General features: G+C 69.3%; 47 protein-coding genes and 5 pseudogenes (1 of these 52 running past the window's edge). 25 read left to right on the forward strand and 27 right to left on the reverse strand.

Annotation, left to right across the window (positions count from 1 at the left end; genetic code table 11):
- Positions 1-180: pseudogene (locus AB0959_RS21810) on the reverse strand (hypothetical protein); the annotation flags it as partial.
- 228 nt (positions 181-408) lie between these two features.
- On the opposite strand from AB0959_RS21810, the gene AB0959_RS21815 reads away from it, so the two are divergent.
- Complete coding sequence (locus AB0959_RS21815; RefSeq protein WP_366828093.1) at positions 409-1,164, forward strand: helix-turn-helix domain-containing protein; 756 nt, start codon at positions 409-411, stop codon at positions 1,162-1,164.
- A gap of 6 nt (positions 1,165-1,170) precedes the next feature.
- Here AB0959_RS21815 and AB0959_RS21820 read toward each other — a convergent pair whose 3' ends face one another.
- From AB0959_RS21820 to AB0959_RS21835, 4 genes are all read right to left on the reverse strand, one after another.
- Positions 1,171-2,334, reverse strand: coding sequence for a hypothetical protein (locus tag AB0959_RS21820; protein WP_366828095.1), 1,164 nt, complete (start codon positions 2,332-2,334; stop codon positions 1,171-1,173).
- Complete coding sequence (locus AB0959_RS21825) at positions 2,334-2,996, reverse strand: RNA polymerase sigma factor (RefSeq protein ID WP_366828096.1); 663 nt, start codon at positions 2,994-2,996, stop codon at positions 2,334-2,336. Before AB0959_RS21825 ends, AB0959_RS21820 begins: the two co-directional genes overlap by 1 nt.
- A 495-nt stretch (positions 2,997-3,491) precedes the next feature.
- Positions 3,492-4,361 (reverse strand): hypothetical protein, encoded by an 870-nt coding sequence (locus AB0959_RS21830; protein WP_366828097.1) that lies wholly within the window; start codon positions 4,359-4,361, stop codon positions 3,492-3,494.
- Positions 4,358-4,975 carry an RNA polymerase sigma factor gene (locus AB0959_RS21835; protein ID WP_366828098.1) on the reverse strand — a complete coding sequence of 206 codons (618 nt, stop codon included), beginning with the start codon at positions 4,973-4,975 and terminating at the stop codon, positions 4,358-4,360. The genes AB0959_RS21830 and AB0959_RS21835 overlap by 4 nt, the downstream gene beginning before the upstream one ends.
- 451 nt (positions 4,976-5,426) lie before the next feature.
- Here AB0959_RS21835 and AB0959_RS21840 point away from each other — a divergent pair, with 451 nt between their 5' ends.
- Positions 5,427-8,177, forward strand: a complete 2,751-nt coding sequence (locus AB0959_RS21840; protein ID WP_366828234.1) for an FG-GAP-like repeat-containing protein — start codon at positions 5,427-5,429, stop codon at positions 8,175-8,177.
- Positions 8,178-8,394: 217 nt separating this feature from the next.
- Here AB0959_RS21840 and AB0959_RS21845 read toward each other — a convergent pair whose 3' ends face one another.
- From AB0959_RS21845 to AB0959_RS21865, 5 genes are all read right to left on the reverse strand, one after another.
- Positions 8,395-8,871 (reverse strand): hypothetical protein, encoded by a 477-nt coding sequence (locus AB0959_RS21845; RefSeq protein WP_366828099.1) that lies wholly within the window; start codon positions 8,869-8,871, stop codon positions 8,395-8,397.
- A gap of 151 nt (positions 8,872-9,022) precedes the next feature.
- A complete protein-coding gene (locus tag AB0959_RS21850; protein WP_366828100.1) occupies positions 9,023-9,625 on the reverse strand; it encodes a hypothetical protein in 603 nt (200 codons plus the stop codon).
- 117 nt (positions 9,626-9,742) lie between these two features.
- Positions 9,743-10,261 (reverse strand): hypothetical protein, encoded by a 519-nt coding sequence (locus AB0959_RS21855; RefSeq protein WP_366828235.1) that lies wholly within the window; start codon positions 10,259-10,261, stop codon positions 9,743-9,745.
- A gap of 102 nt (positions 10,262-10,363) precedes the next feature.
- On the reverse strand, positions 10,364-11,134 hold the full coding sequence (locus AB0959_RS21860) for a DUF4328 domain-containing protein (protein ID WP_366828101.1): 771 nt from the start codon (positions 11,132-11,134) through the stop codon (positions 10,364-10,366).
- A 150-nt stretch (positions 11,135-11,284) separates the two neighbouring features.
- Positions 11,285-12,940, reverse strand: a complete 1,656-nt coding sequence (locus tag AB0959_RS21865) for a glycoside hydrolase family 20 protein (RefSeq protein ID WP_366828102.1) — start codon at positions 12,938-12,940, stop codon at positions 11,285-11,287.
- Positions 12,941-13,179: 239 nt separating this feature from the next.
- Between AB0959_RS21865 and AB0959_RS21870 the strand changes: the two genes are divergently transcribed.
- The 10 genes and pseudogenes from AB0959_RS21870 (at position 13,180) to AB0959_RS21915 (ending at position 20,250) form a co-directional block, all read left to right on the forward strand.
- On the forward strand, positions 13,180-13,761 hold the full coding sequence (locus AB0959_RS21870; protein WP_366828236.1) for a 2-oxo-4-hydroxy-4-carboxy-5-ureidoimidazoline decarboxylase: 582 nt from the start codon (positions 13,180-13,182) through the stop codon (positions 13,759-13,761).
- A 282-nt stretch (positions 13,762-14,043) separates the two neighbouring features.
- Entirely contained in the window at positions 14,044-14,424 is a 381-nt protein-coding gene (sdhC, locus tag AB0959_RS21875; protein ID WP_366828103.1) for a succinate dehydrogenase, cytochrome b556 subunit, read from the forward strand.
- A gap of 5 nt (positions 14,425-14,429) precedes the next feature.
- Positions 14,430-14,921: a succinate dehydrogenase hydrophobic membrane anchor subunit gene (locus AB0959_RS21880; protein WP_366828104.1), complete on the forward strand. Its 492-nt coding sequence runs from the start codon at positions 14,430-14,432 to the stop codon at positions 14,919-14,921.
- A 23-nt stretch (positions 14,922-14,944) separates the two neighbouring features.
- On the forward strand, positions 14,945-16,699 hold the full coding sequence (gene sdhA / locus AB0959_RS21885) for a succinate dehydrogenase flavoprotein subunit (protein WP_366828105.1): 1,755 nt from the start codon (positions 14,945-14,947) through the stop codon (positions 16,697-16,699).
- Positions 16,699-17,478 carry a succinate dehydrogenase iron-sulfur subunit gene (locus AB0959_RS21890; protein WP_366828106.1) on the forward strand — a complete coding sequence of 260 codons (780 nt, stop codon included), beginning with the start codon at positions 16,699-16,701 and terminating at the stop codon, positions 17,476-17,478. The genes sdhA and AB0959_RS21890 overlap by 1 nt, the downstream gene beginning before the upstream one ends.
- 203 nt (positions 17,479-17,681) lie before the next feature.
- The gene (locus AB0959_RS21895) at positions 17,682-18,461 is read left to right on the forward strand and encodes a hypothetical protein (RefSeq protein ID WP_366828107.1); all 780 of its coding nucleotides are present in this window, start codon (positions 17,682-17,684) and stop codon (positions 18,459-18,461) included.
- Positions 18,462-18,594: 133 nt separating this feature from the next.
- Entirely contained in the window at positions 18,595-18,981 is a 387-nt protein-coding gene (locus AB0959_RS21900; RefSeq protein WP_366828108.1) for a type II toxin-antitoxin system RelE/ParE family toxin, read from the forward strand.
- Positions 18,978-19,295 (forward strand): helix-turn-helix transcriptional regulator, encoded by a 318-nt coding sequence (locus AB0959_RS21905; RefSeq protein WP_366828109.1) that lies wholly within the window; start codon positions 18,978-18,980, stop codon positions 19,293-19,295. Before AB0959_RS21900 ends, AB0959_RS21905 begins: the two co-directional genes overlap by 4 nt.
- A 116-nt stretch (positions 19,296-19,411) precedes the next feature.
- Positions 19,412-19,602: pseudogene (locus tag AB0959_RS21910) on the forward strand (4Fe-4S dicluster domain-containing protein); the annotation flags it as partial.
- 129 nt (positions 19,603-19,731) lie between these two features.
- Positions 19,732-20,250 (forward strand): hypothetical protein, encoded by a 519-nt coding sequence (locus tag AB0959_RS21915; protein WP_366828110.1) that lies wholly within the window; start codon positions 19,732-19,734, stop codon positions 20,248-20,250.
- A gap of 3 nt (positions 20,251-20,253) precedes the next feature.
- Here the strand turns inward: AB0959_RS21915 and AB0959_RS21920 are convergent, their stop codons facing one another.
- From AB0959_RS21920 to AB0959_RS21935, 4 genes are all read right to left on the reverse strand, one after another.
- Positions 20,254-22,773 (reverse strand): DUF4132 domain-containing protein, encoded by a 2,520-nt coding sequence (locus tag AB0959_RS21920; protein WP_366828111.1) that lies wholly within the window; start codon positions 22,771-22,773, stop codon positions 20,254-20,256.
- Positions 22,774-22,779: 6 nt separating this feature from the next.
- A complete protein-coding gene (locus AB0959_RS21925; RefSeq protein WP_366828112.1) occupies positions 22,780-23,172 on the reverse strand; it encodes a hypothetical protein in 393 nt (130 codons plus the stop codon).
- Positions 23,173-23,223: 51 nt separating this feature from the next.
- Complete coding sequence (locus AB0959_RS21930) at positions 23,224-23,595, reverse strand: hypothetical protein (protein WP_366828113.1); 372 nt, start codon at positions 23,593-23,595, stop codon at positions 23,224-23,226.
- 67 nt (positions 23,596-23,662) lie between these two features.
- Positions 23,663-24,115, reverse strand: coding sequence for an ATP-binding protein (locus AB0959_RS21935; protein WP_366828114.1), 453 nt, complete (start codon positions 24,113-24,115; stop codon positions 23,663-23,665).
- Positions 24,116-24,305: 190 nt separating this feature from the next.
- On the opposite strand from AB0959_RS21935, the gene AB0959_RS21940 reads away from it, so the two are divergent.
- A complete protein-coding gene (locus AB0959_RS21940) occupies positions 24,306-25,169 on the forward strand; it encodes a helix-turn-helix transcriptional regulator (RefSeq protein WP_366828238.1) in 864 nt (287 codons plus the stop codon).
- A 14-nt stretch (positions 25,170-25,183) separates the two neighbouring features.
- The gene (locus tag AB0959_RS21945) at positions 25,184-25,378 is read left to right on the forward strand and encodes a DUF397 domain-containing protein (protein WP_366828115.1); all 195 of its coding nucleotides are present in this window, start codon (positions 25,184-25,186) and stop codon (positions 25,376-25,378) included.
- A 649-nt stretch (positions 25,379-26,027) separates the two neighbouring features.
- On the opposite strand, the gene AB0959_RS21950 is transcribed toward AB0959_RS21945, so the two are convergent.
- The 4 genes and pseudogenes from AB0959_RS21950 to AB0959_RS21965 all read right to left on the reverse strand — a co-directional run bounded on the left by AB0959_RS21950 (position 26,028) and on the right by AB0959_RS21965 (position 34,981).
- Positions 26,028-26,975, reverse strand: coding sequence for a hypothetical protein (locus tag AB0959_RS21950; protein WP_366828116.1), 948 nt, complete (start codon positions 26,973-26,975; stop codon positions 26,028-26,030).
- A gap of 317 nt (positions 26,976-27,292) precedes the next feature.
- Positions 27,293-27,490: pseudogene (locus tag AB0959_RS21955) on the reverse strand (DUF4259 domain-containing protein); the annotation flags it as partial.
- A 322-nt stretch (positions 27,491-27,812) separates the two neighbouring features.
- A complete protein-coding gene (locus AB0959_RS21960; protein ID WP_366828117.1) occupies positions 27,813-28,184 on the reverse strand; it encodes a hypothetical protein in 372 nt (123 codons plus the stop codon).
- Positions 28,181-34,981: an RHS repeat-associated core domain-containing protein gene (locus tag AB0959_RS21965; RefSeq protein WP_366828118.1), complete on the reverse strand. Its 6,801-nt coding sequence runs from the start codon at positions 34,979-34,981 to the stop codon at positions 28,181-28,183. The genes AB0959_RS21960 and AB0959_RS21965 overlap by 4 nt, the downstream gene beginning before the upstream one ends.
- 546 nt (positions 34,982-35,527) lie before the next feature.
- Between AB0959_RS21965 and AB0959_RS21970 the strand changes: the two genes are divergently transcribed.
- Complete coding sequence (locus AB0959_RS21970) at positions 35,528-39,040, forward strand: DNRLRE domain-containing protein (RefSeq protein WP_366828120.1); 3,513 nt, start codon at positions 35,528-35,530, stop codon at positions 39,038-39,040.
- Positions 39,041-39,091: 51 nt separating this feature from the next.
- Here the strand turns inward: AB0959_RS21970 and AB0959_RS21975 are convergent, their stop codons facing one another.
- A complete protein-coding gene (locus tag AB0959_RS21975) occupies positions 39,092-39,730 on the reverse strand; it encodes a Uma2 family endonuclease (protein WP_366828121.1) in 639 nt (212 codons plus the stop codon).
- Positions 39,731-39,929: 199 nt separating this feature from the next.
- Here AB0959_RS21975 and AB0959_RS21980 point away from each other — a divergent pair, with 199 nt between their 5' ends.
- The 5 genes from AB0959_RS21980 (at position 39,930) to AB0959_RS22000 (ending at position 42,936) form a co-directional block, all read left to right on the forward strand.
- On the forward strand, positions 39,930-40,337 hold the full coding sequence (locus AB0959_RS21980; RefSeq protein ID WP_366828122.1) for a VOC family protein: 408 nt from the start codon (positions 39,930-39,932) through the stop codon (positions 40,335-40,337).
- A 112-nt stretch (positions 40,338-40,449) separates the two neighbouring features.
- Positions 40,450-40,857: a hypothetical protein gene (locus tag AB0959_RS21985; RefSeq protein WP_366828239.1), complete on the forward strand. Its 408-nt coding sequence runs from the start codon at positions 40,450-40,452 to the stop codon at positions 40,855-40,857.
- A gap of 32 nt (positions 40,858-40,889) precedes the next feature.
- Positions 40,890-41,405, forward strand: a complete 516-nt coding sequence (locus AB0959_RS21990; RefSeq protein ID WP_366828240.1) for a DCC1-like thiol-disulfide oxidoreductase family protein — start codon at positions 40,890-40,892, stop codon at positions 41,403-41,405.
- 10 nt (positions 41,406-41,415) lie between these two features.
- A complete protein-coding gene (locus tag AB0959_RS21995; protein ID WP_366828123.1) occupies positions 41,416-42,258 on the forward strand; it encodes a TetR family transcriptional regulator in 843 nt (280 codons plus the stop codon).
- A gap of 90 nt (positions 42,259-42,348) precedes the next feature.
- Complete coding sequence (locus tag AB0959_RS22000; RefSeq protein ID WP_366828124.1) at positions 42,349-42,936, forward strand: Uma2 family endonuclease; 588 nt, start codon at positions 42,349-42,351, stop codon at positions 42,934-42,936.
- 1 nt (position 42,937) lies between these two features.
- On the opposite strand, the pseudogene AB0959_RS22005 reads toward AB0959_RS22000, so the two are convergent.
- A pseudogene (locus AB0959_RS22005) lies at positions 42,938-45,378 on the reverse strand (MMPL family transporter).
- A gap of 167 nt (positions 45,379-45,545) precedes the next feature.
- Between AB0959_RS22005 and AB0959_RS22010 the strand changes: the two are divergent.
- Together AB0959_RS22010 and AB0959_RS22015 are read left to right on the forward strand one after the other, a co-directional pair.
- On the forward strand, positions 45,546-46,283 hold the full coding sequence (locus AB0959_RS22010) for a response regulator transcription factor (RefSeq protein ID WP_366828125.1): 738 nt from the start codon (positions 45,546-45,548) through the stop codon (positions 46,281-46,283).
- A 128-nt stretch (positions 46,284-46,411) separates the two neighbouring features.
- Positions 46,412-47,865, forward strand: a pseudogene (locus AB0959_RS22015) (HAMP domain-containing sensor histidine kinase).
- Between the two features lie 100 nt (positions 47,866-47,965).
- Here AB0959_RS22015 and AB0959_RS22020 read toward each other — a convergent pair.
- From AB0959_RS22020 to AB0959_RS22035, 4 genes are all read right to left on the reverse strand, one after another.
- On the reverse strand, positions 47,966-48,373 hold the full coding sequence (locus tag AB0959_RS22020) for an ATP-binding protein (protein ID WP_366828126.1): 408 nt from the start codon (positions 48,371-48,373) through the stop codon (positions 47,966-47,968).
- Between the two features lie 130 nt (positions 48,374-48,503).
- On the reverse strand, positions 48,504-50,060 hold the full coding sequence (locus AB0959_RS22025) for an ABC transporter substrate-binding protein (protein ID WP_366828128.1): 1,557 nt from the start codon (positions 50,058-50,060) through the stop codon (positions 48,504-48,506).
- A 172-nt stretch (positions 50,061-50,232) separates the two neighbouring features.
- Positions 50,233-51,579, reverse strand: coding sequence for a metallophosphoesterase (locus AB0959_RS22030; protein WP_366828129.1), 1,347 nt, complete (start codon positions 51,577-51,579; stop codon positions 50,233-50,235).
- A gap of 16 nt (positions 51,580-51,595) precedes the next feature.
- A complete protein-coding gene (locus AB0959_RS22035; RefSeq protein ID WP_366828130.1) occupies positions 51,596-51,838 on the reverse strand; it encodes a hypothetical protein in 243 nt (80 codons plus the stop codon).
- Positions 51,839-51,929: 91 nt separating this feature from the next.
- Here AB0959_RS22035 and AB0959_RS22040 point away from each other — a divergent pair, with 91 nt between their 5' ends.
- Entirely contained in the window at positions 51,930-53,225 is a 1,296-nt protein-coding gene (locus tag AB0959_RS22040) for a D-alanyl-D-alanine carboxypeptidase (protein ID WP_366828131.1), read from the forward strand.
- 33 nt (positions 53,226-53,258) lie between these two features.
- Here AB0959_RS22040 and AB0959_RS22045 read toward each other — a convergent pair whose 3' ends face one another.
- The 3 genes from AB0959_RS22045 to AB0959_RS22055 form a co-directional block, all read right to left on the reverse strand.
- Positions 53,259-54,323: a YihY/virulence factor BrkB family protein gene (locus tag AB0959_RS22045; protein ID WP_366828132.1), complete on the reverse strand. Its 1,065-nt coding sequence runs from the start codon at positions 54,321-54,323 to the stop codon at positions 53,259-53,261.
- Positions 54,324-54,432: 109 nt separating this feature from the next.
- On the reverse strand, positions 54,433-55,380 hold the full coding sequence (locus AB0959_RS22050; RefSeq protein ID WP_366828133.1) for a decaprenyl-phosphate phosphoribosyltransferase: 948 nt from the start codon (positions 55,378-55,380) through the stop codon (positions 54,433-54,435).
- Positions 55,373-55,987, reverse strand: coding sequence for a phosphatase PAP2 family protein (locus AB0959_RS22055; RefSeq protein ID WP_366828134.1), 615 nt, complete (start codon positions 55,985-55,987; stop codon positions 55,373-55,375). Before AB0959_RS22055 ends, AB0959_RS22050 begins: the two co-directional genes overlap by 8 nt.
- Positions 55,988-56,143: 156 nt before the next feature.
- On the opposite strand from AB0959_RS22055, the gene AB0959_RS22060 reads away from it, so the two are divergent.
- The gene (locus tag AB0959_RS22060) at positions 56,144-57,529 is read left to right on the forward strand and encodes an FAD-binding oxidoreductase (RefSeq protein WP_366828135.1); all 1,386 of its coding nucleotides are present in this window, start codon (positions 56,144-56,146) and stop codon (positions 57,527-57,529) included.
- Between the two features lie 34 nt (positions 57,530-57,563).
- Positions 57,564-57,671, forward strand: partial view of a decaprenylphospho-beta-D-erythro-pentofuranosid-2-ulose 2-reductase gene (locus AB0959_RS22065; RefSeq protein WP_366828137.1) — the start only. The gene runs 648 nt beyond the window's last position; 108 of the gene's 756 nt are visible here — the first part of the coding sequence; it begins with the start codon at positions 57,564-57,566; the stop codon falls past the right edge of the window.

Below are 57,671 nucleotides of genomic sequence, written 5' to 3' on the forward strand. Positions count from 1 at the left end.
GACGCCGTCGCCGTGCTCGACCGTGGTCTGTTCGGCGGCCTTGACGTCGCGGCTCTTGGCGGGGTCCGCGGGCAGGACCTCGACGGTGGTGTCGGTGCGGTCGGCGGCGATGAACTGGATGCGTCCCGCGGGGATGTCGAGGACGGCGGAGATCGGGGCGGGGGTGTCGAACTTCTGCATGGTGCGCTCCTTCGGCTTCGGCTCGTTGTTTCCGACACCAGAAACGCTACGTTGCGTTCAAGAACTCGGCAACAGTTTCGTTGCGCCAAATCGGCACTTCCGCAGGTAGTGACGCAAGTATTGTTGCAATGGGCGTGAATTTAACGCAACAGTGACTCGCGCATTCGTTGCAACAGATGAAGAGTGAACGCTATAGTGGCGGCACCGAGGAGCACGAAGGAGATCACGATGCCGGGAGGCAGGCTCACTCAGCAGGAACGCCAGCAGATCGCGCTGGGCATGGCCGACGGACTCGCCTACGCGGAGATCGCCAGACGTCTCGACCGCCCCACGTCGACGGTCACGCGTGAGGTGATGCGCAACGGCGGCCCCACCGCCTACCGCGCCGACCTCGCCCACCGCGCCACCGAACGCCGCGCCCACCGGCGCCGGCAGGCCGCGCCCCGAGGGCCCCAGGCACCCGTGCAGGACCGTGGCCGCGACACCGAGGCCGTGCGCGAGTACGAGGAGACGTTCACCACCCTCCTCATGCACCAGGGCGTGCCCAAGATGATGTCCCGGGTGCTGACCTGCCTCTTCACCACCGACGCGGGCAGCCTCACCGCGTCCGAACTCGCCCAGCGCCTCCAGGTCAGCAAGGCGTCCGTCTCCAAGGCGGTCGCGTTCCTCGATAACCAGGGCCTCATCAGCCGGGAACGCGACGAGCGCCGCCGCGAGCGCTACGCCGTCAATGACGACGTCTGGTTCCAGTCGATGGTCGCCGCCGCCCAGTCCAACTTCGAACTCGCCGAGACCGCACGGCAGGGCGTCGGCATTCTCGGCCCCGGCAGCCCGGCCGCCACCCGGCTCGAGAACATCGCCCGCTTCATGGACTTCGTCGGCGAGAGCATGCTCCGCGCCGCGGAGCAGACCCGCGACGTCCTCTTCACGAAACCCGAAGCGACCTCGGACGGCGCTGCCACGCCGGGTTCGGATCAGGAATAGACAGGCTCAGCGAACGGACAGGCCCAGCGAAGCGCCCGGCGCCGAACCCGAAGGACCCGAACCCGAAGGACCTGCGCCGTGGGGCGTGGAAACGAGGTTGACGGAGCCGCCGTTGCCGCGGTGGCCGTTGCCCTGGTGGCCGTTGCCGCCGGGCAGGACGCCTGAGCCGCCGTCGCGGCCCCCTCTGCCTCGGCCGCCCTTGTCCTTGCCCTTGCCACCCTCGTCGTTGCCGCCCTTGCCCTTACCCTTGCCCTTGCCGCCGTTGCCCCGGCCGGAGCCCGTGTCGCCGTTGCCGGGGGTGTCGGTGCCCGTGGCCCTGCGGTCGCCCTGGTTGCCCAGGACGCCCTTGCAGTACTTGTTCACCTTGCCCTTGCCGCCTGCCGCGCCTTCCAGGCCGCGCCTGCGGTCGGAGTCCAGCTTCCTGCCGTCGCGGACGTCGCGGCAGGCCGCGAGGACACCACCGCGCCATCCGTTGCCGGAGCCGCGCCAGTCCTTCTTGGAGTCACTGGAGCCCTTGGAGCCCCTGGAGTCCTTGGAGTCGTCCGGCTGCCCGGTGGCGCCACCGCCCCGGGCCGTGTCCTCCCTGGCGCTCCCGTCGTCGGCTCCGCCCGCGCCGCCGTCGGGCGAGGACCCACCGGCCGGGGGCTTCGCGGTGCCCTCCGGCGACGGCGACATGAGCGGCAGGTCGGGCGTCACCGGGGCGGAGACCGTCGAGGCGGGCTCCGGCCGGTCGTCACGGAACGGAGTCGGAAGGACTCCGGCCGCGGCCGCCACGGCGACCCCGCCGAGCATCCCGGCGGCCAGCGTCGCGGCCATCCCGAACCGCACCGGACGGCCCCAGCGGGCGCGCCGCCCCTCCGGTCCGGGCAGCCCGAGCCGCACGAGCCCGGCGTCGGCGGACCGCGCCGTGACCTGCGCACGGGCACCGGTGGACAGCGTCAGATCCTCGTTGTCCCGCTCCCCGCGCGCCTTGCGAAAGGCCGCCAATGCGGCTTCCTCCCCCGGGAGTTCGACGTCCTCGGAGGGCATACCGGGGGTCAGCGCGTCCAGAGCCGCCGTGAGTCGGTCGGCGGCGGCGCGGGCGTCGGCGTCGACGGCTTCCAGCGGCTCACCACGCAGCAGGCGCTCCGCCGCTTCGCGGTCCAGCCACTTGTAGTGCTCGTCGGCCATCACATGTCCTTCTGCGTCCGCGAACGCATATGCGTCACACCGGCGGACGTCACCGCGCGTGTCCACGCGTCTCTCTGCGGGGGTACGGCGTCGAGTGCGCCGGTTGACTCCGGGTCCGCGCCGAGCAGCTCCGCGAGCCGCTTCAGTCCACGGTGGGCGGCGGTGCGTACGGCTCCGGGCCGCTTGCCCAGGGTCTCGGCGGCCGTCTTGGCGTCGAGACCCACGACGACACGCAGGACGACCGCCTCCGCCTGGTCCTGCGGCAGCTGGGCGATCAGCGAGAGCGTGCGGCCGGTGGCGAGCGCCTCCATGGCCTCGCCCGCGGTGTCCGACTCGGCGGCCTTCCCGGTCAGCTCGGTCTCGTCACCGCCGATCGCCGGGCGCCGCCCGCGCATCCGTATGTGGTCGAGCGCGCGGTTGCGGGCGATACGGGCGGCCCAGCCCCGGAACCGGTCCGCGTCCCCGCTGAACCGCTCCAGGTCCCTGGCTATCTGCAGCCACGCCTCGGAGGTGACGTCCTCCGCGTCGGGGTCGCCGACCAGCGTCCGCACATATCCGAGCAGCCGTGGGTGCACCGCGCGGTACACAGTCCGGAACGCGGTCTCGTTCCCGTCCTGTGCCGCAAGTACGGCGGCGGTCAGCTCCGCGTCGTCCCCCAGCACCTGCGCGCGCCCTTCTTTGCGCCTAAGCCGGCGCCGCTTTCGCGGACCCGGTTCTCGCCGTCGTGGTTGCTCAATTGATGGTTGCGGTCTTCAGGCCGGCCGTCGGCGGTTGCGGGTAGTCGTCCGCTGTCCGCGCTCCGGCGCGAAACGCACGTTACGGCCTGAATCTGCCCCTCGTCCATGTCCGTAGAACATGCAACTAACTCGTGACGCGGTGAGGTGTGACAGAAAACGCACCCGTGGCGCTGTAGAGAGTACGGGCCGCCGCGCGGCCCGTGCCGTGCGACGGTCGGGGCCTCTCCTGTGGGGGGTGGCGGCCCCGGCCGTTGCCGTCGGCGGAGTTGGCCGGGTGTCTTGCGAGTACGGGGGTCTTGCGAGCACGCCGGCCCTACTTCGTTTTCAGGGCTTTCGCCGGACCTGACGTCTTCCAGGACTTCGGCCGGCCCCGACTTCGCTCGGAGTGCCAGTCTTCTGGGGCGTGTCCGGCTCGGGGCCCTACTTCTGCTTGGACTTCTCCGTGCCCGCGCCGCCGGAGCCGCCAGAGCCTCCGGTGTCACCCGCGGCACTCGATGCGGCGGACGGGCCCGCGCCATTGTCCTGGCCCTGTCCCTGGCCCTGGCCCTGCCCTTGGTCCTGCTCCTGACCCTGCCCCTGGCCCTGACTGCCGCCGTCGCGGTCGCTCTCGCCGAGCTGCCTGGCGCAGTACGCGTCCACGTTCGCCTCGCCGCCGGCCGCGTCGATCAGGCGCTGCCAGGCGGTGGCGTCCAGGGCCTTGCCACTGTCCTTGACCTTCTCGTAGGCGCGGCAGTGGGCCTCGGTGTCCCGGGCCTGCGAGGGGTGGCCCGACGGACCCGACGGGGAGGCGCCCGGAGCGGGAGCCGACGACGACCCGGCCGAGTCCGAGGACGTGGCCCCGGGCCGCTCGGGGGCGCCGCTCGACGATCCGCCGCGCCCTTGCCCGTCGCTGTCGCCGTCCGACGAGACGCCGATGGCGGCCACGGCGACCCCGCCGAGGGTCAGGCTGGCCAGCAGCGCCGCGAGCGTGGTCCGCAGCGAACGCCCGGCCCGCTGCTCACCCCGCGGGCGCCAGTCGTCGCCCCGCCGGGTACGGGACGCCCTGTGGGCCCCCTGCTCGCGTGCCGCCCTGAACGCCGCGACGGCCCGCGCCTCGCGCTCGCTGTCCACGTCGTGGGACCGCACGGCGGCGAGGAGCACGTCGACGGCGACGGGAGAGGCCTCCATCCGCAAATCCTCCGGGGCATCGGCCCCGGGGCGCACGAAGTGACGGCGGGACGGCCCGCTGTCGCCCTGTTGTCCGTCCATGTCCACCTCACCTCCGTTCGACGGCTGCCTGTCGTCGTTCATCTCGACTCCCCCAGCGTTCGGGGGTCCTCATCCGTCACACCCTCCGCACCGAGCAGCCGCGCCAGGCGCTTGAGTCCGCGGTGGGCGGCGGTACGGACCGCGCCCGGGCGTTTACCGAGCGCACGGGCGGCGGCGGGCCCGTCCAGGCCGACCACCACCCGCAGCAGCACGGCCTCGGCCTGGTCGCGCGGCAGCTGGGCCACCAGCTCCAGGGCGTGCTCGGTGGAGAGGGACTCCATCGCCTGGTCGTACGTGCTGTGGGCGCCGGGCAGATCCAGGACGTCGCTCTCCAGTCCGGTCGCCCGGGGCCGTACCTTCTGCCGGCGCAGATGGTCCAGCGCCCGGTGCCGGGCGATGGTCGCGGTCCAGCCGCGAAAGCCCGCGCCGTCCCCCTTGAACCGCCCGAGATCCCGCGCTATCTCCAGCCACGCGTCGGACGCGACGTCCTCCGCGTCGTTGCCCACCAGACCCCGCAGATAGCCGAGCAGGCCCGGCTGCACGATCCGGTACGCCACGGCGAACGCGGCCTCGTCCCCCTCCTGGGCCCGCGCGACGGCAGCACCCAGCTCCCCGTCGTACGACTGCACGCGGCGGGGTTCCCCTCGCTGGCTCACTACTGTCCTCGTTCGCACCGAGATCGAGTTCGAGTCCTCCGGTCCGGCCGGACGTGGTCACTTCCGGTTGTGTCCGCGTCCTCCAAGGTCAACAGCGCCGCAGAGCACAGAACTGTCACAGCTCACCATCAGCCCCAAGAGCCCCGGGGGCCTCCCAAAGGATCAACACCGGGCGCGTACATGGGAGTTGACGACGGGGAGGAACCACGTCCACGGCTCGGCCGAGGGGGAGGCCCGGCAGCGCGGCCATCGGGGTGATGTACCCCACACCTTTCCCTCCCGATGATGATGTTCCGCCCTCCCTATGTGCTCAATAGAGGGCTACCCGTGTACCGGGCGTTTGCTTTGTGTTGGTTTTCTAGGGGTGGGGTATTTGAGGCGGGGTAAGAGCCATGCCTACAGGCCGCTCAGCGTCAAGCGGAGGGCGTGGCTGACACTGGGGGCCGTCGTGATGGGCGGGGCGGGCGTCGTGACGTACGCCGTCGCCAGTCCGAGCAGTGGGCCGACCACCGACGGGCCACGTACCAAGCGGCCTGTCGACGTGCGGGACGTCGCGCTGTCCGCCACCGCCACCGGCAGCGGCAGCGGCAGCGGCAGTAGCAGCGGCAAGGGACAGGCGGCGCGGCTGGAGCGGACGGACACCGAGGAGTTCTCGCTGCTCGGCGTCTCCTGGACCGGCGCCACCGCCAAGCTCGACGGCACCGCACAGGTCCGTACCCGCAGCGTCGCGACCGGCGAGTGGTCCGGCTGGCGGAAGCTGGACCTGAGCCCGCTCCCCGTCGACCGGGGCGAACAGAGCGCACAGGACGAACAGGGTGAACAGGGCGGCTCCGGCGCCAAGAAGGCGCGCGGAGCCTCCGAGCCCCTGTGGGTCGGCCCGAGCGACGGCGTCGAGGCACGGGTCGTCGCCGCGGACGGTTCCTCGACCGCCGGGCTGCCCAAGGGACTCGAGGTCAGCCTCGTCGACCCCGGCGTCACCGCGGCCGAACTCCGCAACAAGGGGCTCGACGCCACGACGGGCGCGGCCCCCGGCATGAGCAACGCCGCGTTCCTCGCCGACGACCCCACGGGCACGCCCTCGGACAGCGCCTCCCCCTCGGACTCCGCGTCCCCCGCGGACACGCCCGGGTCCGACGAGCCCTCCGCCGACGCCACCCCCGACGCGAGCACCGACACGACCGCCGAGCCGGACGCCACCGAGTCCGAGTCCGACTCCCCCGCCCCGGCGATCCGGCCGACCCCGGTCACCTCCACGGTCAAGAAGCCCCCGATCGTCTCCCGTGCCCGCTGGGGCGCCGACGAGTCGACGGTGACGGGCTCACCCGAGTACATCGACGAGATCAGCGCGGTCTTCGTCCACCACACGGCCGGGACGAACGCGTACAGCTGCGCCCAGTCCCCGGCGCTGATCCGCGCGATCATGGCGTACGACGTCCAGACGGCCGGGCGCGGCGACATCGGCTACAACTTCCTGGTCGACAAGTGCGGCCGTGTCTTCGAGGGCCGCGCGGGCGGCGCCGACCTGTCGGTGCGCGGCGACCACACGTACGGCTTCAACGGCGACTCCGTGGGCATCGCGGTCCTCGGCGACTTCGAGGGCGGCAGCGGTACGACCGCCGGCAAACCGACGCGGGCCGCCGTGGAGTCCGTGGCGCGGCTGGCCGCGTGGAAGCTCGGCCAGTACGACGGCGACCCGACCGGCAAGGTCACCCTGACCGCGGCCGAGGACACGGGCGTGTACGCCAAGGGCGACGAGGCCACGCTGAACGTGATCTCCGGCGGCAAGGACGCGGCCACCACCACGTCCCCCGGCAGGAACCTCTCCTCCAAGCTCGCCGAGATCCGCCGCTACGCGGCCTCGCCCGGCAGGAACTCCGCGATCCCGACCGCCGACTACACGGGAGACGGCGTCAGCGACCTCGTGGCCGCCACCCCGAAGACGGGCAGCGGCTGGATCACCCTCGTGCCCGGCGGTGTCAGCGCCCCGGTGTCCGCCTCCAAGCTCCGCATGAACCAGGCGAGCACGGGCGTCCCGGGTGCCGCCGAGTCCGGCGACCAGTGGGGTGCCGCCACCGCGTGGGGCGACATCAACGCCGACGGCTACGCGGACCTCGCGATCGGCGCGCCGGGCGAGGACGACTCCACCGGGCACAAGGACCGGGGTGCGGTGACGATCCTGTACGGCCCGAGGTTCGACAGCGCGGCCGACGCCGACACCATGGCGCTCGGCGACGACTACAACCCGAACAGCGCGAAGTTCGGCTCGACCGTGGCCGTGGGCGACTTCAACGCCGACGGCAGGGCGGACGTCTTCACCGCGGCCCTCGGCACCGGCGGCAACTGGGCCGCCCGCTTCAACGACGGCCACGAGGTCGCGGGCGACATCACGACGGTGACCGGCTCCCTGGCCTACGCCGACGCCACGACCGGCGACTTCAACCGGGACGGCTACGCGGACGTGGCGCTGAACTACCGTGACGCCTCCGGCGCCGGCAAGGTCGTCTGGTTCAAGGGCTCCAGGTCCCTCGGTCTCACCAAGGTCTCCACGCTCAGCGTCAAGGGCGGCCGCTCCATCGCCGTGGGCGACGTGAACGGCAACGGCTACGACGACATCGTCATCGGCCAGCCGTACAAGGGCGAGTCCGGTGGCGCCGCGGGCGGACAGGTCACCATGGTCCCCGGCACGTCCACGGGCTTCACGACCACCGGCATGACCACCGTCCACCAGGGCACGAGCGGTGTGGAGGGCGCCTCGGAGGACAGCGACGCCTTCGGCGCCTCCGTCTCGGTGGGCGACTTCAACGCCGACGGTTACGCGGACGTCCTGACGGGCGCCCCGAACGAGGACATCACCCGCGCCGACAAGAACCGCGCCAACGCGGGCTCGGTCTGGCTCCTCAAGGGCACGTCGTCCGGTCTGACGGGCACCGGCTCCCTCGCCCTGTCCCAGGACGCCCCGGACGTCCCCGGCTCCACGGAGACCGACGACAAGTTCGGCTCCGCCGTCTCCCTGACCGACCTCACGGGCGACGGCTACGCCGACCTCACCATCGGCACCGAGGGCGAGGACACCGGCAACGGCACCCTCCTGTGGGTCCCGGTACCGAACGGCACGGTCACGACGACCGGGTCGGCGTACTACGGGCTGACGCAGTTGGGCACGTCGGCGGGGGGCCGACTGGGTCAGGTGCTGACGCCGTAAGGCACACAAGGCACGGCGCACAGTCACAAGAACGCCGGACGGGCTGGTCTTCCAGCCGTCCGGCGTTTGGCTTCCGGCCGTCGGGCGTCTGGCTTCGGGCCGTCCGGCGTCTGGCTTCCGGCCGCCGGACGTGTGGCTTCCAGCCCGTCCGACATTTGGGCACAGGACCGTCCAGACCGACCCTTCCAGCCCGTCCGACCCTTGAGGACGAGGCCGTTCAGGCCGACCGGGGGCCTGGGGGCGGAGCCCCCTGGGGACGGGACTGGGTAGGGGCGGCGGGGGCGAAGTCACCCAGCGCGTCCAGACACAACAACCTCAGCGACCCGTCCCCCGCATACGACCTGCGCGCCTCATCGATCGGATCCCAGTACCGACCGTCCGGCGTCCGCACCCACAACTCCCCGTCCGACGACACCCAGTCCCCGCCACTCGCGCGGACGATCACCTCACCCGCGTACGCGCCGAACCCGCGCACCACACTCTCGGCAGCCGCCCACGGCGTCCCCTCCCGCCGTAGCTCCTCGATCATCCGGTCCACGCGCCACAGACTTCGCGCCGAGTAGTCGAGACGCACCCGCGCCCCTTCGCGCATCATCCCCACCACGTCCGCCGCCCACCGAATGGGTTTGCTCGCGGGATGGCTCCTTGCCCCGTGCTGCGTCGCCGTCCGTGCCGTCTGCTGTGCGTCGTTCACACTCGGAAAAGCGTCCTCCGCTCGCGCCGCGTCACGCGAAAACGGCTGGTTCCGCGACACCGGCGCATGACCGCCACAGTGGCAGCAGGACGATCACAGGACCCTTGCAGCGACCGGGGTTTGAGAATGCGAACGCCGGTCCGGCCGAGCGTCACACCTTGCCCCGCGCCCGCCGCGACACCACCGCCCGCAACACCCGCCGCCCCTCCGTCGACACGTCGAGCGCCTGCCGCACCCCGTTCGCCCCGTGCCCGGCGAGCAGTTCCAGCACGATGACCTGGCGGCGCAGCTCGGCGGCGACGAGCGGGGACATGCCCTCCGTGCGCCCCTCGCGGCGGGCGGTCACGGACGTACCGCCCGCCTCCGTCCTCCTGGCCATGGGATCGAGCAGCCGGTGTATCCGCAGGGCGGCCACGGAGCAGGCGTCGGCCCACTCCCGCAACGCCCCGGGGGACCGCTCGCCGGGCACGGCGGCCAGCATCCGCCGGGCCAGCAGGGCGGCCTCGTCCTCGACGGCACCGCCGCCGAACCCGCCGCCCTCGCCCTCGACGTCCCCCACGCCCAACTCCCCGCGCACCTTGGTGACCCGCGCTCCCCAGTCGCCCCAGAGGTCCCCGTCCGCGAGGCTCGCCCACAGCGGGCGCAGCACATCGTCCTCGCCCCCGAGCAGCGGAACGCAGCGATCCAAACAGGCCAACCCGCTGGCGGCCAGCCCCCGTTCGTCGGCCTGTGCGATCAGTTCCACCAGGCTCATCACGCCTCCCCTTTATCGTGGCTCGGTTCGCCTCCGGGGCGCGGGAGCCGGCACCGAGAGGCATCCGCCGATACGGAGCCCGCACTTCCCCTTACTGCGTGCAACGGCCCGGGAGTGTCACAGGGGCACCACCCCGAGCCGGTCGAGTAATTGGAACAGCAGGTTTTCGGCCACCGGCGCCGCCGGGTCCGGCTCCAAGGCCAGTACGTCGGCGAGCCGTTCGGCGTTCACGGTGCGCCCGGCCTCGGCGGCCCAGGCGACGGCCCGCTCGGCGGCGTCGCGCGGCTCCAGGAAGTAGTCCTCGACGGTGAGACCGTCCTCGGTACCGGCCAGGTACCCGGCCATCGCCCCGCGCGCCAGGCACGTGGTCCAGCCCCCGCTCTCGGGACCGGCGGCCTCGATGACCACGCAGTCGCTGTCCATGACGTACCCGAAGAGCGCGGGCGCCCCGGTCTCGCGGGCGAGCGCGTGCATGCTCCCGACGTCACCGGAGCCGTCCTGGTTCGGGTACTCCCAGACCTGCCAGCCGTCGTCCGCCGTCGAGAGCAGCGACATGCCCTCGGCCCCGGCCAGCGCGTCGAACTCCGCGAGCGGCCGCTCGCTTCTGCCCACGACGTAGTAGCCCCAGTAGCCCATCCCGCGTCCCCCCGGCATCTCGGCACGACTCGCGCCGACTCCACCACAGCCGTACGGAAGTTTGCCCCCGGAATCGGGCAATCCGCCCCGCCGGACCCGAGGTCAGCCCGAGAGGGGCACGGGCACGGCCGGCCCGCTGCGCGCCTTCGTGTCCTGCATCCGGGTCAGCGTGAGCACGAAGAGGATGGCGAGGACCGCCGCGACGACGTCGACCGCGTCCGCGAACAGCACCTGCCCCGCGGCCTGCCGGATCTCCGGCGCCGATTCCGCGCCGCGGTACGCGCTGAAGCCGACCCGGCCGGCGACGAAGCTGATCAGCCACGCGGCCCACCAGCCGTTCACGAGCCCGTGCGACCGGGGCGCGTTCCAGGGGCTGCTCGCGTCCCAGATGTCGAGCGCGATCCGGCGCGGGAACCACAGGTTCACGACCGGCACGAACCAGCCGCCCACCGCCCAGCCCCGCTTCTTGCGGTGCCCGAACGGATCGAACACCTCGGCGTTCACCCGCACCCGGTGGAACCAGACGAGGAAGACGACGGCGCTGGAGAGCAGGGCGGCCGTCTGTACGAGACCGGCCGTCGCGAACAGCGAGTCCGCCCGCGAGGCCCTGCGCTGCACGGCCTCACCGGCGTCGCCGTCCGCGATGTCGCCCACCACGTCGTACATCATGAGGTCCGCCCAGATCGCGAACAGGTCGGCGGCGATGACGACGCCGAGCAGCACGGCGGCGGCCCGGCCGAGCCCGACGGGCGAGCTCAGCCAGGCGTTGTGGCCGTGCGGCGGAGCCACGGGCGCGGCGCCCGCCGCCGCGCAGTGTGCGCAGACGACCCCGTCGGGTGCCGCTTCGAAGTGCTGGCATCTCGTGCAGAGCATGGTGAGCTGGCCCCCCGTGTCGGATCAACAGAACCGCACGGGCTCTCCCCAGACCTCCCGCGCGGCACGCGGAACATACGGCTCATCCGCCGCGCGCGTCCACCGGTTTCGCCCACCGCACGGGCCCCCGGCTGGTATCTGCGGGGCGGGTCAGCCGAGCTGGTCCGCCAGCTTCGTGAACTCCGCCCAGGACAGGGCCGGCTTCCCCGGGTCCCACAGCTTCTGGGTCAGCGCCCGCAGCGGCATCCGTACGCCCGCCGCCACCTGCGCCTCGGTCTGGGAGTTCGCCAGGTCGCACCAGACCGCGAAGGACCCGCCGAGGATCTGGGGGTCGTAGCGCGCGGGTACCGCGGTCGTGTCGCGCAGCACCCGTGGGGTCCACTGCTCGTAGATCCGCTGCCCGGTCGGGTAGACGAACTGGTTGGGCTCGCCGAGGACGTAGTACAGGAACTCGTCGTTGTAGTTGATCACGTCACGCCCGGCGCTCAGATACTCGATGGGCTCCCGGGCCCCGATCTCCTTGCCCGTCCAGTAGGCGACCTGGATGTCTCGCGCGGGCTGTACCGTCCCGCCGCTGAAGAACCCGTCGTTCCAGGCGCGCATCGTCCGGTCGTGCTTGCGGACCGTGGCGGCGCGGTCGTTCATCCAGCCCGTCGCCAGGTCGGCCACGGTCGCCCCCGCCCCGTACTTGGCCCGTGCCGCGCTCGCCAGCTGGGGGTAGGACGCCTCGGGGTTGGAGACCATCAGGGCCCGGTACTCGTCGGCGCCGAGGTGCCAGTAGGGGCCGGGGAACAGGTCCGCGTACTCGTTCAGCAGGTCGTCGACCATCTTCGCCGCCGCGGGCTTGGAGATGTCGACGGCGCCGGAGGCGGCCACGCCACTGGCGTTGCGCAGCTGCAGGTCCGGGTGCGCGGCGATCACCGCGCCGAGGTGGCCCGGCGAGTCGATCTCGGGGACGACCTTGATGTGGCGGCTCGCGGCGAGGGCCAGGATGCTGCGCACCTGCGCCTTGGTGAGGTGCTGCTGCGACACCACCTCGGGGTGCGAGTCCGACTCGATGCGGAACCCCTGGTCGTCGGAGAAGTGCAGTCCGAGCTGGTTGTACTTCAGGTCGCCCAGTTCGCGGATGCGGTCCTCGATCCAGCCCGCCGTGAAGTGCTTGCGCGCGATGTCCAGCATGAACCCGCGCTGGGGCTTGGCCGGCTCGTCGTTCACGACGCCCTCGGGTGCCGTACCGCCGCCGTGCACCTCCTGCTTGAGGGTGCGCGTGCCGTAGAAGACGCCCGTGTCGGTGGGTGCGGAGATCGTCACGCGCTGGTTCCGCACGGTCAGCTTGTACGCCTCCGAGGACGGCTGGTCCTTGCCGTTGAGCGCCAGCTGGACGTCCCCGTCGCAGGGCGCGGCCTGGCCGGCGTACGTGAGGCCGAGCTCGCTCGCGGTGAGCTTGCCCTCGTCCGCCAGCTTCTTGTCGTCGATCACCAGCCGGGCACCGTCGGTGGGGCGCCAGCCGGGGCCGCGGGCGGGCGTGTGCTGACGTACCGCCGGGATGGTCCGGGGCGCCTCGGAGAGCGGGTACGAGCGCGAGGGCGACGAGGACGGGGACGGGGTCGGACAGTCGCCGGGGTCGCTCCCCGCGCCCACCCGCGACGGCTGGGCCGCGCTCGGCTCGTCCGTGTCACCGCCCGGCCAGACGGTCACGCCCAGCGCGACGGCACCACTCGCCACGGCGATTCCCACGCCGAGAAGCAACCCCTTCGGCATCACGAACGTCTTGTTACGGGGTGCCCGGCGCCGACCACGGTTCATAACGCGCCTCCCTTTGCTCCCTCAGTCCGTTTCCGCCGCATCTCACGTACCTCCACTCACACACCTCCATCTTCGAACCTACGACGTCCATCCGCCCCGGCCGTCCACCAGCGGTTCCGAAACTCTCCCGTCCGGGTGAATTTCGGGCACCGTTCGGCCAGCCGTTGACCGCCCTCGATAACGTGACGGCACATCTCGCACACCACTCCCAGCCGACCCCTGCGCGACGTCCACAAGACATCGCCACACACCGCCGAGGACCCACGCTGCCTTCGCACCGTCTTCCCCACCTCCCCGGCGAGGTCGCGTTCCCGGAACAGCCGCGCACCGCCCCCGGCCCCTCGGCCCTGGAGCGGTTCAACACCGTGCCCGCCGACGAGGCCGAGCGCGCCCTGCTGACCTGCTGCCGGAGCCTGCGCTGGGCCCACCGCGTCGCCGAGCACAGGCCCTACCCGGACCTGAACGCGCTCCTCGCCGCGGCCGACGAGGCGGCCTACGACCTGACACCCACCGACGTCGCCGAGGCCCTCGCCGGCGAGACGCTCACCATGCTCCCGGACGGCGCGTACTCCGCCGCCCACACCGCGCTGAGCGCCGCACACGCCGCGTACGAGAGCCGCTTCGGCCACGTCTTCGTCATCTGCCTGGACGACGCCCCCGCCAACGAGGCCCTCGACCGGGTCCTCACCGGCATCCGGTCACGGTTGACCAACGATCCGGAGGAGGAACGCCTCCTCGCAGCGGAGGAACTCCGCCGCCTGGCAAGGGGACGGCTGAGGAGGGTCGTACGGAACTTTTCGGCCCAGGCCGCGCACCAGTAGGGGCGCGGGGCTGTATCTGATGTGCGGCTCCGCCGCGTGGGCGCGATCAGCCACAAACAACCAGGCACCCGGCAGACAACCCAAACCCCCACCCCGGATGCCGCCCGCTACTCACCCATACGCGCACCTTCCGCATGCCGTTTCGATCACACCCGTAGGCCCCCCGTAAGCGCCGCTGACACACATCGCTACGATGGCCAGGGCCGGTGGACCGTACCCGGCCGGGCCCGACCGACAGCACAAGCCGGCGCGGCCCCAATCCCCGCTCCCGGAGGAAATTCCGTGCCGGCTGGAACGCTGTACCGCGGCCGGGAAGGAATGTGGTCCTGGGTGGCTCACCGAGTCACCGGCGTCCTCATCTTCTTCTTCCTGTTCGTACACGTGCTGGACACCGCTCTCGTCCGTGTCTCTCCCGAGGCCTACGACAAGGTCGTGGCCACGTACAAGACGCCGATCGTCGCGCTGCTGGAGTACGGCCTCGTCGCCGCCATCCTCTTCCACGCGCTCAACGGCCTGCGCGTCATCGCCGTCGACTTCTGGGCCAAGGGCCCGCGCTTCCAGAAGCAGATGCTCTGGACCGTCGTCGGCGTCTGGCTGGTACTGATGCTCGGGGCGCTGTACCCCGTCCTCGGCCACGCCGTCCGCGAAGTCTTCGGGAGCTGAGGCAGATGTCCACCACTGAGACCACCGAATCCGGAATCGGCCCGGTAGAGGGCGCGGGCGAGATGTCGGGGTACAGCCCCGAGAACCCCGCTCCCGTCATCGAGCCGCCCCGCAAGCGCACCAAGAAGACCCCGAAGTCGACCCGCGGCAACTTCGAGATGTACGGCTGGCTGTTCATGCGCCTGTCCGGCATCGTGCTGGTCGTCCTGGTCATCGGCCACCTGCTGATCCAGCTCGTCCTCGACGGCGGCGTCTCCAAGATCGGCTTCGCGTTCGTCGCGGGCCGCTGGGCCTCGCCGTTCTGGCAGACCTGGGACCTGCTGATGCTGTGGCTGGCCATGCTGCACGGCGCGAACGGCCTGCGTACGATCATCAATGACTACGCGGAGCGCCCGAACACGCGCCTGTGGCTGAAGGGCCTGCTGTACACCGCCACGGTGTTCACCATCCTGCTGGGCACGCTGGTGATCTTCACCTTCGACCCGAACATCCGCTAGGCACGGGGCTGAGGTATCCACTCATGAAGATCCACAAGTACGACACCGTCATCGTCGGCGCGGGCGGCGCCGGCATGCGCGCCGCCATCGAGTCGACGAAGCGCAGCCGCACCGCCGTGCTGACCAAGCTGTACCCCACCCGCTCCCACACGGGCGCCGCGCAGGGCGGCATGGCCGCCGCGCTGGCCAACGTGGAGGAGGACAACTGGGAGTGGCACACCTTCGACACGGTCAAGGGCGGTGACTACCTGGTCGACCAGGACGCCGCCGAGATCCTGGCGAAGGAGGCCATCGACTCCGTCCTCGACCTGGAGAAGATGGGCCTGCCGTTCAACCGCACCCCGAACGGCACGATCGACCAGCGCCGCTTCGGCGGTCACAGCCGGAACCACGGTGAGGCCCCGGTCCGCCGCTCCTGCTACGCGGCCGACCGCACCGGCCACATGATCCTCCAGACGCTGTACCAGAACTGCGTGAAGGAGGGCGTGGAGTTCTACAACGAGTTCTACGTCCTCGACCAGCTCATCACCGAGGTCGACGGCGTCAAGAGGTCGGCCGGTGTCGTGGCGTACGAGCTCGCGACCGGCGAGATCCACATCTTCCAGGCCAAGGCCGTGATCTACGCGTCCGGCGGCTGCGGCAAGTTCTTCAAGGTGTCGTCGAACGCGCACACGCTGACCGGCGACGGCCAGGCGGCGGTCTACCGCCGGGGTCTTCCCCTGGAGGACATGGAGTTCTTCCAGTTCCACCCGACCGGCATCTGGCGCATGGGCATCCTGCTGACGGAGGGCGCCCGTGGTGAGGGCGGCATCCTCCGCAACAAGGACGGCGAGCGCTTCATGGAGAAGTACGCGCCGGTCATGAAGGACCTCGCGTCCCGTGACGTCGTCTCGCGCTCCATCTACACGGAGATCCGCGAGGGCCGTGGCTGCGGCCCCGAGGGCGACCACGTCTACCTCGACCTCACCCACCTCCCGCCGGAGCAGCTGGACGCCAAGCTGCCCGACATCACGGAGTTCGCGCGCACCTACCTCGGTATCGAGCCCTACACGGACCCGATCCCGATCCAGCCGACGGCGCACTACGCGATGGGCGGCATCCCGACGAACGTCGAGGGTGAGGTCCTGATCGACAACACCACGGTGGTCCCGGGCCTGTACGCGGCCGGCGAGGTCGCGTGCGTCTCGGTCCACGGCGCGAACCGCCTGGGCACGAACTCGCTGCTGGACATCAACGTGTTCGGCAAGCGGGCCGGTATCGCGGCGGCGGAGTACTCCCAGAAGGCCGACTTCGTGGAGCTCCCCGAGAACCCGGCCGAGCTCGTGATCGACCAGGTGGAGCGGCTGCGGGACTCGACCGGTACCGAGCGCGTGGCGGACCTGCGCCGTGAGCTGCAGGACACCATGGACGCCAACGTCATGGTCTTCCGCACCGAGCAGACGATCAAGACGGCCGTCGAGAAGATCGGCGAGCTGCGCGAGCGCTACCGGAACGTCGCGATCCAGGACAAGGGCAAGCGGTTCAACACGGACCTCCTTGAGGCCGTCGAGCTGGGCAACCTGCTGGACCTGGCCGAGGTCATGGCGGTCTCCGCCCTCGCCCGCAAGGAGTCCCGCGGCGGTCACTACCGCGAGGACTACCCGAACCGCGACGACGTCAACTTCATGCGCCACACCATGGCGTACCGCGAGGTCGGCGACGACGGCACCGAGTCCATCCGTCTCGACTACAAGCCGGTCGTCCAGACCCGCTACCAGCCGATGGAGCGTAAGTACTGATGGCAACCCCGACCCTGGACAAGGCGGACGCGGCCGGCCAGCCCGAGCCCGGCTTCGCCGACTCCCCGTACATCACGGTCACGTTCCGCGTCCGCCGGTTCAACCCGGAGGTCTCGGCCGAGGCGACCTGGGAAGACTTCCAGCTGGAGATCGACCCCAAGGAGCGCGTCCTCGACGGCCTCCACAAGATCAAGTGGGACGTCGACGGCACGCTGACCTTCCGCCGTTCCTGCGCGCACGGCATCTGCGGCTCCGACGCCATGCGGATCAACGGCAAGAACCGCCTCGCGTGCAAGACGCTGATCAAGGACATCAACCCCGAGAAGCCGATCACGGTCGAGCCCATAAAGGGCCTCACGGTCCTGAAGGACCTGGTCGTGGACATGGAGCCGTTCTTCCAGGCGTACCGGGACGTGATGCCCTTCCTGATCACGAAGGACACCAACGAGCCGACGCGCGAGCGTCTGCAGACGGCCGAGGACCGCGAGCGCTTCGACGACACGACGAAGTGCATCCTGTGCGCGGCGTGCACGTCCTCGTGCCCGGTGTTCTGGAACGACGGCCAGTACTTCGGCCCGGCCGCCATCGTCAACGCGCACCGCTTCATCTTCGACTCGCGTGACGAGGCGGGCGAGCAGCGCCTGGAGATCCTCAACGACAAGGACGGCGTGTGGCGCTGCCGCACGACCTTCAACTGCACGGACGCCTGCCCGCGCGGCATCGAGGTCACCAAGGCCATCCAGGAGGTGAAGCGCGCGCTGATCACGCGTCGCTTCTGATCTTCTCGCCTTCTCGGCGGTACGACGTGGTGGGCCCCGTTTCCGGCTGGACGCCGGGGACGGGGCCCACGCGTTTGCCGGGTCGGGTCGGGTCGCTGGACCGGAGCGGGGTACTTGAGACTTCAAGCCAGACACCGATGGCGATCAGCCAAGTTGGCCTGTGACTGCTGTGCCCCAGGAGCCACGGGTGGCCAGACTGAGCCATGGCACTCCTGAGGAAAGCCGCCGCCCTTCTCTCGGCCGCGGCGGCCGCGTTGATCGCGATACCCCCCACTGCCTCGGCAGCCCCCACCCCGCATCCCTCCCTCTTCCGGGAGAACTTCGACCGCCTCCCTCCGGGCCCGGTCACCGAGGGCCACGGCTGGACGACGGACACCTCCAACGGCACGCTGACGGTCAGCCGCAGCGCGACCGGTCACGGCCGCGAACTCCGCATCCGCACCGAGGGCAACGGCCGCGCCTTCCTCGTCATCCCGGACCTCCCCCTCCCCGGCAACAGCGTCTGGGCCCGCATGCGCCTGCGCGTGGCCGAGTTCCCGACGGCCCCCGACTGGGCGCACTGGACCCTCGCGGAGGCCTCCGGCTCCGACTCCCCCACGCTGGTCCGACCGCTGGGCGGCCAGTACGCGCCCACCGACAAAGGCAACTTCTGGGGAGTCGGCTCGGACCTCGGCCCGACGGGTGACTGGACCTCCTGGAAAACCTCAGCCCCGGCCGAGGCAGGGAAGTGGCAGTGCGTCGAGTTCCACCTGGACGCCACCGACAACAGGGTCACGGTCTACCTGGACGGCGTGGAGCAGTCCGACCTCACGGTCTCCACCAAGGACCACGGCGGCACGGCGGACGACTTCGTCTTCCCGACCTTCGACAAGTTGAAGCTCGGCTGGCAGCTCTACCAGGCCGACCCGAGCCCGTCGTCGTACGACGTACGCCTGGACGACATCGCGCTGAGCACGCGACGGGTGGGAGGCTGCGCTCGCTGAGGCCGCCTCGCCTGGTACAACGTCCGGCGGACGCCGCCAACCACGATCAGGTGAACCTAGTCCGTTTTGACTCAGAAATGGCAGCCAGTACGCCAGGGTACTAGTATCAGTACGTACTACCGGGCGGGGCCTGATGGCCTGGCATCTTGAAATGGCCGGAGAGGTTCGCGACTGGCTACACGAACTGCGCAAGGACGATCGAGCCACGGCACGGCTTGTAGGTCAGGCCATCCAAGCGCTTGTCGAGGAAGGTCCGGACCTCGGCCGCCCCCTCGTGGACCGGATCAAGGGGTCCGCCCTGCACCACCTCAAGGAGCTACGGCCCGGCTCGACCGGGAACAGCGAGATCCGGATCCTGTTCGTCTTCGACCCCGAGCGCAGCGCAGTCCTACTCGTGGCCGGCGACAAGTCAGGCCAGTGGACAGAGTGGTACCGCCGCTCTGTCCCATTGGCTGAGTCACGGTACGCCGAGTGGCTCGATCACCTGATGAAGCGGCAGCAGAAGGAGGCACAGCGATGACGAGCTTCCACTCGTGGGACGAGGTCAAGGAGGAGGTCTTCGACACCGAGGACCTGGACGAGATCGCCGTTGGGGCAAGGCGCATGATCTCTGAGGCCCGCGCCCACCGGCTCGCCGAGATGCGCCGACAGCTCGGCCTCACCCAGCGCGAAGTCGCAGACCGTATGCAGGTGAGGCAGGAGCGGGTCTCGGCCATCGAACGCGGGAGAACCGCATCGACCGAGGTGGGCACCGTGGCGGCATATATCGAGGCGCTCGGCGGGGAGTTGGAGGTCGTCGCCAACTTCCAGGGGACCCGGGTGGTCGTGGCATAGCCGGGTCACGCGGAACGGCATCGAGGTTCCTGCCCTCGGTGGCCGGACAGCTTTTCCCGGACGCCACTCTGTCTCCGCCTCCGTCCAGGCTTCCTTCCCGCCGGTACCTAAAGTTCACGAAGGACACGAACGAGCCGACGCGCGAGCGTCTGCAGACGGCCGAGGACCGCGAGCGCTCGACGACACGACGAAGTGCATCCTGTGCGCCGCCTGCACGTCCTCGTGCCCGGTGTTCTGGAACGACGACCAGTACTTCGGCCCGGCCGCCATCGTCAACGCGCACCGCTTCATCTTCGACTCGCGTGACGGGTCGTCCGCATCAGGCTGTGACAGGGCCGTACCTCTCGGTGGCGAGGGGAACGGCCTGGCTGGCAATATGAGGCGCTGATCCAACAGCCCGATCGCCTGCACGGGCCGGAAAACGGGGGACGACCGCATGACCGAGCAGAATCCGTACCAGAGCGGAGCGGGCGAGTGGGGCCCCGGTCACCCGCCGCAGCAGCCTCTCTCGACGCCACCACCAGGTTACGGATATCCAGGCCCCGCTCCCGCGTCGATGCCCGCATACGGCTTCCCTCAGCAGTCGGCCGCTCCGGCCCCCATGGGTGGGGCCCCGCTGCTGGCCATCGGGGACATCACGGTGATGAGCGACCAAATCGTCACGCCCGCTGGCCCCCTCCCTCTGCGCGGCGCGGTGTGGAACGCCACCGATATGTCTCATACCGAGGAGAAGATCCCGACGGTCGCCATCGTGCTCGCGATCATCTTCTTCATCTTCTGCCTCCTCGGTCTGTTCTTCCTCCTGATGAAGGAGAGGAGGACCACGGGCTTCATCCAGATCACCGTTACGAGCGCTGGCCGGCACCACTCGACGATGATCCCGGCCCTGGGCCCGCACACCTTCCCCGCGGTCATGGGCCAGATCAACTACGCCCGCTCGCTGAGCACCATGTGACTTTCAGAGCTGGCTGAGGATGGTCGGGTCCGTGATTCTCGTGTCGTCGGCCAGCATGATCGCCTTGCTCAGGATCACGCCCAGCATGCGGTCACCTTCGTAGGGCAGGTAACCGCCCTGCTGGGCACCAGGGTTGGACTTCGGCACGATGCACAGGTACTGGTCGTTCGGCGTCCTCAGGATGTTGCCCGAGCCGAGGTGGATCTTGTACGTGTGGCGCTCGCCCTTCACGTGCAGGAACCGGCCCTCCAGGGTGCAGCGGTCGGCTATCGCAAGGCGGGGTATCAGCCGCTCCAGCAGCGCCCGTCGGGTCTCGGCACTCTGGTTCAGCTCGCCGAAGCCGTACGACGACCAGTACTCCCGGAAGCGCCCGCCGGGGCCGCCGTCCTGCCACGCCGGGTCGTTGCCGATACTGGCCACGCCCACGAACAGGTCGACGTCACGCAGCACTTCGGAGAGGACGAGTGGCGGTATCTCGTCGAGGGGAACGGGCTCGACAGGCTCCTGCCCGTCGCGGAGCCACATGTGGTACTCCTCGCCACCGCAGCAGTGGGCCGAGTTCTCCGGAGCGTCGATCGGGTAGAAGCGCACCTGGTCGGTCCGCAGCCGCAGGAAGGTCCCGGACTCGGTGGTGTCGACCCCGTACTCCTCGCCGTCGCCCTGGACCCAGAACTCGGCCCGCAGCCCCCACTGCGGCAGTTCACGCGTCGCGGGCGGCGCGGAGTCGTCGACGCAGAGGCGGAGCCTGTTGCGCCATCCCCGCACGGCGGCCAGGGAGTGGAACTGGTGCTGCCGCACGATGTGCGCCGCGAACCGGTTGGAGTAGGTGTGGGTGGCCCGCTCGGCGTCGGTGAGCAGATACACCTCGCAGTGGGCCTGCTTGAACGGCTGCGTGACGGCGTGCCGCTCCAGCCAGTCCCGCCAGGCGACGACTTCGGCGGGCTCGCGGCCGACGGGGTGCCAGGGCTGGACCTCGGAGTCGCCGTCTCTCGCAGGGGCCACCGGATCATCGGTGAGGGTGCGCAGCTCTCTGTCCGCGAACCCGACGGCCGTACCGTCGACGACCCACAGCAGCCGGCGGGCCAGCGTCCCCACGAGCGGATGGTCGAGATACCGCTCGCGCCACTCCCCGTACCGCCAGGTCCGCCGCGCGAGGAACTGGCGGTCCAGCCGCTCGCTCTGCGCGCTGAGCATCCTGTCGATGTCCTTGACGGCGGCCTTGAGCTCCTTGAGCTCGTCGGCGAAGTCCCGCTTGACGGAGGCGGGCACGCTCTTGACGGCTTTCCCGGCGGAGGTACGCCAGCTCAGCACGCCCTTGGTGCCGTGGACTTCGACGTCGGCGATGACATCACCGAACCGCTGACACGCCCGTCCGGCCTCGGTGAGCCCGTACGCGGGAACGGCCAGCTCCTCGATCTCCTCCCGGCTGAGCCCGAGGGCGGTGGCGCGGTCCTCCAGCGCCGTGTCGACGATCTTCGCGGTGGCCTTGTAGGTGATCCGGGTGGCGAGCCGTGCGAGCTCCGCGAGGGCGGCCTCGCTGTTGATCCGCGCGAGGGCGACGACCCCGGCGTTGGCGACCTTCGGGTTGCGGGGCCCCATCCCGGCGACCTTCTTCAGCGAGGTCTCGACGAGCGCGCCGAGCGCCCGCGCGGTGTCAGGGTGCGGCGGCAGGAGGGAGAGCAGCCAGGCGAGCCCGCGCAGGGCGTTGGCGTTGTACGGGTCGTAGGCGCCGTTGACGTCCCCCTCGGCGTACCCCCACCCCTCCAGCCCGAACGTCCGCGGACGCCCGACGAGGCCGAGCCAGGACAGGACGGTGCCACGGACCCGCTCGTCCCTCAGAGCATCGATGAGCTCCTGGGCCCGCTGGTCCCACTTGGTACTGGGCTTGGACGCGGTGGCGCCGGCGACATGGGCGAGGAGCGCACGCCATTCAGCCCGCTCAGCTCCGCCAGTCCCCTCAATCCCCTCGGCATCGGCCATGGCGCGCTCGGCCCACTCCTCCCCCACGTTGAGGACAGGGACGGGGTCGGGCAGCTTCTTGACGATCTCGCGGAGGGGACCGGAGCGGTAGGCGTCCAGCGTGGAACGCCGGAAGACGGCGACGACGGCGGGTGAGAGGGCGCGCCCCACCGCCAGCTCCTGCTCGGCCAGGGCCTCCAGCCGCGACGCGTACCAGAAGGAGTGCAGCCGCCCGACCCGTTCGAGCTCCTCGACGCGCTCCTCGGAGAGCAGATCATCGGGGAGCCCGCGGGAGATGATCCCGACGAGGGTGAGCACGTTGCGCCGCGCGTCCGGCCCGGCCTCGGCGGAGTGGTACTGCTCCACGAGGGCGTCGCCGAGCCGTTGCCGCACCTCGACGGGCAGCTCACGCAACAGCTCCAGCAGCTCGTCCCAGTACTCGTCCCAGAGCCCGTCATTGGCGACAGCGGCTTTCAGCAGATCCACGGCGAGGGCCCGGAGGTCCCCGTCCGCGACCCGCTCCCGCACCAGCGACTTGTAGTTCTTGACCCGTGCGTAAGCCATGGCCCCTCATCCCCCCACCAGCGGAACCAGCTTGAGAAAGACGACCTCGGTCCCGAGCGGCAGCTCGACCTCTTCTTCGAGATCAGTGACCTGCCGGTCCCCCACCAGCACCAGGAACCCGTTCCCGGCGAAGGCGGTGAGCGCGAGCGCGGTCTGGGCCTCCGGGTCGATCCGCCGACGCGTCCGCATCACGTACCCGTTCAGCACGCGCTCCGCGTCCTCGGGCTGCACGAGCCCCTGGAACACCTCAGGCGTACGCGCGTTGTACTCGGCGACCTCCTGGAAAACCCGCCGCCGAATCAACTCCCCCACCGAGAGCCGCTCTTCGGCGACCTCGATCCCCCAGCCGGCACTCCGGCCACCACTCGTCGTCTCGTCGACGAACGTCACGGTTCCCATGCCGAGGAACAGTACGGTCCACCACTGACAACGGCGGTGGCCCTGGGGTGGTCAGACGTCCGCCGACCGCAACGTCCGGGCGGCCAGGAGCACCCCGGCAGCCCCGGCCACGGCCCCCACGGCCCCGTAGGACCAGACGGCACGAGAGGAACGCCAGGACAGCACCGACCACTTCGACTGCGCGGACAGCGCTGATCCGATGCTCAGCCACGATCCGGCGGAGATCAGCGACAGCGCGGACCCGATCGAGCCGGCCGACAACACACTCCCCACCGACCCGACGGACAGGGCCGACCCGACGGACCCGATGGACAACACCGACCCCACGGAGCCGATCGACAGCACGGAGTCCTGCGACCACAGGGACAGCGCGGAACCGGAGGAGGTACGGCACGTCGACGGCAGCTCAGGCGACTTGGTCATGAGGTCATTGTGCCGTCCCGGGCACCGTCCGCCAGTGCGCCGAGGCCGGCAGTGTCCTCGGCCGGCTCTATGGACTGGGAGCCCGCCACTCGGCCCACACCTCCTTCCCTCCACCGCCCCGACGCCCGTTGACGACGAGAAAGTGCCCCCACTCGTCAGCACACGCCCGCGTCAGCCACAGCCCACGCCCACTCTCCTCGTCGAGCCCCGGCTGCGGCCCCTCAAGAGGAGGGCAGGAACTGCTGTCCCACACACTGAGCCGCAACCGCCCATCCGCCCGAATGAGCCTTACGGCCACGGGATCCCTCGTACACGCCAGGGAGTTCGTGACGAGCTCGGAGGCGACGAGCTGGGCGTTGTCGAGGACAGTGGGGGCGGCCTGGTACCGGGTGAGCACGGTCCGGACATGGGCGCGAACGATGCCCGGGCCGAAGGGTGAGTGGGGGATGCGGAGGGTGTACTCCCAGTCGTTGTCGAGTGAGGGGCGGGTTGCGGTCTTCGTCTGGGCGAGTTCGGTCACGGCCGTAACTCCTCTGCGGCGCGAAGGGGTTGAGTGAAACGGGCGGTGGCTCCGCCGCCGCTGCCGTGTGCTGCGCTTGGGCAGGGCGGTGCACTTCCGGGGATCCCGGAAACAACGCTGGGTAGTTGATGCGATACTCACCGTAGAGCACACGACTACAATACTGCTACCGAACACGGAAACTTCCTGGATAGGAGCAACTGTGCCACCAAGGCCCACAGCGACCGCGAGGCAGCAACGCCTGGGCGCTGAACTGCGGAAAATGCGGGAGCGTGCTGATCTGACCACTCGTGCGGCCGGTCAGAAGCTGGGCATCGACCCGGCCAGGATCAGCAACATCGAGTCCGGGAGATTCGGCGTCAGCGCAGACCGCGTTCGAGCTTTCGCACTTGGGTACGAATGCGACGACGAGCCGTACATCGAGGCTCTCGCGGCCATGACCACAGGCCGGTCCCGCAACTGGTGGGACGATTACCGGGAACTCCTGCCCCCGGTCCTGCTGGACCTTTCGGAGATGGAGGAGCACGCAACCTCGCTCCGCACGGTCCAGTTCACACACCTACCGGGGCTTCTCCAGACTCCGGAGTACGCCCGCGTGGTCTTTCAGCAGAACGTCCCGGCGCTCTCCCCGCCCATGGTCGAGCACCGTCTCTCCCACCGCATCAAGCGCCAGGGGATCCTCTACTCCGACAACCCGACGCCGTACACGGGGATCATCCATGAGGCGGCCCTGCGCATGCAGTTCGGCGGCCCGGAAGTCATGCGCAAACAGCTGGCACACATCGCCGAGATGAGCGAACGTGAGCACATGACCGTCCTCGTCCTACCGTTCGCGGCAGGCATCTTCCCCGGCGCCGGCCAGACAGTGGTCATCGCCCAAGGCCCGCACCCCCGACTGGACACGGTGCAACTGGACACGGAACACGGTTCTGAATTCCTCCATGCCGAGGCACAGCTGGAGAAGTACCGGACGATCATGAGCCGCATGAAAGACCTGTCGCTGGACGCGGCGGCCTCCCGCGACTTGATCCATGCACTGATGACGAACCCGTGAAAGGTCACCATCCGATGTCCGAACTGAACTGGCAGAAGTCCTCGTTCAGCAGCGAGGCCAGCAACTGCATAGAACTGGCCACGGCCCCGGACGGAACGATCCACCTCCGCGAGTCCGACGAACCAACGACCAGCCTCGCCGTGCAGGCGCCAGGCCTCAACTCCCTGCTGCGCGCAGCTCGCCGAGAAATACGGCGTCTTCAAGGTTGAGCGCCTGCGGCCGGTGTCGATGCCCTCCTGCGAGTACGCGTCCGGTCAGGATGTGACACTTCAGCGCGCAGTGTCACATCCTCGCCGAGCACCACGCGGGCGCGGACGCTCCGCGCACCAGTCATTCTCCGCCAAGCACTGCGCCGTCAGTTGCGAGCCGCTCGCCCTTGGCCTCCTGGTCCACGGACTCGTCGAGCGTGTCGAACAGGAAGGTGCCAGCACCTCGGCGATGACATCGTCCGGGTCCTGGGCGACCACCAAGGCCACCGCCTCCCGTCAGCCCTTGGGGACAGCATCCAGGGGGTTCCAGACCAACCGCTGCGGATCGACCCGGGAAACGAACCGGATACCACCCCGAGCCGGCAGCATGGGTGCTCCCGCCACAGCCTCCAGACCGCAAAAGCCCTCGTACGCGGCACCAGTAACCCCATGGCCCGGACGCCGTCCGGCGAGACGGCCGCCATCACCGCCTCCGGAGGAACGGTCTATCCGACTCCGGCCGTGACAACGCTCGCCCCATGTGGTCGAGTCCGTCCGTATCCGCGCCGCTGCCGGGCATGTTCTCTCCTGCCTCCAAAAAGGCACGGTGAGGTCGTTACCGTTGACCTGCATACGGGCGGCCGCCAGGGCGTTCGGCAGCGGCCGCAGTTCAATCAGGCAGCACGATCATGTGAGTCGGCGGGCCGGGCATGGGTGAGGGGCCGCGGAACTCACCGCTCACGAGTACGTCTCGCACCGTGCGGTAGACGTTCTCAACTGCCTGGCCGCGGTATTCCTGGAACGTCGGCGTGGCCTGAAGGAACAGCGAACCGTTCGGAAGCAGAGAGACGGAGTGGAAAGCCTGCGAATCGCGCAGTGCATCGGCGCCTCCCAACATGCGGGCGACATCGGCGGAGATGACCATGAGCCAGGAATAACCCCGCAGCTGCGATCGCCAACGAGGGGTGTTGGTCGTCGGGTCACTGGCCTGACCGCGGAGGCGGCTCTCAAGCTCCGTCATCTCCTGTGCGTGACTGTAGGAGAGATGCCCATACACTACGTTGTACCGGTCGCAGACCCATCGGATGGACCGCAAGAGACGGTCCTGCGCACGTGAGGCCCGCGAATCGCGGAGCTCCATCTCGTCTACGGGGACGACCAGCTTCACATATTCCGGGAGGCCCTCGTCGAAGGTGACCGAAATCCAGACATCGGAGTCACCCATCTCACCACCGTCCGAAAATTCTCCGCTCATTACAGAAAACGACTCCGGCCGGTCGTCTACGAACTCTCTCAACCACGAATAAACATCCGGAGTGTAGGGATTGCATCGGACGTCGAATGTGCCCTGCGGCGCAACCGAGACATAGGACCATCGGTTCGAGTCTCCATCCGGCTTAATATCAGGAACCCGGGAGAACCCCGACTCGGAGATTTTGTGCCGCCCCGCGCCCCGAAGGACATTAGCCTCAGCGAGATCGCGAACACCCTCCGTGAGCCACTGGAACGCACATTGAGACAACCCGGCGCCGCTGGCATCGAATACTGTGAGCTCTACTACGAGTCCATACGAACGGTTGGCATTGATCTCATCGAGGAGATCCTCTCGCCAGCCCATATTGAGACCGCCTTACCTTTCCGTCACATCACTGAGGCCTCCGAACTGCACTCGGTGAGGCTCTTCGCATACAGTCGCTCCTCGCGGCGATATCGGCGAAAGAGCTACGTAGATTGGCCTTCACTGAGGGGGTGCAGTACAGATCTCAAACTGTCGATCGCAGCCTGAGCCTCTCCTTTCTCGTCAACGTCGACCCAACTCCTCCAAATCCAGCCATCTGCGGGCAATGTCACATCCAGCGCCTGAATTACAGAGGAGGCGAGAATGGAATGAATTGGCTGCGCCAGCCATTCTGTCAAACTCGGTTATTCCTCGTTTCAAGCCAAGGAACGCCCCGCTGGAACATTGGCCGCAGCCACAGCAGCAGCCATTACCTCCTCAGGCAGCACAGAGGCGTTTGAACTACCGCCCGCCTCGATGGCGGCATGGAAAGTACGTTCAACGACCGCCAACCGCTGCGGTTCAGATTTTTCTTCCAGCTCATCAAGGAAGTCTTCAGCGCTGTCGCTGTCAAACGGGTCTGATCCTCAAGTTCCCATCACAAACTCCAGTCGTGACTTACGGCAGGTATCCACCAAATGGAACTTCGATCTCTGGGCCTCTGCGGTTCAAGAGAGTCCCACCCCTCTCCTTTACTCCTTCCATCATCGACTGCTCCATACGGCGAATCGCTGTCTTGCTCGTACCGCCAGTTAACGGCCACATTGGCCGCAGCCTCCGTCATCAACGAGAGAATCCACGGCCAACCGCACATTACAGCCGTCAATGCGAACCAGCGGCAGCGCACCTTGTCAACGTAACGCACATTTGGCGGACCGACAACGCCAGGAACCATCTTCAGTCGTGCAACCGAATCGACAGATCGGAAGCAGTGACAGAGATTCGACCGAAGTCACCTGTCATGAGATAAAGGTTCCCCTTCACTTCAAGAGAGTCGACGGCCCCGTAGTCCAGCTCGCCAGTTGCATCCTTTGCTGGCGGAGTCCCCTGATCGATCCAATGCAGATCGACCACTTGCGAAAACTGCAGCGTTCCTCGTCGGTAGCAGTGCCTCTCATCAGGCAAAGCAGGGCCGTGCTGCGGATGATTGACGTTCAGAGCAAGATCTACCACAAGAGCCAACGAACCCGGGCGAGCTTGAATATCGAGCACATAGCTCTCTTCCAAATGATAAACGGCCAACCGACTTACTTCCCTGTAGTCATTCATCCCAGATCCCATTCGATCGGCGTGTGATTACCGGGACTCTTGCGCGTGACGGGATTCCCGAACGAGTCGATTCGCTCCCCGCTGGCATTCCTCATTTCAACGTGCGGGTCACTGCTTCCCGGAGCCCTGCCAGTGCCCTTCTTGATGGTAAGCCGGAGAGTCCCATTCGCGTCACGGAACTTGATGGGACCGTTCTCCGTCTGGCTTCGAACCCAACCGTTCGAGTGCCCGAACTCCTCCAGTTGAGACGCCTTGGCGGTGCCACTTCTGGTGAGCTGCCCCATTGCAAAGTCTGCGTCATAACCGGCGACACACTTGCAGTCAGCCAGCCCAGCGAGGGTTTTGCTCGCCGACCGACCGGCCGCAGCTGATTCCACTGCGGTAGCCGTTGCCAGGGCCCTGCCCACGCCCCAGCTCACGAGCGCGAGAACATCCGTGACGATGGCCTCCACGCAGTCGCCCTTGCCGGTCACACAGTTGATGTTGGCCTGAACCCCAAAGGGGTCGTTCTCCGGAGACTCCAGCAGCCCGGCCTTGTGGGCCGTGGAGCAGAATCCCCCATAGTTCGTATCCGACGCGTTGACGCCCTGACAGACACCGACGGTCCAGTCGTGCAGCGCCTCGTCGTACGTGTGTCCGGGGAACATCATTCCCCGCGCCATGAGCTCTTCGGCGGTGGGAATGGGAACGTTGTTGACGACAACCTTCCCTGTGCCCGAGCCGGAGCCGGAGCCGGAACTACCTTTGCTCTTTCCGCCGTTCCCCGTGCCCCCGGTCGCGTAGAGGATGTCCCCGCCGTCATAGCAGTGCGTGGTGGTGCATCCCGGGCCGTGGTCCGGTGTCCAGACGCTGTCGGGGTTGTCGACGCTGCAGCCATCGCAGAAGAGGCCGGAGGGGTCCGACTGACTCACCGGGCTGTTGCCGCTGTACGCGTACCCGTTCATCTGCAGCGGGTCCGCGATGTCGATGATCGGGTCCGCCGAGAGGAAGCGGCCGGAATTCTGGTCGTACTCGCGGGCGCCAATGTGTGTCAGGCCCGTCGCCGCGTCATCGATGCCCACGCCCAAGTAGCTGCGCTTGTTGGGCCACGACGAGGGCTTCTGGCCGCGCGTTTCGCCGTACGGCTTGAAGGCGCGGCGCGTCACCTCTTGGCCGCTCGACACCTTCACCGACGTGTTGGCCGTGCCCAGCTGATCGGCGAGCATGACGCTGCGCTGGTGGCCTGTTGTCGCGCCGTTGCTCGTGGTGCGGGTCACCGTCGGGGCGCCGGGGTGGGCGTAGGAGCGGGAGGCCCGGGTGATCTTGCCGGTCGAGTCCGTCGTCACCTCCGTCTCGCCCAGGTACAGCGTCGAGCCCGACGTGGAGTTCTCCAGGATGCGGTTGCCCGCGGCGTCGTAGACGTACGTCGTTTTCTTGCCGTCGTCCGTGATCGTGGCGAGCTTGTTCTCGGGCGTCCAGGTCAGATCCTGCGTCGTGCCGGGCAGGTCGCGGGACTCGGTGTTGCCTACCGCGTCGTACGCGTAACTGCTGCCCTGGCCCAACGGGTTGGAGCTGATCCACTTCATGGTGTGCGGTTGTGTCGCGTTGTAGCCGTACGTGAAGGTGACGCTCTTCGTCGCGTCCGCCGGGTCGCGGTCCGTCATCGTGGCGCGGTTGCCCAGCCAGTCAAAGGTGAAGGACTGGCGGTAGGCCGCCGGGCCCGTGGAGACCGTGGTCTTGTCAGGAGCGGCGGCTGCCAGCGTCGACGTCAGGGAAGCGTCCGGGCTCGACGCGTCGGTCGATTCGTCCGGGGCGTCGGCCACCGGGCCGGACGCATCCGCATAGTCCGTTCGGTAGCCCCAGGTAGCGCCGTTCGCCGACTTGCAGCCGGTGCCCTTGCCACCAGGTGTGATGTTCGACGTCCAGGCGTTGGCCAGCTCCCCCATCACGTCGTACGTGAAGCACTGCGTGTCCCACGTCGTACCCGAGGCCTCCGCCAGCTTGCGCGCGTTGGACGTGATGACGCCCGACTTGTCGTACGAGTAGTAGCTGTCCGTGATGCGGTGCGGGCCCGACGTCTCCCGGTCGGCGACCGTGCGCTGGAGTCGGCCGGTGTGCGGATCGACGAAGTTCGTCGTCCAGACCCGATAGGGCTGCGCGCCCGACACCGTCCTCAGGGCCTCGCCATAGGGCGAGTAGGTCACGTCGGACGTGTACCAGGCGAGTCCCGAGGTCGACTCGGCGAGGCCGTCCCCGTTGTAGCGGGTTATGACCTTCTCCTTCGCCAGTCCGCCCACTGCGGGCAGCGTGACCGACTGCGGTTGCCCGGTGACCGGGGTGTAGGTGTACGCGTAGGCGTAGCTACCGGAGAACCCCGTCGTCATGGTGTTGGACGGGATCACCGTCTCGCTGCCGGTGGGCCGGTACTCGGTGTCGTAGCCGGTGACGCGGTTGAGGTAGTCGCCGTTCGCGGTGTGCCGGATCGAGGCGACCGGCTGGCCGAGCCCGCCCGGCAGGGTGTCGTAGGTGAACTCCTTGACCGGAGTGGCCGTCTCGGACCCTTCGCGCACGTACCTGACCCGACCGAGCTCGTCGTACTGCGTGTACGTCGACCTCGCCTTCGCGTCCGTGACCTTGATCGGTCGGTCGGCGTCGTCGTACCAGGTTTCCGTCTTGCCCGCATCGGGATCCGTGGTGGAGGTCACCCGGCCCCGGGCGTCGTACGTGTAGGTCCAGGCATTGCCTGCTGGATCGGTGACCTTGCTGCGGTTGCCTCGGGCGTCGTACTCATAGACGGTCGTGCGTCCTTGGTCCGTGCTCCCGTCGTCCTTGTAGTGGCGTATCGAGGTAACACGGCCAAGCGCGTCGGTGAAGGTGCGGATCCGCGGGGACGTCGAGCCGGCCGGGTTCACATACATACTGGTGTCGCCATAGCTCGTGTACGTCGCATACGCGTAGTCGCCGTCGTGGTACGTCGACTGGCGAACCTGACGCTCCAAGCCGTCGTACCGGAACTTCACCCAACTCGGGATCAGCGACTTCGACCGGGGCTCGAAGAGCTCGCTGGCAGGCTCGCCCTGCGCCAGGTAGGCACCGGTCTGCTCGTCGACGAGACCGTGATCGTCGTAGGTGGTGTCGGTGACGATCCGGCCGGGGCCGTGAGCCTCGGACTGGGTCTGGACCTGGCGCATCAGGCCGTCGTAGATGGTGACCTGGCGGCTGTAGGTCCCGTCGTCCTTGAGGGTCTTGGTGGTGACCGCAGCGGGGCGCGTCTCCTTGGAGTCGGCGATCGCCGCCTGGTACGCGATCTCGACGTCCGGCGACTTGCCGCCCGAGGAGCGTGACGGAGACCAGCCCTTGACGAGTCGGCCGAGGGCGTCGTACTCGTTGCGCGTGACCCGGCCGTTGGCGTCCGTGACTGTCAGCGCCAGGCCACGGCCCGGGTCAAGGTTTGTGGTTACGGTGTGGCTCTTGGCGTTGATGGTCTTTACCGCGGTGACCGGGCCGCCCTCGTCTCCGGGTGTGTACCGGACCTCGGTCGTGCCGGTACCCGGCCTCATGACAGTACGGACGCGCCCCAACGGGTCGTACGTGGTCTTCGTGACAACCGAGTAAGAAGTACCGGCAGCATCGATCCCCGCGACGGAAGTGCTCAACCCCTTTGTCGGGGTCGCTCCGTACGTCAGGTTGTCGTAGCTGTTACGCACGGCCTTCACAAGTTCCGTGGCCGGGGCGGCTGAGTCGTACCCCGCACACGAAGTCCCGGTGGTGCGCTGCTCCTTCAACAAGCCGATCAGCCATGCCGACGTGTTGTGTACATACGACGTCACTGTGCAGGTCTGGTCGGACAGGTTCTCGCCGGACCCGTTCGGCTTGACCACAGCCGTTTCGACTTTGATGGGCAGGCCGTACGTGTCGTCGACGGTCGTCAGTGTGCGGACGGCACGCCAGCTCGTGTCGACCGCCTGGATCTCGTCCGTGCGCTTGATCCCGCTGCGATGGGCGAGCAGCGGCTCCAGGTCCGCACCGTCCTCCGCTTCCCGTGTCCGAGAAGCGGTTTGCTTGGACCAGGGATAGTTCAAAGTGCGTTTCTGGACCCGCTTGGCGGAATTGAGGTAGGTGATGCTCTCCGCCGTCATGCCCGCGTACTGCGGTGCGTCATCGGCGAGGAGCGTGTACTCGTTCTTGGAGTCCTTGACCTCCCCGCCCACTCCCTGGAAGTACCGCGTCTCGGAGTACGACTGGGACTGCGGGTCCCCCTGCTCAGAACTGGACTTGCTGCCCTTGGTGACCGCGACCTGACGGTAACCGCGCCAGACGCTGTACGTGCGGAGGGACGGGCGGGTGAACTCGTCATCGCTCTTGGCCCAGGCGGGGTCCGTGTACTTGTACGCGGTGTGGACGGACTTGCCCTGAGAGGTGACCTTGTCGGTCTCGGTGACCGAGTCGACGACGTACTTGTTGAACCATGCCTTGGCCGGCGTTTTCTCCTCGCCGTCCGGGGACCATCGGACGGGGTAGCAGGTGCCGTTCTTCTCACCCTTGTCCGCGGAGGGCTCGGACGCGCATCCGCCCTTGTACTCCACTTCGATGTCTCCGCCGTGCTCGGTGGCGACCGTGCCGATACGCGGGCGGGTGAAGGCGGGGCGCTGGTCGTTGGGGCCACTGGGGACCAGGTTCGGGAGCTGACGATCCTTGAGGCGAGTGCGTAGGGGTGAGGTCGAGCCGACCGTGTACTCGGCGAAGCTGACGCCGTCCTTGGACTGGAGAGTGCCGGTGGTGTCGCCGGGGGCGAAGCCGCGTCGGGTGATCGAGTTCAGCCAGAGGCCGGGGGACGTGTCGTACCAGTCCTCCGGAAAGGACTGGTGAAGCGTGTATGTGTCCACCTTGCCCAGTCCGGTCTCGCCCGCGCGGGCCGCCTTCGTCGTCACCGTGTCCAGGCGCATCTGCGTCCAGAAGGACGGAAAGACAGGACACAGCTTCGACGTGGACTTGCAGTTGAGGTTGCCGGGGGTGTCCCACCACAGGCGGTACGCGCCGGGGTCATCGGTCTTGGCGAAGTTGGCGGAGTCGCACGCCGTCTCCGACTTCAAGCAACGCTGCTTGACGCCGAACGCGACCGTCGCAGACGGCTTCGTCAGGTCGGACGAGCGCATGCCGTACTCGATGGTCGTCGGATACGCGTAACGGTCATACTGCTCAGGGGACTTGAACTTCTTCTTTACGGCGTAGTAGTTCGTCTCCTGCTTCCAGTCGACGACCATCACGTTGCCGTGCACGTCAACCACCTTGTCCAGGCCCCAGCGCCAGGCCTGCTTCTTGCCCGCGCCGCAGCGGGAGCCGGCGAAGGCCGCGGCGTGGCACGGTTCGCCCGGGTGGTTGCCGAAGACGGGGACGGTGGAGACGGAGTCGGTGTCGGCGTGTCCGCCGCCGACCTTGTTGAGGCCGAAGTAGTACTTGGTGCCGTCGGTGCTCGTGACGATCCAGTACTCGCCGTTGTTGTCGCCGTTGTCTCCGCCGGTCCTGCGCTCAACGCGGGTGCCGTCGTCGCTCTGGGGGCGGTAGATCTCGGTGTCGGTCTCCGGGTCACTGCCTGTCGGCGCGTCCCTCACCAACTCGACGGTCGTGCCGCCCAGCGACATCACGGCGTTGTACGACACCCAGCACAGGTCGAACGTCTCGTCCTTCTCGGCTGTGTTGTTCGGGGTGCCGGAGTTCAGCTTCTTGCGGTCGTCCTTACAAGTGCGGTAGCGGCGCTCGATGTGGCCGGCATCGTAGTCCCAGCCCTCGCCGATCCAGGAGGACTGAGGGGAGGAGACCGCGGTACGGCCATCCACGGCCTGGGAGTTGTAGTTCAAGGAGACGGCCGGTGCCGGGCCGGCTGGGGCTGCCGGAACCGTCAGCGGGTACGACCAGGTGAACGCTCCCGAGGAGCCTCCCGCCTCCCATTTGCCGTTGGACGCAAGGGGCGTGGCCTTGAAGGAGCCACCCGCGCCGGTACCGGAGTCGGCCAGACCCAGGACAGCCGTGTCGCCGGTCGCCGCCGCCGGTGTGACCCCGGTCCGGTAGGCGGCCTGGGCCGCTGACGGGCCGTCGGACGTGCTCCCCGCAGTCGCCGCTGCCGGGGTCACGGTTCCGTCCGCCGCCGTATCGACCGTCGCCATGATCGACCGCGTCTTGGTGTCGTTGGTCGTCTCCAGTTCCTCGTACGTCTGGCACGCCTCGTCGTCCGGCGTGGTCAGGTAGCACTCGGGGAACTGGACGAAGCGCAGGCGGGAGGCCCAGTCGGCGCCGTAGAGGTTCTTGAACTTCGCGTAGTCGAACTTGACCGAGATCGGCACGGAGCCGGTCGCGGGAGCCTGGACCTTGACGACGGCCCCGTCGACACCCTGGGAGACGGGCGCGGTGCGGTCGTAGACCTGGACGGACCAGGTGCCCGTGGGAGCCGCCTGGTCCGGGGCCTGGCCGAGGCTTACGGGGAGGTCACCGACCGGAGTCAGGGCCACCTGCTGGGCGGCCGTTCCAGTGCGCGCGGCTGCCTGACTCGCGCTCGCCGTCGACCCGAAGCTGACCGTCCCGGTGTTGGCCGGCGGCGGCGTCACCGTGCCCGTCGGGGCCTGTTCCTGGTCATCAGGGATCTCGACCTTCAACGTCTCCAGATCCCGTTCGAAGGCCTCGCCCGAGATCGGCTCGTCCTGGTTGAGCTTCTCCAAGTCCAGTGTTTCGCGGCCCTGTTCGGCAGCGGTCGGATCGGGCGGCAAGGCCACCGACTGCGCGGGCAGGAGCCCCACGAGGAGGGCTGCCCCGAGCGCGGGCACGACGGCCGTGCGTAAACGGCGCAGGCGGAGACGGCGGGCATGCGAAAAGCGACCGAACACGGCGAGGTCCCCCCGGACCACTTGAAGCGGGACCAGGATCGGACCACGCGTGATGGCGTATCAGATGACGGAGATTTTGTGTGGCCTCTGTGAAGTTCCGCTAGATCGCCTGTACGAATGTGATGACTGTCACGGTGCGTAACGCATCGCAGCATTCTGTAACGCCCGGATCGGAGCACGTCCGAGGTTGCGGGAGCTTTCGCGCCTTTGCGATCTTCTCTCGCAATCCATCAAGCCACCTGACAAACAGGCCTCGATCTCCAGGCGTTATGTGGCACTTCGCTACGTTTCGCCCCCAAGGCCACAGCGGCACCCCGCAGTTACCCACCCCGGCACCCACCCCTCCATACGGCCCGCGCGGTTGATCGACTCAACGCCGCGTCCCGCACGCGAAGGGTGACGACGGCTCCCTGATGGGTCATCATCGGCTGGCCCGGCCGCGCCCTGTCTCGCGCCGGTTCCAAGGGGGGAAGGGGAACTCGCCCGATGACGCGCACGACGCGGAACTGGTTACGCGTGCCCGGAAGACGGACCACCGCCGCCACGCTCACCGCGGCTCTCGCCGCCACCGGCATCGCCTTCGTGAGCCTCGGCCTGGACGACCCCGGCTCGGGTGACGAGTCGAGCCACGGGCAGAAGGCCAAGCCCGTCACCGAAACCGCCGCGCTCACGCAGGCCGCGAAGAGCGGGGAGTCCGTCGAGGTCACCGCCTCGCGCACCGCCCGCTCCACCACCTGGGCCCGGCCCGACGGCCTCATGGCCAAGAAGCTGTACTCCTCCCCGATCCGGGCCAAGGTGGGCGGTGAGTGGAAGGACATCGACTACGACCTCCACCGCACCAAGGACGGCTGGGAACCCCGAGCCACCAACTCGCGGATGGTGTTCTCGGCGGGTTCCGGCAAGCGAGGTCAGGAGCGCGCCTCACGCGGTACCGCCCACCGCGTCTCCCTGCTCACCGGGCTCAAGGACGCCACCATGGGCACCGCCAGGGACGCCACCACGGCCGACGAGACCGCAAGCCCCCTGGTCACCCTGACCGTCGACGGCCACGACATCCAGCTCACCTGGCCCGGCCCCGTCCCCGCCCCGGTCATCGACGGCTCCCGCGCCCTGTACCCGGAGATCTTCCCGGGCGCCGACCTGGTGCTCACCGCCGACGACGACGGGTTCGCCCAGCTGCTCGTCCTCAAGAACCGGCAAGCCGCAGCCGATCCGCGCGCCCAGCAGTTGACATACGGCATCGCCTCTGCGGACCTGACCTTCCGTCTCGATCCGCTCACGGGCGTCGTCACCGCCGAGAACCCCTACGGCAACGAGGTCGCCATGTCTCCCACACCGCTGATGTGGGACAGCAGCGGCGCCCCCGCGGTCACCGACGGGGACGTGGGCGCCACCGCGCAGCCGACCGACTCCGAGAGCCCGGAGCCCACCGAGTCCGCCGGCGACGAGCCGAGCGACACCCCCAGCCCCTCCGAAGAGACCACCGAGGAGCCCGTCGAGAGCGACGAGCAGACCGACACCAGCCCGGAGACCCTCCCGGTGGCCACCGACGGCCCCGAGCCCACCGTGTCCGAGTCGCCGTTGCCGTCCGCCCCGGCCGAGCCGACGCCCGCGCCCTCGCAGACCGGCTCGGCGGCCACCCTCGGCCTGCCCGGGCTCGACGGCCCCTCCCCCGACTCCCGAGGAGAGCTCGTCGAGGCCGACCTGTCCGACGGGAAGTGGTCACTCACTCCCAACCAGGACTTCCTCAACGACTCGGCCACCACCTACCCGGTGTTCATCGACCCCTCGGTGAAGAAGCACACCCAGAACTGGACCACCGCGTACAGCCGCCACCCCCGAGCCACCTTCTACAACGGCAAGGGCTTCAACAAGGGCGGTACGCACGAGGCCCGTGTCGGCTTCGAGTCCGACACCTGGGGGACGTCCCGCTCGTACTTCAACATCGCCTTCGACAAGGGCCTCAAGGGCACGAAGATCACCAGCGCGAAGCTGCGCATGCTGGAGACGTACTCCTGGTCGTGCAGCGCACGCTCGATGAGCGTGCACCTCACCGGCGCGGTCAACGGGAAGACCAACTGGAAGAACGCCCCCAAGCTGCACGACGGCAACAAGGTCGCCACCAAGAGCTTCGCGCACGGCTACAAGTCGCGCTGCCGGGACGCGTACGAGGCCTTCGACGTGAGGAAGGCCGCTCAGAAGAAGGCCGACCAGGGCAAGGACACCATCACCTTCGGCCTGCGGGCCCGGGACGAGCACTCGCAGTACGCGTGGAAGAAGTTCCAGGCCAACGGAGAGAACGCACCCGTGCTGGAGCTCGTCTACAACCGCAAGCCGGCCATCGACTCCAAGTCGCTCGACCTCGGTCCCGACGGCAAGTGCACCACCACCGAACCGTACGTCCGCATGGGCTCGGGCAACCTGACGTTCACCGCGCGGGGGTCCGACAAGGACAAGAACCTCGACTACCTCGACTTCGTCCTGTGGCCAACGGGGAAGTGGGGGGCCACAGGGAACCTACTTCGTTCCACGGGCAAGGTCTCCGTCGGCGGTGACAAGGGCACCGCTCTGCGCACCACCGACTCCTTCCCCACCAGCAAGCTCACCAACGGCACGGTCTACTCCTGGCAGGTGCGGGCCGTCGACGACGCGAACTCCACTTCCGCCTACACGCCGGCCAAGACCCCCTGCCGCTTCGTCCTCGACACCTCGGCGCCCAGGCCGCCCAAGGTCAGTTCCACCGACTTCCCCAACGCCGACGGCAGCGAGAACGGCTTCGGCAACGACGCCGAGGACGCGAACTGGAGCAAGAAGAAGTTCGGTGAGGCGGGCGACTTCACCGTGCGCGCCGTCCAGAGTGACGTCGTGCGGTACGAGTACGGCTTCAACTCCCCCAGCTATCCGTTCTCGCTGCCCCGGGCGGCCGGCACGAGCACGAGCGTGAGCGCGGTCCTGCAGAACGTGGAACCGCCCACGGCCGGGCCCAACGTGCTGTACGTCAGGGCGGTGGACGGCGCGGGCAACGTCTCCGAGCCGACGAAGTACTTCTTCTACGTCACGCCTCGCGACCAGGCCGACAAGCCCGGCGACTTCACCGGCGACGAGCTGCCCGACCTGATGACGATCACCGAGGGCGGCAACCTGTCCCTCTATCCCTCGCAGGCCACCAACGATCTCTCGAAGGGCTCGGGCGACCTGGACTACTCGATGTCAGGCGCCTACCGGGGCAACCCCAACAAGGACCCCAACGGCGATGATCTGCCGCCGTACGTCGCGCCGCGCTCCGGCCATTTCAAGGACGCGCTGATCACCCACAACGGCGACATCTACGGCGGTGACGGCCTCCAGGACCTGGTCGTCCGCGTCGAGGGCAAGCTGTGGGTGTACCCCGGCGACGGCTACGGCGCCGTCAACATCGACAAGCGCCGCGAGATCCTGCTGCCGAGCGGTGCGCCCAGCCCGGCCGACCTGACCCAGTTCGTGTCGGCGGGCGATGCCACCGGAGACGGCCGGACCGACTTCTTCGCCACCATCGGCGACGAGTTGTGGATCTTCACCGGCTACCACGGGGCGACCATCGACCAGGCGAAACGGCTGTGGGCGTCGGGCTGGACCGCACGCGACATCGTCACCGCGCAGGACATCTCCGGCGACGGCGTCACCGACCTCGTCTACCGGTCCGACTCGGCGGCCAAGCTGATGCTCCGCAGGGGTATCTCCGACGGTGACGGAGGGGTGGAGCTGGACTCGCTGGCCTCCGCCGGCAACTCCGCGGGAGGCGACGACAGCGAATACGGTGCCGCCGGCTGGTCGGTCGCCAACGTGCCGCTGCTGATCGGCACGCCGGACGCCAACGGTGACACCATCCCTGACGTCTGGGCCGTGCGCTCCGACGGTTCCGTCCGCTTCTACGCAGGTGGGAGGACGACGCTGCCGGGGTCCGGTACGGAGATCATCGGCGCGAGGAGCTACTGGCGGACGCGGGTCGCCATCGGGTGAGGACACCTTGTTGAAGGGCCGCCCACACCTTGGGGTCGGCCCTTCGGCGTGTCACCCCTTCTCGCGCTCCGGAGTGGTCCCCGGCCGCCGGTTGATGGCCGTCAGGTCGATCTCGATGTCGAAGGGAACGGTCACCTTGAGGTGATCGTGGAAGATGCCGGTGAGGCCGTAAGCCTTGGTGGCCGGGTCGAGTTCGTACACGTAGACGACGGGGAGGCCCTTTTTCTCGTCCTGCTCGACCCGCCAGAAGTGCGGGACACCAGCCGCCGCGTATTTGCGGGGCTTGACTTCCCGGTCGCGTTCGCGAGAGTCGGCGGATACGACCTCGACAGCGAGGAGAACGTCCTCGGGCTCGTACCAGGTCTGGTCTGGTCCGGTCACCGCCTCCACCGGGAACACAACGATGTCCGGCTCGGGCCGGTTCTTTGTGTCGAGCTTGATCGTCATCTCCCGGTCGACGTCCAGGTGGTCCGGCGCTTGCTCCAGGAGAGCGATGTCCAGGAGGCGCATCGTGCGTGTGTGAAATCGAGTCTGCGCACTCACGAAAACGAGGCTCCCGTCAATCAACTCCGTGTGAGACGGGAGGCCCGGAATCCGGTCGAGGTCGTCCGCGGTCCAGCCCTCCTGGGGCGGGATCGGCCAACGGTACGCCGGTTCGTCGTCGAGCCCGTTCTCGGATGCGGCGCTCATGATTGCTCCCATGGGACGGAGTCTGACCTGCCTCTCCAGCCTACCCAGCGGGAATGTCCCAGCCGTCAGCTCAATGAGCGACGAACCAATGGGACACCAGATCAGCATTCGATGATCTGCTCGATATATCTGGTTCACGCAAGAGGCGACACGTCCGGAGGTCGCCTGGTTGCAGGCGCGGCAAATCTAACCTGACGTCATGTCAGATGAAGGGTTTTACGAGCTGCTCGGTTTCGACAACGTGCTCCTGCCCGTGGGGGACCTCGGGGAGGCCGTGGTGTTCTACGAGCAGGCCGGGTTCGGGGTGGCGTTTCGGCTGGACGAGGCCGGGATCGCGCTGTTGAAGGTGGGCAAGGAGGCGCCCGGCGTGCTGCTCCGGGTGGAGGAGGCGCTGGGGCAGCGGCCGCCGGAGTGGGCCTCGCCCCGGGTGTGGCTGGAGGTGCGGGACGCGCGGGCCGCCGGGCGGGCGCTCGAGGCGGCCGGGGTGGCACTGCTCGACGCGCCGTTCTCCGTCGCCACGGGATGGACCGTCGAGTTCGCCGATCCCTGGGGCAATGTCATCGGGCTCACCGACTACAGCAAGCGGCCGGAGCTCGGGCGGGCCTGAGCAACCTCGCCCCCTCCGTCACCCACACCCGAACTACCGCTTGAACGTGTTCAAAAACAGGAGTACGGTTCCTCGCGAGAACGTTTTGAACGTGTTCAAGAAGGGGTGGGACATGGACCTCACGGTCGTCGCGTATGTCATTTACCTGCTGGTCAGCGTGGGGCTGACGGTCTGGGTGGCGCGGACGCTGAGCCGGAACGGACGGATCTTCCTCGGCGATGTGCTGCACGGGAACGAGAAGCTCGCCGATGCCGTCAACCACCTGCTGGTCGTCGGCTTCTACCTCGTCAATCTGGGGTTCGTCGCCCTCTACCTGAACCAGGACGGAGGGGTCGCCGACGCGCGCGGCGTCTTCGAGGCGGTCTCGACGAAGCTCGGCGTCGTGCTGCTCGTGCTCGGTGCGCTGCACCTGGCCAACGTGTTCGTGCTCAACAAGATCCGGCGGCGGGGACTGATGGAGCGGGAGCAGGTGCCGCCCGTCGCGCCGCAGGGTTGGGTCGCCCCGACGGTCAAGGCGTGACGGTCGCCATGACGACGCCGATGACGACGCCGATGACGACGAAGGTGGACGCCGTCGCCGTACGCGACCGGGACGCCGCGCGCGTCCCGGTCCGCGGGCTCACCGTGCTGTACGACGCCCAGTGCTCGCTGTGCCGGTTCGTGCGGGAGTGGCTGGGCAGGCAGCTGCAGTTGGTGCCGCTGGAGTTCGTGGCGGCGGGGAGCGAGGAGGCCCGGCAGCGCTTCCCCTCGCTCGATCACCGGGCCGCCCTCGAAGAGATCACCGTCGTGGGCGACGCTGGGCAGGTGTACCGCGGGCCCGCCGCCTGGGTCGTGTGCCTGTGGGCGCTGAGGGAGCAGCGGCCGCTCGCCCACCGGCTGAGTACCCCGGCCGGGGCGCGGCTGGCCAAGGGCGCGGTCCTGGCCGCGGCCAAGTGGCGGGAGATACACACCGACAGCCAGTGGGGCGGGAGCGCGTACCGGCATCGTGACGGCTGGGCCTACGATCCGCGGTACGGGTGGACGTACACCCCACCCGCCTGCGACAGCGGCACCTGCGCGAGTCGTTAGGCTCTGTTCCGTGCCAGCAGTTCCCGAACCGGCCGACTCGGCCGACCATCCCCGGCCCGCGAAGGACCCCGGCTCCGGTCCCGGTCCCACAGAGGGCTCCGGCCCGCCCGAAGGCTCCGGCTCCGACGCGGATCGTACGTCCGCCAGGAGTCCCGCCAAGTCCGAGCAGACCCGCGCGCTCATCCTGGAGACCGCGCTGCGGCTCTTCCAGGAGCGCGGGTACGACAAGACGACGATGCGGGCCATCGCGAAGGAGGCCGGGGTCTCCGTCGGCAACGCGTACTACTACTTCGCCGGCAAGGAGCACCTGATCCAGGGGTTCTACGACCGGATCGGCGAGGAGCACCTGGCGGCGGTCGGGCCGGTGCTGGCGCGGGAGAGGGATCTGGAGGCGCGGATAGCCGGGGTGCTCAAGGCCTGGCTGGACGTGGCGGAGCCATACCACGAGTTCGCCGCGCAGTTCTTCAAGAACGCGGCCGATCCGGACAGCCCGCTCAGCCCCTTCTCGGCGGAGTCGCAGAAGCCCCGGGAGGAGGCCATCGCCCTCCACCGGGAGGTGCTGGCCGGGTCGAAGGCCAAGGTGCCGGAGGAGCTCCGTGAGGTGCTGCCCGAGCTGATGTGGCTGTCCCAGATGGGGCTGGTGCTGTACTGGGTGTTCGACCGGACGGAGGGGCGCGAGCGGAGTTACCGGCTCGCCGAGCGGGGGGCCCGGCTGACGACCCGGGGGGTCTCGCTGGCCCGGTTCCGGGTGCTGCGGCCGCTGGTCCATGAGGTGCATGAGCTGTTCACGGACTTTCTGCCGGGGATGACGAGGGTGCTGCCGGATCCTGGGGGCAAGGGGCGGGCGAGTTGATCACTTTCGGGTGAAGCGGTTCGAAGGGGACATCGGGTATCCCGCCTGCCTACGATGATGCTCTCGACACCAGCCCATGGGAGGCACCTGATGTCCGCAGCAGCTGTCGAGCGGCCGCACGAGGACCGGCCGCTGATCGCCGAGGCGAACCACATCATGGAGAGCATTCCGGGCCTCCGCGTCGAGATCATCGGAGAGCAGATTCTCGTGAGCCCCGCACCGGACGGCCCCCACTCCGAGGCGCTGATGCTGTTCGCCGCCCCATTCATGGGCCTGGGTCTGGTACGAGCACTCCCGGGCATCGGTCTCTGGCTGCCCAGCGGCCCCGAGGACTACGCGATCCCCGACCTGTCGGTGGTCGACGACGACTACCGTGATCACCTGGTGGAGAACAGCTGCTACGACCCGACGTGCTTCCGCCTGGTCATGGAAGTCACATCGAGCAACTGGAAGACGGATCTGCAGACCAAGGTCGCCTACTACGCCAAAGCCCGGATCCCTGTCTACGTCGTCGTCGACCGCAAGCACCAACGTCTCCACGTGCTGACCGAACCGACGGGGGGCCGCTACACCCATCACGGGATCCACATCCCCGGGGAGCTCGTCACGCTCCCCGAGTCCGTGGGTGGCAAGGTCGTTCTGGACGTCGAGCGCATCCTCAAAGCCGGACTGGCCTGACCTAGCTGACCACGTCCACCTCTCCCTCCGAGGCCTCCGCCACCTCCACGTCACACACCAGCGGCCCGTCGCCCACCACCACGGACCGCGCCCGCGAGCCCAGCCCGTCAGCCGTCGTCGCCAGCAGGTACTCCCCCGCCCCCGGCACCGCCACGATGTAGGACCCGTCCGCCAGCGACGTCACCCGGTCCAGCCGGCGCCCGCCCTTCGTCAGCAGCGTCACCTCCGCGCCCGCCACCGGCTCGCCTTCCTCCGTGCAGATGAAGCCGTGGATCACCGAGGAGGGCCCCCTCGGGGACGGGACCTCGGCCTCCGAAGCCTCCTCCTTGGGCTCCACCGCCAGGTGCGGCAGCCGCTTCTCCAGACCGGCCGGCAGCCACCAGTTCGCGTTGCCCAGCAGATGCATCGCCGCCGGGACCAGCGCCGTACGGAGGATGAACGCGTCCAGGGCCACCGCCGCCGCCAGGCCGATGCCCGCCATCGCGCCCTCCATGTCGCCGCTCAGGACGAAGGCCGAGAACACGCAGATCATGATCAGGGCGGCACAGTTGATCACACGGCTGGTCTCCGCCAGCCCGACCCGCACGGCCCGCGCGTTGTCCTTCGTGTGGACCCACTCCTCGTGCATCCGGTCACCAGGAACACCTGGTAATCCATGGAGAGGCCGAAGAGCAGCGACAACATGATGACCGGGAGGAACGCCGTGATCGGACCCTCCTTGCCGATGCCGAGCGCTTCCGCGCCCCAGCCCCACTGGAAGATCGCCACCAGTACGCCGAAGGACGCCGCCGCCGCGACGAGGTTCATCAGGGCGGCCGTCAGCGGGACCACGAGGGAGCGGAAGGCCACGAGCAGGAGCAGGAAGCCGAGCGTGATGATCGCCGCGACGAAGTACGGCAGCCGGTCGCCGGTCACCGCCGCGAAGTCCTTGAAGACCGCCGTGACGCCGCCCACGTGGGCCTCGGCCCCGGACTCCGGGATCACCTCGTCCCGCAGGCGGTCGATCAGCTGGTCCGTCTTCTCGGACTGGGGTGACGTCGTCGGCACCACCTGGATCACCGAGACGCCGTTCGCGGGCGGGAGCGCGGCGGCCTGGGCCACTCCCTCGGTCTTCTCGATGGTCGACACCAGTGTCCTGGGCGCCGAGCCGTTCACCACCACCTGGAGCGGCCCGTTGAAGCCGGGTCCGAACCCCTCGGCGAGCAGGTCGTACGCCTGCCGCGTCGTCGTGGACTCCTGGTTGTTGCCCTGGTCGGTGGCGCCGAGCCGGAGCGAGAGGACGGGGAGGGCGAGGACGGCCATGACGACCACCGCCATCGTGGCGACCGCGCGCGGGCGCCGCTGCACGTACGACGACCAGCGCGCCGCGAGACCGCTCGCCTCCGCGGGCTCCGGTCCGGCCGCGGCCAGCCGGTGCCGCTGCCTGCGGCTGAGCACGCGCATGCCGAGCAGCCCCAGCAGGGCGGGCAGCAACGTGACGGCCGCGAGCACGCTCAGCACCACGGTCAGCGAGGTCGCGACGACGACGCCGTCCAGGAACCGCATGTTCATCACCAGCATGCCGGCGAGCGCGATGCACACCGTGCCGCCGGCGAACAGCACCGCACGACCCGAGGTGTTGAGGGCCGTCACCGCCGCGTCCTCGGGCTTCACCCCGCGCAGGATGCCACGCCGGTGCCGGGTGACGATGAACAGCGCGTAGTCGATACCGACGCCCAGACCGATCAACGAGCCCAGCAGCGGGGCGACTTCGGGCACGTCCGTGACATGGCTGAGGAGTGTCGTCGCCATCATGCCGGTGCCGACGCCCGCGATCGCCACCACGATCGGCAGCAGCATCGCGAACAGCGAGCCGAAGGCAAGGAAGAGGACGACGGCCGCCGCCAGGATGCCGACCAGTTCGGCCAGGCCCTGCGGGGGCTCCTGGGTGCGGGCGATCGCCTGGCCGCCCAGTTCCACCTGGAGTCCCGCCCGTTCGGCGCCCTGGGCCGTGTCGACGACGTCCTCGATCAGCTCCTTGGGGACGGCGTTCGCCTGCTCGGTGAAGGTCACCTGGGCGTACGCGATCCGCCCGTCCCGGCTGATCTGCGCCGCACCGGCGCCCCCGCCGGCGTACGGGCTCGTGACCTTCCCGACGCCCTTCATCGCGCCGATCTCCTTCAGCGCGGGCTCGATCCGGGACCGTACGGACGCGTCCCGTACGGATCCGCCATCTCCCCCTTCTCCCCCGTCCACCTTCCACACCACCGTGTCGGTGTCGCCCGCGCTCTCGGGGAAGGCCTTCTCCATCAGGTCGTACGCGCGCTTGGAGTCCGTGTCCGGGAGGGAGAACACGTTCGCGTAGTCCGTCCCGGCGGCCGTACCCGCCGCGCCCAGACCGAACAGCGCCCCCACCCACAGCAACAGGACCACCAGCCGGTGCCGATAGCACCACCGTGCCAATGCCGCCACGATCAACTCTCCTTGTCCGACAGTCGATTGGTCCCCCAGGTCCTGGGCAACAGCATTGGCGGCGGCACGCGCGCGGGGACATGAGCCGGCCATGACTCTCAAGGAACTCCAAAGCGAGAGCGGTCCCCCGCGGGAACCCTCGAGACGATACTGGGGGCATGACCGGAAACGAGGGAGCCGGATCCGGAGGCGCCGGATCCGAGGGCGCCGGATCCGAGGGCGCCACCGTCCTCGTCGTGGAGGACGAGGAGAGCATCGCGGACGTCCTCGCCATCGCCCTGCGCTACCACCGCTTCGAGGTGATGACCGCGGGCACCGTCCGTGAGGCGCTCGCCCTCGCCGAGCGCACCCGGCCCGACGCGGCCCTGCTGGACGTGATGCTCCCCGACGGCGACGGCCGGGCGCTGGGACGGGAGCTGCGCACCCGGCAGCCCGAGTTGGCGCTGGTGTTCCTGACCGCCAGGGACGCGCCCGCCGAGATCGTCGGCGCCCTCGGCTTCGGCGACGACTACATCACCAAGCCGTTCAACATCGACGAGGTCGTCGCCCGGATCACCGCGGTCCTGCGCCGCACCCGCCACACGGACGTCCTCCCCCAGCGCCCGCCCCTGCGCTACGGCGACCTGGAGCTGGACGAGACGACGTACTCGGTGCACCGCGCCGGCCGCACGGTGGAGCTGACGCCCACGGAGTACGCGCTGCTGAGGTTCCTGGTGCGCAACGGCGGCCGGATCGTGCCGAAGGAGCAGCTCCTGCGCCACGTCTGGCAGTACGAGCACGCGCCGGCCGAGTCGACCGTCGTCGAGACCTACATCAGCTATCTGCGCCGCAAGCTCGACACACTCGGGTCGCCGGTGATCACCACCCGGCGGGGCGTGGGATACGGGCTGGCATGAGCGGAAGCCCCGCCCGTGTCCCCGCCCGTGTCCCCGCCGGTTTCCCCGCTCGTTTCCTGGCCCGCTTCCCCGCCCGGTTCCCCGTCGCCTTCCCCGCTCGCTTCCGCTGCCGCCGCGGCGTCCACTCCCTGCGCGGCAAGCTCACGCTGGCGAACGTGGGGCTGCTCGCCCTGGGTATCGCGATCGCGACCGCCGTCAGCGTGGTGGGCATGCGGCTGTACCTGCTCGACAGCGTCGACACGGAGCTGATGTCGACACGCGGTTCGATCGGCAAGGCACGGATCAGCATGGAGCAGGTCGACGCGCTCACCGCGCTGGTCGCCGTCCGGCAGAAGATGGCGCCCGCTCCCCCGGCCGAGGACGCCGACTCCCTCGTGCAGGGCGCCGTCTTCGCGGCCCTGGACGAGAAGGGGAAACCCCTGACCATCGGCGGTTTCGCACCGACCGCCCAGCAGCGCGCACTCGCCGGCGCGGTGGACGACCCGGCCGCCCTGGTCAGGGACGACGAGCCCCACGACGTCAGGGTGGAGGGCGCCCCCTACCGGGTCACCGCGGCCCGGCTCGGCGACGGCACCACCGTCCTGCTCGCCACCTCGACCAAGGCCCTGCACAACGTCCTCACCAAGGCCCTCAGGCTCGACCTCGCCGTCGGCAGCCTGCTGCTGGCCCTGCTCGCCTGCCTGACGATGTTCAGCGTGAGGCGCCGTATGCGGCCCCTGGAGGACATGGTGGAAACCTCGTCGGCGATCGCCGAGGGCGACCTGACCCGGCGCGTCCCCTCCAGCCACCACCCGACGCAGGAGGTCGAACAGCTCCAGCTCGCCCTCAACTCCATGCTCCATCAGGTCGAGTCGGCGTACCGGACGCGCGAGCGCAGCGCCGCCCAGCTGCGCCGTTTCGTCGCCGACGCCTCGCACGAGCTGCGCACACCGCTGTCCGCGATCCGGGGCTACCTCCAGCTGTTCGAGAAGGGGGTGCTGCGCGTACCGGCCATGGGGGTCCCCCCGGTCGAGCGAAGCCGAGACTGGGGGGGAAGCGCGCCTGGGACCGGATGACCGGCGAGGCCGACCGCATGGGCCGCCTCGTCGACGAGCTGCTCACCCTCGCCCGCCTCGACCAGAGCCCCGAACTCCGCTTCCGCAACGTCGACCTGACCCGCCTGGTCCGCGACGCGGCCGAGGACCTGCGCGCCCTGCAGCCCGACCGCCCGGTGACCGTAGACGCGGACGGCACCCTCCTCGTCCACGCCGACGAGTCGGGGCTTCGCCAGGTACTGGGCAACCTCATCGGCAACGTCCGCACCCACACCCCGGCCGACGCCCCGGTCCGGCTGACCGTGACACGCTCCGAAGGGTCCGTACGCCTGTGCGTCGCCGACGAGGGCCCGGGCCTCACGGAGGAGGACGCCTCCCGCGTCTTCGACCGCTTCTTCCACGCGGGAGGCGGCGCGGGCAGCGGTTTGGGAATGGCGATCGTGCAGGGGGTCGTACGGGCGCATGGGGGCGAGGTGGGAGTACGCACGGCTCCGGGTGAGGGCTTGACCGTAACGGTCACACTCCCCACCCAAGGGGCGCGGGGCTGAGTCGATGTGCGGCTCCGCCGCGTGGGCGCGACCAGCCACAACGCACCCGCACCCGCACCCGCACCCGCCAACCAAGAAGAACCCACCACCCCCGTAGGCGTCACGGCCCCCCGAGCGGAGCGACAAGTACCCACACCGTCTGCCCATGCCGCCCCCGGCTCCACACCCCCCACGCCGAAGCGATGTGCTGCACCAGGAACAGCCCTCGCCCGGACTCGTCCCACTCACCGGGTTCCCTGAGCCGGGGCGGCACCGTGCCCTCGTCGGAGACCTCTATGAAGCAGGAGCCGTCGGCGAGGGCCGTCACCGCGACCTCGAACTCCCGCTCCAGCAAGGGCCCGTGGCGCACCACGTTGGTCGCCAGCTCGGAGACGAGGAGCACGGCGTCCTCCAGGGCTGCGTCGCCCTCACCGTGTCCCCAGTCGACGAGGTGGTCCCTGACCCGGTGCCGGGCGAGTCCGACGGACGCGGGATGCCGGGGCAGCCGGAAGGAGTTGCGTCTCAGCACGTTTGCTCCTCACCCCGACCACACCTCCGTCACATGGTGCTGCGTGGTGAGGGAACGCGGTGTCACTTCGGCGAATGTCACACCGGGAACTCCCGTGAGGTGTCACACGACGGCCGGTGGCCGGTGGCCGTCATATCCAGTCCAGCTGCCAGAGCCGGAAGACACCGGTTCCGTCGGAGAGGTACTGGCCGCCGCCGACGTCCTCGGTGCTCAGCACGTACTCCTTCTGCTGCCACAGCGGGATCAGCGGTACGTCCTGGGCCACGGCCTGCTGGATCTTGCGGAAGTCCGCGGTGGCCCGGCTGCGGTCGTCGTAGCGCCGGCTGTCCTGGATCAGCCGGTCGACGGTCTTGTTGCTGTAGCCGTTCTTCATGCTGCCGCCGGTGCCGACGAGGGGCCCGCTGAAGTTGTCGGCGTCGGGGAAGTCGGCGACCCAGCCGACGGCGTACGCGTCGAGCTTCCCCTGGGCGTACTGCTGCTGGAAGTCGGTCCACTCGTACGCCTTGGTGGTCACCTTGAACAGTCCGCCCGCCTCCAGCTGCTTCTTGAGCTCGGCGGCCTCCTCTGCGGTGGAGCCACTGCCCGTGGCGTACCCGTAGGTGAAGCTCACGGGCAGTTTCACCCCGGCCTCGGTGAGCAGTCGGCGGGCCCGCTTGGGGTCCGGCTCGGGGTACATGTCGAAGAACGAGGTGGTGTGGCCCGTGATGCCGACCGGGATGAGCGAGTAGAGCGCGTCGGTGGTGCCCTTGTAGACGTCGCTGACGAGTTTCTCGCGGTCGACGAGGTCGGCAATGGCCTGGCGTACGCGGCGGTCGTGCAGCGGTGAGTTCCCGCGGACGTTCAGGACGAGGTTGCGGGTCTCGGCGCTGTCGGACTCGGAGATGCGCTGGTTCGGGTCGCTCGGCGAGAGCGCGGCGACCACGGCGGGGGGCAGCTCACGGCCGGCGACATCGATGGCCTTGGCCTTCCACGCCTTGTCCAGGGCCTCGGAGTCCTTGTAGTAGCGCAGGGTCACGGGCCGGCCGGTGTCCTTGACCGCGCCCTTGTAGTTCTCGTTCGGTTCGAGGACGGCCTGCTTCTTCTTCGTGTACGTCTTCAGGACGTACGGTCCCGTGCCGTCGACGCCGCTGCGGGTACGTACCGCACTCGCGGAGTACCTGGTGTGGTCGACGATCGAGCCGGCGCCGGTGGCGACCTTGAAGGGGAACGTCGCGTCCGGCGAGGACAGGTGGAAGGTGACGGTCTGTCCGTCGGCGTCGACCGACCGCAGGGTGCCGAGCAGTGGGGCCGGGCCGACGTCGGAGTTGATGCGCTTGACGCGGTCGAAGGAGTACTTCACGTCCTCGCCGGTCATGGTCCGCCCGCTGGGGAACCTGAGGCCGTCGCGCACGGTGCAGCGGTACGTGGTCAGGCCGCCGCCGACGAAGGAGCAGCTCTTCGCGGCGTCGGGCACCGGGGCCGAGCCGCCGGGGTCGAAGGTCATGAGGGTCTGGAAGACGTTGCTGAACAACGCCCATGACCCGGCGTCGTACGCCCCCGCCGGGTCGAGGGCCGTCACGGCGTCCGTCGTCCCCACGGTGATGGTGCGTCCCTCGTCCTGACCGGACGGCAGCAGTTGCCAGCCACCCACACCCGCGGCCGCCAGGACGAGCAGCGTCACGAGAATCCGCATGCGAACCGAGCGCATCGGTGTGCCCTCCCCAGGCGCCATCGCGCATGCCACCAGGCATGGCGCGGATCACCCAACCACACCTGTTTCAGCGGGGGGAAGAGCCTCCCGGCTACCTGAGGAAAGCTCTTACCAACGGCCGTTTCACCGGGGTTTCACAGCCGGTCCACAGGGGTGACCCGAAGGGGGCTCAGGCCTGCTTCGACGCCAGCTCCACCACCGTGATGTCCGACGGGGCTCCCACGCGCACGGGAGGCCCCCAGGCGCCCGCGCCGCGGGTGACGTACAGCTGGGTGTCGCCGTGGCGTTCGAGGCCGGCCAGGGTGGGGTTGGCGGCGGCCGCGACGTAGTTGACGGGCCACATCTGGCCGCCGTGGGTGTGGCCGGACAGCTGGAGGTCGACACCGTGGTCGACGGCCTCGTCGATCTGGACGGGCTGGTGGGCGAGGAGGACGACGGCCCGTGAGGTGTCCCGGTCGCCCAGCGCCTTGGTGAAGTCCGGTCCCTGGCCCTCGTCCTCGCCCGCCACGTCGTTGACGCCCGCGAGGTCGAAGTGGGGCAGCTCCCGGCGGGCGTTCTCCATCGGGGTGAGGCCCAGCCGCCGCACCTCCTCGACCCATTGCTCGGCGCCGGAGAAGTACTCGTGGTTTCCGGTGACGAAGTACGCGCCGTGGCGGGCCGTCAGCTGCGCCAGCGGGGCCGCCGCCGGGCCCAGGTCCGCGACCGAGCCGTCCACCAGGTCGCCGACGACCGCGATGAGGTCGGGCTGGGTGCCGTTGATCGTGTCCACGACCTTCTGGGCGAAGCCGCGGCCCAGCATCGGCCCGAGGTGGATGTCGCTGACCACGGCGATCCTGAACCCGTGGGCCGCGCGCGGAAGTTTGGCCAGCGGCACGGTGACCCGCTTCACCTTGGGGCCGCGCACGACTCCGTAGGTGCCGTAGCCGACGGTTCCGACCGTGGCGGCGGCCACGGCTCCGCCGACGACGCGGGAGACGAAGAGGCGGCGGGAGGGGTCTGCCGGGGCCGGGGTGGAGGCGAGTTCGGGGGCTGTGGCGACTCCCCCGGGTTCCGCCGGGGTCAGGGGGTCGGCGGGTTCCGCGGACTGGGGGGCGTCCGTGCGCGGGCCCGCCGGGACGGGCTCGGCCTCCCGAACGGAAACCGGCTGCGGTTCCGTCGCGGCGGTAGGCGCGGCGGCGGGTGCGGCCACCGGAGCGCGCCGCTCCACCAGGCGCCGTACGAGCGGGCGTAGGAGCTCTCCCGCCAGCAGCGCCAGCAGCAGGTACAGCGACAGCGCCAGCCACATGAAGCCCGGCCAGCCCAGCACCTGCTGGAGCCAGAAGGGGGCGCCGCCGCGCTCGGCCGCGAACGCCGCGAACAGCAGCACGGGCCCGGCGACGAACACCGCCGCGCCGACCCGGCGGGCGGTTCCAGGCCCGCGTGTCGTGTCCCGCACCAGACGGCGCCAGGCGTACCAGTGCAGGGCACCGAACGCGGCCAGGACGGTCAGGGCCACCAGTATGAAGACAATCACCATTCCGCCGTACTCCCCGCTATGACGTAGGGCGCAATGCGCGCAATCCACGCAACCCGATGACCCCGATGGCCGTCCCAAGGACAAAGGAGACGACGGCGAGCGTCAGGTGCACCCAGAAGTACGCCGTCGGATCACCCGCGTCGTTGAACGCGAGCCCGCTGCCGTCCTTCCAGAGGTTCTTGACGAAAGTGATCCAGATGACCCAGCTCCACACCCCGAAGGCGAGCAGGAACCAGGAGAGGGGGCGGCTGAGCTTCATGGGTTCAGTATTACCTTTGGTGGTTCCGCTTCGCCGTGCGGGTAGGGGCAGCGGTAGGAGTTATCGGTCGGGGCCATGTACTTTCTCGGTCGTGCCCGCCTCCATGAAGACCGCCAGGCGATACCTGATGGTCGCTTCCGCCATGTCGTTGTCCCTGTCGCTGACGGCTGCCCCGGCCGCCCTCGCCGCCGACAAGCCGTCGGGCAAGCCCTCGGACAAGCCGTCGGCCAGCGTGTCACCGTCGGTCACGCCTCCCGCGAACATGTCCACCGTGGGCGGCGAACGGCTCGGCGTGCCGGGCACCCAGGCCGACCTCGGCACCGGCGCGCCGGTGCTGCCGAAGGACCTCACGGCGCGCTCGTGGATCGTCGCGGACGCCGAGTCGGGCGACGTCCTGGCCTCGCACAACGCGCACTGGCGGCTCGCGCCGGCGAGCACGCTGAAGATGCTCTTCGCGGACACGGTGCTGCCGAAGTTCAACAAGGAGGAGCAGCACAAGGTCGTGCCCTCCGACCTCGCGGGCATCGGCCCGGGCTCCAGCATGGTCGGGATAAAGGAGAACGAGACGTACACGGTCCACGACCTGTGGCTCGGCGTCTTCCTTCGCTCCGGCAATGACGCGGTGCATGTGCTGTCCGCGATGAACGGGGGCGTCGACCAGACCGTCAAGGACATGAACGCGCACGCCGAGGAGCTCCAGGCCCTCGACACGAACGTGGTCAGCCCGGACGGCTACGACGCGAAGAAGCAGGTGTCGTCGGCGTACGACCTGACGCTCTTCGCCCGGTCGGGCCTGCAGAAGAAGGACTTCCGCGAGTACTGCTCGACCGTGCGGACCAAGTTCCCGGGCGAGACCAAGAAGAACAAGAAGGGCAAGACGACCCGCGAGTCCTTCGAGATCCAGAACACCAACCGGCTGCTGACCGGTGACACGGGTCTCGACCCGTACCAGGGCATCGCGGGTGTGAAGAACGGCAACACGACGAACGCGGGCTCCACGTTCACGGGGGTGGCCGAGCGCGACGGCAGGGTGCTGCTGGTCACGGTCATGAACCCGGAGAAGGACGAGTACAACGAGGTCTACAAGGAGACCGCCCGCCTCTTCGACTGGGGCTTCCAGGCCGCGGACAAGGTGACGCCGGTGGGTGAGCTGGTGCCGCCGAAGGGTGCGGAGACCGAGGGTGGCTCGAAGCCGGGGGCCACGTCGTCGGCGTCCGCCTCGGGGGCGACGGGGGGTAAGTCGGTGGCCGCGGGTGCCTCCGGCGGGTCCAGCGGTGTCGGGGTTGCTCTGGGGATCATCGGGGGTGTGCTGGCGCTCGTGGGCGGTGGGGTGTTTCTGGTGAATCGGCGGTGGCCGTTGCCGGAGCTGATGCGGCGACGGCGCTGAGCGTTTGGCGTCTGCCTGGTTGCCGCCGTGTGATCAGTGCGGGTCGTTCGTGGCTGGTCGCGCCCCGCGGCGGAGCCGCACGGTGTCCCAGCCCCGCGCCCCTGAAAGACGCGTCTGCCTGGTTGCGGTCGTGTGATCAGTGCCGGTCGTTCGTGGCTGGTCGCGCCCCGCGGCGGAGCCGCCCAGTGTCACAGCCCCGCGCTCCTTTCGGGGCGCGTCCTCGCTCGTACCCGCACCCTCCAGTTCCACCTCCTTGCTGCCCGTCGCCGTCCAGGACGCGCAGTACAGGAGTAGTTTCGCGGTGAAGTTGATCCAGAGGAGCAGGGCGATGGGGACGCCGAAGGCGCCGTACATGCTCCTTGAGGCGATGCCCTGCAGATAGCCGCTGAGCAGGAGCTTCAGGAGTTCGAAGCCGGCCGCGCCGATCAGCGCGGCCACCATCAGGCGGCGGCGCGGTGGGTGGACGCCGGGCAACAGGGTCAGGACGTACAGCAGGAGCAGGAAGTCGGCGAGGACGGCGATGGCGAAGGCGGCGGCCTGGAGGAGCGCGCCGCCCCAGCCGTCGCGGTCGATGCCGAGCTGGTCGGCGAGCCCGCCCACCAGCGCCGAGGCGACGGTGGAGGCGGCGAGGGTCACGAGGACCGCGCCGCCGAAGCCCAGGAGGATGCCCGCGTCCCTGGCCTTGCTCAGGACCGGGTTCTCCTCGGGCTCGGGCTTCTCCCACACCGCGCGCAGACAGCCCCTCATCTCGCTGACCCAGCCGATGCCGGTGAAGAGCAGGAACGCGCCGGCGATGATCCCGATCGTGCCCGCGTTGTCGACGAGGGTGCCGACGTTCAGCTGGTCGGCGATCCCCGGCACCTGGTCGGTGATCTTGTCCTGGAGCTCCTGTTGCTTGCCCTTGCCGAACACCGAGGCGGTCACGGCGGCGCCCAGCGTCAGCAGCGGGAAGAGCGCCAGGAAGCTGATGAAGGTCATCGCGGCGGCCAACCGCGTCCACTTCACGCGGTCCAGCCGCTCGTACGACCGCCACGCGTGCGTGGTCATCAGGCGCTCCACCCAGGGGCCGATCCCGGGGAGCTTCTTCAGCCAGTCCATGATCCCACTCTGCCCCCTTCACCTCTGCCCTCATGCCGCGAGGTCCCGATACCCGGGTACCCCGGAATCGCGGGACCGTGGCCGTCACCAGGGTGGGGAAGGGGTGCGCTCACCAATCGGCCACCGCCAGGCCGTACATCGCGAGCCACACCACCGCGATGAGCGCGAGCGCGCGGTCGCGGAGCACCACGTCCTCCGGCTCGCCCGCGGTGCCGCGGTCGGCGAAGACGGCGTACCTGAGGACCGCCAGGACGAACGCGACCACGGAGAGTTGGCGCCAGGGCAGCAGGCCCGTGCCCGGCGTCCCGTCCCCCTCCAGGGCCCACAGGCAGTAGCCGAGCACGGCGACCCCCGCGGCCAGCTGCCACACGAAGCGCAGGTAGCCGGTGGTGTACTCGGTGAGGAGGACTCGCGTGGCGCCGCCCTTCCCTGCCATCTGGACTGCCTCGGAGTACCGCTTGGCGGCGACCATGAACAGCGCGCCGAAGCCCGTCGTGATCAGGAACCAGCGCGAGAGCGGGATGCCGAGCGCCGGCCCGCCGATCATCGCCCGCATCAGGAACCCGGTCGTGACGACGACGAGGTCGACGACGAGGACGTGCTTGAGGCTGACGCAGTAGGCGAGTTGGAGCCCGAGGTACGCGGCGAGCAGGGCCGAGGTGTACGGCGAGCAGAGCCAGACGGCGGCGGTGGGCGCGAGGACGGCGAGGGTGCCCCCGACGGCGTACGCGACCGGTACGGGGACCTGGCCGGCGGCGACCGGGCGGTGGCGCTTGACGGGGTGGGCGCGGTCGGCCTCGGCGTCCAGGGCGTCGTTGACGAGGTAGACGGCGGCCGCGCAGGCGGTGAACAGGACGAAGACGAGGGGGAGTTGGGTGAGGGCGCGGACGGAGAACAGTTCCCCGGCGGACGCGGGGGCGGCCACGACGAGGACGTTCTTGAGCCACTGGCGGGGGCGGGCGGTCCTGAGGAGACCGAGGGCGAGGCTTCGGGACGCGGGCGCGCGGGCGGGGGCGGCTGCCGGGCGTGGTTCGAGGAGCGTCGTGGGTTCAGCCATAGCCACCGCCCGCCGCCGCGGGCGCGGCCGGGGCAACGCGCGTGGCGGACGTCGAGGCCGTGGACGCCGCCGTCCCGGTCATCCAACGGACCCCGAGCCGCGCCGTGGCCGCCCCGAGGGCCGCGCCCGCCGCCACGTCCGACGGGTAGTGCACGCCGGCCACCAGCCGCGAGACGCACATCGCGGCGGCCAGCGGCGCCACGAGGGAGCCGAGGAGGGGCGCGCGAGGCGCGCGGAGCGCCCCGTACGCCACCGCCGCCGCCACCGCCGCACTCGCGTGCGAGCTGGGGAAGGAGTGCCGGCCGGCGGTACGGACCCGGGGCTCGACGTGGACGGGCCGGGGGCGCCGCACCAGCCGTTTCACCCCGATGCCTGCCAGGTGCGCGCCCGCGGTCAGCGCGGTTCCGCGCAGCCAGGCGCCGCGTCGCTCCCGGTCGGCGGCGGCACCGGCCAGGCCCGCCGCGAGCCACAGGGCGCCGTGTTCCCCGGCGCGGGACAGGGCACGCGCGGCCAGGGCGACCCGTGGGTCGGCGCCGTACCCGTGGAGCACCGCGAGGAGCCGCCGGTCCAGGTCGCGGACGTCGCCGCCAGCGTCAACATCGTCCATGCGACATCACTCTTCTAGGGAGGCGGTCCAGAATTACGGCAATCTTGACCGACATCCCATTAATCACCCATTTTGGTGAGGGGCACGGAGCGACGCGGTACAGCGATCGCGACGATATGCCCCTTGTGTTCCTTTGGTGGCGATACGGTCGCGGGCATGCCCGCCGACACGGTCCCTCCCGCGGTCGCCGTCCCCGTCACCGGCTGGGGCCGCACCGCACCCACCGCCGCCCGCCTGATCCGCCCGCGCACCTACGAGGAGGCCGCGGCCGCCGTCCGGGCGTGCGGGGCGCATGGGGCGCGTGGGGGGATCGCACGGGGGCTCGGGCGGGCGTACGGGGACGCGGCACAGAACGCCGGCGGAGCCGTGCTGGACATGACGGGTCTGGACCGTGTCCACGCCATCGACGTGGACGGCGGGACCGTGCTCTGCGACGCGGGTGTCTCCCTGCACCGGCTGATGGAGGTCCTGCTGCCGCTGGGCTGGTTCGTGCCGGTCACGCCCGGGACGCGGTACGTCACGGTCGGCGGCGCGATCGGCGCGGACGTCCACGGCAAGAACCACCACGTCTCGGGCTCGTTCTCGCGTCATGTGCTGTCCCTGGAGCTGCTGACGGCGGACGGCGGGATCCGTACCGTGAGCCGCGGGACGCCCCTGTTCGAGGCGACGGCGGGCGGCATGGGCCTGACCGGTGTGATCCTCAACGCGACCGTACGGCTGCTGCCGGTGGAGACCTCGCTGATGTCGGTCGACACGGAACGGGTCCGCGACCTGGACGACCTGATGGCCCGCCTCACCCTGACGGACGACCGCTACCGCTACTCCGTCGCCTGGATCGACCTCCTCGCGCGCGGCACCTCGACGGGCCGCGCGGTCCTGACCCGCGGCGACCACGCGCCCCTGGACGCGCTGCCCCCTCGCGCGCGGAGAACTCCGCTGCGGTTCCGGACGCGGGGGCTCCCGGCCCTCCCCGTCCCCGCCCACGTCCCTGAAGGGCTTCTGAACCGGACGACCGTGGGTGTCTTCAACGCGCTCTGGTACCGCAAGGCGCCCCCCGCGCGCACGGGCGAACTGCAACGCATCGCCACCTTCTTCCACCCCCTCGACGGGGTCCCCCACTGGAACCGCGTCTACGGCAGGTCCGGCTTCGTCCAGTACCAGTTCGTCGTCGGGTACGGGCGCGAAGAGGCCCTGCGGCGGATCGTGGAGCGGATCTCGCGCCACCGCTGCCCGTCCTTCCTCGCCGTGCTGAAACGCTTCGGGGAGGGCGATCCGGGGTGGCTGTCCTTCCCGATGCCCGGCTGGACGCTCGCGCTGGACCTCCCCGCCGGCCTGCCGGGCCTCGCCGCCCTCCTCGACGAACTGGACGAGGAGGTCGCGGCGGCGGAGGGCCGTGTGTACCTGGCGAAGGACGCCCGGCTGCGGCCGGAGCTGCTGGCGGCCATGTACCCCCGGCTGGCCGAATTCCGGGAACTGCGCCGGACGTTGGACCCACGCGGCGTCTTCGTGTCGGACCTGGCCCGCCGCCTCGATCTCCAGTGACCCCCTTATCCCTCGCTGACTCACGGGAGCTGTCATGAAGGACGCCTTCGGTATCCCCCAGTCCCTGCTGGTCCTCGGCGGCACGTCGGACATCGCGCTGGCCACCGCGCGCCGGCTGATCACCCGCCGTACCCGCACGGTG

Origin of the sequence: Streptomyces sp. NPDC046862 (genome assembly GCF_040704615.1) — a bacterium.
Taxonomy (GTDB): Bacteria; Actinomycetota; Actinomycetes; order Streptomycetales; family Streptomycetaceae; genus Streptomyces.

What these genes read in the sequence shown, in the direction of transcription:
- AB0959_RS21815 (WP_366828093.1), top strand. Translation starts at nt 409, where the DNA reads ATGCCGGGAGGCAGGCTCACTCAGCAGGAACGCCAGCAGATCGCGCTG.
- AB0959_RS21820 (WP_366828095.1), bottom strand. Translation starts at nt 2,334, where the DNA reads ATGGCCGACGAGCACTACAAGTGGCTGGACCGCGAAGCGGCGGAGCGC.
- AB0959_RS21830 (WP_366828097.1), bottom strand. Translation starts at nt 4,361, where the DNA reads ATGAACGACGACAGGCAGCCGTCGAACGGAGGTGAGGTGGACATGGAC.
- AB0959_RS21840 (WP_366828234.1), top strand. Translation starts at nt 5,427, where the DNA reads ATGGGCGGGGCGGGCGTCGTGACGTACGCCGTCGCCAGTCCGAGCAGT.
- AB0959_RS21850 (WP_366828100.1), bottom strand. Translation starts at nt 9,625, where the DNA reads ATGAGCCTGGTGGAACTGATCGCACAGGCCGACGAACGGGGGCTGGCC.
- AB0959_RS21855 (WP_366828235.1), bottom strand. Translation starts at nt 10,261, where the DNA reads ATGGGCTACTGGGGCTACTACGTCGTGGGCAGAAGCGAGCGGCCGCTC.
- AB0959_RS21860 (WP_366828101.1), bottom strand. Translation starts at nt 11,134, where the DNA reads ATGCTCTGCACGAGATGCCAGCACTTCGAAGCGGCACCCGACGGGGTC.
- AB0959_RS21865 (WP_366828102.1), bottom strand. Translation starts at nt 12,940, where the DNA reads ATGAACCGTGGTCGGCGCCGGGCACCCCGTAACAAGACGTTCGTGATG.
- AB0959_RS21880 (WP_366828104.1), top strand. Translation starts at nt 14,430, where the DNA reads ATGTCCACCACTGAGACCACCGAATCCGGAATCGGCCCGGTAGAGGGC.
- sdhA (WP_366828105.1), top strand. Translation starts at nt 14,945, where the DNA reads ATGAAGATCCACAAGTACGACACCGTCATCGTCGGCGCGGGCGGCGCC.
- AB0959_RS21890 (WP_366828106.1), top strand. Translation starts at nt 16,699, where the DNA reads ATGGCAACCCCGACCCTGGACAAGGCGGACGCGGCCGGCCAGCCCGAG.
- AB0959_RS21895 (WP_366828107.1), top strand. Translation starts at nt 17,682, where the DNA reads ATGGCACTCCTGAGGAAAGCCGCCGCCCTTCTCTCGGCCGCGGCGGCC.
- AB0959_RS21900 (WP_366828108.1), top strand. Translation starts at nt 18,595, where the DNA reads ATGGCCTGGCATCTTGAAATGGCCGGAGAGGTTCGCGACTGGCTACAC.
- AB0959_RS21905 (WP_366828109.1), top strand. Translation starts at nt 18,978, where the DNA reads ATGACGAGCTTCCACTCGTGGGACGAGGTCAAGGAGGAGGTCTTCGAC.
- AB0959_RS21915 (WP_366828110.1), top strand. Translation starts at nt 19,732, where the DNA reads ATGACCGAGCAGAATCCGTACCAGAGCGGAGCGGGCGAGTGGGGCCCC.
- AB0959_RS21920 (WP_366828111.1), bottom strand. Translation starts at nt 22,773, where the DNA reads ATGGCTTACGCACGGGTCAAGAACTACAAGTCGCTGGTGCGGGAGCGG.
- AB0959_RS21925 (WP_366828112.1), bottom strand. Translation starts at nt 23,172, where the DNA reads ATGGGAACCGTGACGTTCGTCGACGAGACGACGAGTGGTGGCCGGAGT.
- AB0959_RS21930 (WP_366828113.1), bottom strand. Translation starts at nt 23,595, where the DNA reads ATGACCAAGTCGCCTGAGCTGCCGTCGACGTGCCGTACCTCCTCCGGT.
- AB0959_RS21945 (WP_366828115.1), top strand. Translation starts at nt 25,184, where the DNA reads ATGTCCGAACTGAACTGGCAGAAGTCCTCGTTCAGCAGCGAGGCCAGC.
- AB0959_RS21950 (WP_366828116.1), bottom strand. Translation starts at nt 26,975, where the DNA reads ATGGGCTGGCGAGAGGATCTCCTCGATGAGATCAATGCCAACCGTTCG.
- AB0959_RS21960 (WP_366828117.1), bottom strand. Translation starts at nt 28,184, where the DNA reads ATGAATGACTACAGGGAAGTAAGTCGGTTGGCCGTTTATCATTTGGAA.
- AB0959_RS21970 (WP_366828120.1), top strand. Translation starts at nt 35,528, where the DNA reads ATGACGCGCACGACGCGGAACTGGTTACGCGTGCCCGGAAGACGGACC.
- AB0959_RS21975 (WP_366828121.1), bottom strand. Translation starts at nt 39,730, where the DNA reads ATGAGCGCCGCATCCGAGAACGGGCTCGACGACGAACCGGCGTACCGT.
- AB0959_RS21980 (WP_366828122.1), top strand. Translation starts at nt 39,930, where the DNA reads ATGTCAGATGAAGGGTTTTACGAGCTGCTCGGTTTCGACAACGTGCTC.
- AB0959_RS21985 (WP_366828239.1), top strand. Translation starts at nt 40,450, where the DNA reads ATGGACCTCACGGTCGTCGCGTATGTCATTTACCTGCTGGTCAGCGTG.
- AB0959_RS21990 (WP_366828240.1), top strand. Translation starts at nt 40,890, where the DNA reads ATGACGACGAAGGTGGACGCCGTCGCCGTACGCGACCGGGACGCCGCG.
- AB0959_RS22000 (WP_366828124.1), top strand. Translation starts at nt 42,349, where the DNA reads ATGTCCGCAGCAGCTGTCGAGCGGCCGCACGAGGACCGGCCGCTGATC.
- AB0959_RS22010 (WP_366828125.1), top strand. Translation starts at nt 45,546, where the DNA reads ATGACCGGAAACGAGGGAGCCGGATCCGGAGGCGCCGGATCCGAGGGC.
- AB0959_RS22025 (WP_366828128.1), bottom strand. Translation starts at nt 50,060, where the DNA reads ATGCGCTCGGTTCGCATGCGGATTCTCGTGACGCTGCTCGTCCTGGCG.
- AB0959_RS22030 (WP_366828129.1), bottom strand. Translation starts at nt 51,579, where the DNA reads ATGGTGATTGTCTTCATACTGGTGGCCCTGACCGTCCTGGCCGCGTTC.
- AB0959_RS22035 (WP_366828130.1), bottom strand. Translation starts at nt 51,838, where the DNA reads ATGAAGCTCAGCCGCCCCCTCTCCTGGTTCCTGCTCGCCTTCGGGGTG.
- AB0959_RS22045 (WP_366828132.1), bottom strand. Translation starts at nt 54,323, where the DNA reads ATGGACTGGCTGAAGAAGCTCCCCGGGATCGGCCCCTGGGTGGAGCGC.
- AB0959_RS22050 (WP_366828133.1), bottom strand. Translation starts at nt 55,380, where the DNA reads ATGGCTGAACCCACGACGCTCCTCGAACCACGCCCGGCAGCCGCCCCC.
- AB0959_RS22055 (WP_366828134.1), bottom strand. Translation starts at nt 55,987, where the DNA reads ATGGACGATGTTGACGCTGGCGGCGACGTCCGCGACCTGGACCGGCGG.
- AB0959_RS22060 (WP_366828135.1), top strand. Translation starts at nt 56,144, where the DNA reads ATGCCCGCCGACACGGTCCCTCCCGCGGTCGCCGTCCCCGTCACCGGC.